At 60.0% G+C, this 56,471-nt stretch carries 56 protein-coding genes and 2 pseudogenes (1 of these 58 running past the window's edge); 21 read left to right on the top strand and 37 right to left on the bottom strand.

Annotation, left to right across the window (positions count from 1 at the left end; genetic code table 11):
* Positions 1–240 carry the 3' end of a queuosine precursor transporter gene (locus tag M5B43_RS02160; protein ID WP_248748581.1) on the top strand. Its footprint begins 639 nt before the window's first position, so 240 of the gene's 879 nt are visible here — the last part of the coding sequence; the start codon falls outside the window, past its left edge; it ends in the stop codon at positions 238–240.
* 98 nt (positions 241–338) lie between these two features.
* Here M5B43_RS02160 and queC read toward each other — a convergent pair whose 3' ends face one another.
* The 8 genes from queC to hmpA form a co-directional block, all read right to left on the bottom strand.
* On the bottom strand, positions 339–1,037 hold the full coding sequence (gene queC / locus M5B43_RS02155; RefSeq protein ID WP_248748580.1) for a 7-cyano-7-deazaguanine synthase QueC: 699 nt from the start codon (positions 1,035–1,037) through the stop codon (positions 339–341).
* Between the two features lie 103 nt (positions 1,038–1,140).
* Positions 1,141–2,028 (bottom strand): heme o synthase, encoded by an 888-nt coding sequence (gene cyoE / locus M5B43_RS02150; RefSeq protein ID WP_003194050.1) that lies wholly within the window; start codon positions 2,026–2,028, stop codon positions 1,141–1,143.
* 11 nt (positions 2,029–2,039) lie between these two features.
* Positions 2,040–2,375, bottom strand: coding sequence for a cytochrome o ubiquinol oxidase subunit IV (gene cyoD, locus M5B43_RS02145; protein WP_248748579.1), 336 nt, complete (start codon positions 2,373–2,375; stop codon positions 2,040–2,042).
* Entirely contained in the window at positions 2,375–3,001 is a 627-nt protein-coding gene (locus M5B43_RS02140; RefSeq protein WP_123714348.1) for a cytochrome o ubiquinol oxidase subunit III, read from the bottom strand. Before M5B43_RS02140 ends, cyoD begins: the two co-directional genes overlap by 1 nt.
* Before the next feature lie 3 nt (positions 3,002–3,004).
* A complete protein-coding gene (gene cyoB / locus M5B43_RS02135; RefSeq protein ID WP_248748578.1) occupies positions 3,005–5,023 on the bottom strand; it encodes a cytochrome o ubiquinol oxidase subunit I in 2,019 nt (672 codons plus the stop codon).
* A gap of 3 nt (positions 5,024–5,026) precedes the next feature.
* A complete protein-coding gene (cyoA, locus tag M5B43_RS02130) occupies positions 5,027–5,968 on the bottom strand; it encodes a ubiquinol oxidase subunit II (RefSeq protein ID WP_248748577.1) in 942 nt (313 codons plus the stop codon).
* Between the two features lie 792 nt (positions 5,969–6,760).
* The gene (locus M5B43_RS02125) at positions 6,761–7,267 is read right to left on the bottom strand and encodes a disulfide bond formation protein B (RefSeq protein WP_248748576.1); all 507 of its coding nucleotides are present in this window, start codon (positions 7,265–7,267) and stop codon (positions 6,761–6,763) included.
* Positions 7,268–7,436: 169 nt separating this feature from the next.
* Positions 7,437–8,618: an NO-inducible flavohemoprotein gene (hmpA, locus tag M5B43_RS02120; RefSeq protein ID WP_248748575.1), complete on the bottom strand. Its 1,182-nt coding sequence runs from the start codon at positions 8,616–8,618 to the stop codon at positions 7,437–7,439.
* Positions 8,619–8,765: 147 nt separating this feature from the next.
* Between hmpA and norR the strand changes: the two genes are divergently transcribed.
* Positions 8,766–10,310: a nitric oxide reductase transcriptional regulator NorR gene (gene norR / locus M5B43_RS02115; protein ID WP_248748574.1), complete on the top strand. Its 1,545-nt coding sequence runs from the start codon at positions 8,766–8,768 to the stop codon at positions 10,308–10,310.
* A gap of 48 nt (positions 10,311–10,358) precedes the next feature.
* On the opposite strand, the gene M5B43_RS02110 is transcribed toward norR, so the two are convergent.
* Complete coding sequence (locus M5B43_RS02110) at positions 10,359–11,270, bottom strand: DMT family transporter (RefSeq protein ID WP_248748573.1); 912 nt, start codon at positions 11,268–11,270, stop codon at positions 10,359–10,361.
* Between the two features lie 136 nt (positions 11,271–11,406).
* Here M5B43_RS02110 and M5B43_RS02105 point away from each other — a divergent pair, with 136 nt between their 5' ends.
* The gene (locus M5B43_RS02105; RefSeq protein ID WP_248748789.1) at positions 11,407–12,279 is read left to right on the top strand and encodes an AraC family transcriptional regulator; all 873 of its coding nucleotides are present in this window, start codon (positions 11,407–11,409) and stop codon (positions 12,277–12,279) included.
* Here the strand turns inward: M5B43_RS02105 and M5B43_RS02100 are convergent.
* The 7 genes from M5B43_RS02100 to M5B43_RS02070 all read right to left on the bottom strand — a co-directional run bounded on the left by M5B43_RS02100 (position 12,276) and on the right by M5B43_RS02070 (position 22,010).
* Positions 12,276–14,777: a LuxR C-terminal-related transcriptional regulator gene (locus M5B43_RS02100; protein ID WP_248748572.1), complete on the bottom strand. Its 2,502-nt coding sequence runs from the start codon at positions 14,775–14,777 to the stop codon at positions 12,276–12,278. The genes M5B43_RS02105 and M5B43_RS02100 overlap by 4 nt on opposite strands.
* Before the next feature lie 166 nt (positions 14,778–14,943).
* Complete coding sequence (locus M5B43_RS02095) at positions 14,944–16,302, bottom strand: DUF1329 domain-containing protein (RefSeq protein WP_248748571.1); 1,359 nt, start codon at positions 16,300–16,302, stop codon at positions 14,944–14,946.
* A gap of 27 nt (positions 16,303–16,329) precedes the next feature.
* Complete coding sequence (locus tag M5B43_RS02090; RefSeq protein ID WP_248748570.1) at positions 16,330–18,120, bottom strand: DUF1302 domain-containing protein; 1,791 nt, start codon at positions 18,118–18,120, stop codon at positions 16,330–16,332.
* Between the two features lie 483 nt (positions 18,121–18,603).
* Positions 18,604–19,515 (bottom strand): SDR family oxidoreductase, encoded by a 912-nt coding sequence (locus tag M5B43_RS02085; RefSeq protein WP_248748569.1) that lies wholly within the window; start codon positions 19,513–19,515, stop codon positions 18,604–18,606.
* Between the two features lie 118 nt (positions 19,516–19,633).
* A complete protein-coding gene (locus M5B43_RS02080) occupies positions 19,634–20,536 on the bottom strand; it encodes an alpha/beta hydrolase (protein WP_248748568.1) in 903 nt (300 codons plus the stop codon).
* Positions 20,536–21,318, bottom strand: coding sequence for a class II aldolase/adducin family protein (locus M5B43_RS02075; protein WP_248748567.1), 783 nt, complete (start codon positions 21,316–21,318; stop codon positions 20,536–20,538). Before M5B43_RS02075 ends, M5B43_RS02080 begins: the two co-directional genes overlap by 1 nt.
* A 236-nt stretch (positions 21,319–21,554) precedes the next feature.
* Positions 21,555–22,010 carry a flavodoxin gene (locus M5B43_RS02070; RefSeq protein ID WP_248748566.1) on the bottom strand — a complete coding sequence of 152 codons (456 nt, stop codon included), beginning with the start codon at positions 22,008–22,010 and terminating at the stop codon, positions 21,555–21,557.
* Positions 22,011–22,138: 128 nt separating this feature from the next.
* On the opposite strand from M5B43_RS02070, the gene M5B43_RS02065 reads away from it, so the two are divergent.
* Both M5B43_RS02065 and M5B43_RS02060 read left to right on the top strand, forming a co-directional pair.
* On the top strand, positions 22,139–22,606 hold the full coding sequence (locus M5B43_RS02065) for a PAS domain-containing protein (protein ID WP_248748565.1): 468 nt from the start codon (positions 22,139–22,141) through the stop codon (positions 22,604–22,606).
* Positions 22,607–22,664: 58 nt separating this feature from the next.
* A complete protein-coding gene (locus M5B43_RS02060) occupies positions 22,665–23,270 on the top strand; it encodes a hypothetical protein (protein ID WP_248748564.1) in 606 nt (201 codons plus the stop codon).
* A 2-nt stretch (positions 23,271–23,272) separates the two neighbouring features.
* Here the strand turns inward: M5B43_RS02060 and M5B43_RS02055 are convergent, their stop codons facing one another.
* Positions 23,273–24,229 (bottom strand): MerR family transcriptional regulator, encoded by a 957-nt coding sequence (locus tag M5B43_RS02055; RefSeq protein WP_248748563.1) that lies wholly within the window; start codon positions 24,227–24,229, stop codon positions 23,273–23,275.
* 215 nt (positions 24,230–24,444) lie between these two features.
* Here M5B43_RS02055 and M5B43_RS02050 point away from each other — a divergent pair, with 215 nt between their 5' ends.
* The 6 genes from M5B43_RS02050 to M5B43_RS02025 all read left to right on the top strand — a co-directional run bounded on the left by M5B43_RS02050 (position 24,445) and on the right by M5B43_RS02025 (position 27,453).
* Complete coding sequence (locus M5B43_RS02050; protein WP_248748562.1) at positions 24,445–25,002, top strand: antibiotic biosynthesis monooxygenase; 558 nt, start codon at positions 24,445–24,447, stop codon at positions 25,000–25,002.
* Between the two features lie 56 nt (positions 25,003–25,058).
* On the top strand, positions 25,059–25,769 hold the full coding sequence (gene folM / locus M5B43_RS02045) for a dihydromonapterin reductase (protein WP_248748561.1): 711 nt from the start codon (positions 25,059–25,061) through the stop codon (positions 25,767–25,769).
* Between the two features lie 20 nt (positions 25,770–25,789).
* Positions 25,790–26,350 (top strand): GTP cyclohydrolase I FolE, encoded by a 561-nt coding sequence (gene folE, locus M5B43_RS02040; protein ID WP_248748560.1) that lies wholly within the window; start codon positions 25,790–25,792, stop codon positions 26,348–26,350.
* Positions 26,351–26,352: 2 nt separating this feature from the next.
* Positions 26,353–26,757 (top strand): dihydroneopterin triphosphate 2'-epimerase, encoded by a 405-nt coding sequence (gene folX, locus M5B43_RS02035; protein ID WP_248748559.1) that lies wholly within the window; start codon positions 26,353–26,355, stop codon positions 26,755–26,757.
* A 65-nt stretch (positions 26,758–26,822) separates the two neighbouring features.
* Entirely contained in the window at positions 26,823–27,119 is a 297-nt protein-coding gene (locus tag M5B43_RS02030; protein ID WP_248748558.1) for a DUF1244 domain-containing protein, read from the top strand.
* On the top strand, positions 27,112–27,453 hold the full coding sequence (locus M5B43_RS02025; protein WP_248748557.1) for a HopJ type III effector protein: 342 nt from the start codon (positions 27,112–27,114) through the stop codon (positions 27,451–27,453). Before M5B43_RS02030 ends, M5B43_RS02025 begins: the two co-directional genes overlap by 8 nt.
* A gap of 150 nt (positions 27,454–27,603) precedes the next feature.
* Here the strand turns inward: M5B43_RS02025 and trxB are convergent, their stop codons facing one another.
* Positions 27,604–28,566 (bottom strand): thioredoxin-disulfide reductase, encoded by a 963-nt coding sequence (trxB, locus tag M5B43_RS02020; protein WP_248748556.1) that lies wholly within the window; start codon positions 28,564–28,566, stop codon positions 27,604–27,606.
* Between the two features lie 293 nt (positions 28,567–28,859).
* Between trxB and cysZ the strand changes: the two genes are divergently transcribed.
* The 3 genes from cysZ (at position 28,860) to M5B43_RS02005 (ending at position 31,514) form a co-directional block, all read left to right on the top strand.
* Positions 28,860–29,624 (top strand): sulfate transporter CysZ, encoded by a 765-nt coding sequence (cysZ, locus tag M5B43_RS02015; RefSeq protein ID WP_248748555.1) that lies wholly within the window; start codon positions 28,860–28,862, stop codon positions 29,622–29,624.
* Positions 29,625–29,678: 54 nt separating this feature from the next.
* The gene (locus M5B43_RS02010; protein ID WP_248748788.1) at positions 29,679–30,857 is read left to right on the top strand and encodes a glycosyltransferase family 1 protein; all 1,179 of its coding nucleotides are present in this window, start codon (positions 29,679–29,681) and stop codon (positions 30,855–30,857) included.
* A 417-nt stretch (positions 30,858–31,274) separates the two neighbouring features.
* Positions 31,275–31,514 carry a hypothetical protein gene (locus M5B43_RS02005; protein ID WP_248748554.1) on the top strand — a complete coding sequence of 80 codons (240 nt, stop codon included), beginning with the start codon at positions 31,275–31,277 and terminating at the stop codon, positions 31,512–31,514.
* Between the two features lie 147 nt (positions 31,515–31,661).
* Here the strand turns inward: M5B43_RS02005 and M5B43_RS02000 are convergent, their stop codons facing one another.
* The 7 genes from M5B43_RS02000 to rplU form a co-directional block, all read right to left on the bottom strand.
* Entirely contained in the window at positions 31,662–32,765 is a 1,104-nt protein-coding gene (locus tag M5B43_RS02000) for an NADH:flavin oxidoreductase (protein WP_248748553.1), read from the bottom strand.
* A gap of 164 nt (positions 32,766–32,929) precedes the next feature.
* On the bottom strand, positions 32,930–33,412 hold the full coding sequence (locus tag M5B43_RS01995; RefSeq protein WP_248748552.1) for a glutathione peroxidase: 483 nt from the start codon (positions 33,410–33,412) through the stop codon (positions 32,930–32,932).
* A gap of 101 nt (positions 33,413–33,513) precedes the next feature.
* The gene (locus M5B43_RS01990) at positions 33,514–33,978 is read right to left on the bottom strand and encodes a CreA family protein (protein ID WP_248748551.1); all 465 of its coding nucleotides are present in this window, start codon (positions 33,976–33,978) and stop codon (positions 33,514–33,516) included.
* Positions 33,979–33,994: 16 nt separating this feature from the next.
* Positions 33,995–35,113 carry a glutamate 5-kinase gene (gene proB, locus M5B43_RS01985; RefSeq protein ID WP_064454106.1) on the bottom strand — a complete coding sequence of 373 codons (1,119 nt, stop codon included), beginning with the start codon at positions 35,111–35,113 and terminating at the stop codon, positions 33,995–33,997.
* A 109-nt stretch (positions 35,114–35,222) separates the two neighbouring features.
* Positions 35,223–36,446 carry an Obg family GTPase CgtA gene (gene cgtA / locus M5B43_RS01980; protein WP_024077369.1) on the bottom strand — a complete coding sequence of 408 codons (1,224 nt, stop codon included), beginning with the start codon at positions 36,444–36,446 and terminating at the stop codon, positions 35,223–35,225.
* A gap of 193 nt (positions 36,447–36,639) precedes the next feature.
* Positions 36,640–36,897 (bottom strand): 50S ribosomal protein L27, encoded by a 258-nt coding sequence (gene rpmA / locus M5B43_RS01975; RefSeq protein ID WP_003176049.1) that lies wholly within the window; start codon positions 36,895–36,897, stop codon positions 36,640–36,642.
* A gap of 34 nt (positions 36,898–36,931) precedes the next feature.
* Entirely contained in the window at positions 36,932–37,246 is a 315-nt protein-coding gene (gene rplU / locus M5B43_RS01970; RefSeq protein ID WP_007950961.1) for a 50S ribosomal protein L21, read from the bottom strand.
* A 239-nt stretch (positions 37,247–37,485) separates the two neighbouring features.
* Between rplU and M5B43_RS01965 the strand changes: the two genes are divergently transcribed.
* From M5B43_RS01965 to M5B43_RS01955, 3 genes are all read left to right on the top strand, one after another.
* Positions 37,486–38,454 (top strand): polyprenyl synthetase family protein, encoded by a 969-nt coding sequence (locus M5B43_RS01965; protein WP_248748550.1) that lies wholly within the window; start codon positions 37,486–37,488, stop codon positions 38,452–38,454.
* 206 nt (positions 38,455–38,660) lie between these two features.
* On the top strand, positions 38,661–39,002 hold the full coding sequence (locus M5B43_RS01960; RefSeq protein WP_248748549.1) for a zinc ribbon domain-containing protein YjdM: 342 nt from the start codon (positions 38,661–38,663) through the stop codon (positions 39,000–39,002).
* A gap of 160 nt (positions 39,003–39,162) precedes the next feature.
* Entirely contained in the window at positions 39,163–39,420 is a 258-nt protein-coding gene (locus tag M5B43_RS01955; RefSeq protein ID WP_057025170.1) for a hypothetical protein, read from the top strand.
* Between the two features lie 141 nt (positions 39,421–39,561).
* Here M5B43_RS01955 and M5B43_RS01950 read toward each other — a convergent pair whose 3' ends face one another.
* Positions 39,562–40,179: an FKBP-type peptidyl-prolyl cis-trans isomerase gene (locus M5B43_RS01950; protein ID WP_248748548.1), complete on the bottom strand. Its 618-nt coding sequence runs from the start codon at positions 40,177–40,179 to the stop codon at positions 39,562–39,564.
* A 104-nt stretch (positions 40,180–40,283) separates the two neighbouring features.
* Positions 40,284–40,541: pseudogene (locus M5B43_RS01945) on the bottom strand (OprD family outer membrane porin); the annotation flags it as partial.
* A gap of 135 nt (positions 40,542–40,676) precedes the next feature.
* On the opposite strand from M5B43_RS01945, the gene M5B43_RS01940 reads away from it, so the two are divergent.
* Positions 40,677–42,596, top strand: a complete 1,920-nt coding sequence (locus tag M5B43_RS01940) for a methyl-accepting chemotaxis protein (RefSeq protein WP_248748547.1) — start codon at positions 40,677–40,679, stop codon at positions 42,594–42,596.
* A gap of 221 nt (positions 42,597–42,817) precedes the next feature.
* On the opposite strand, the pseudogene M5B43_RS01935 reads toward M5B43_RS01940, so the two are convergent.
* The 4 genes and pseudogenes from M5B43_RS01935 to M5B43_RS01920 all read right to left on the bottom strand — a co-directional run.
* Positions 42,818–43,099: pseudogene (locus M5B43_RS01935) on the bottom strand (glyoxalase superfamily protein); the annotation flags it as partial.
* A 29-nt stretch (positions 43,100–43,128) separates the two neighbouring features.
* Positions 43,129–44,592 carry a D-aminoacylase gene (locus M5B43_RS01930; protein WP_248748546.1) on the bottom strand — a complete coding sequence of 488 codons (1,464 nt, stop codon included), beginning with the start codon at positions 44,590–44,592 and terminating at the stop codon, positions 43,129–43,131.
* A gap of 1 nt (position 44,593) precedes the next feature.
* Positions 44,594–45,454: a MurR/RpiR family transcriptional regulator gene (locus M5B43_RS01925; RefSeq protein ID WP_248748545.1), complete on the bottom strand. Its 861-nt coding sequence runs from the start codon at positions 45,452–45,454 to the stop codon at positions 44,594–44,596.
* A 12-nt stretch (positions 45,455–45,466) separates the two neighbouring features.
* Entirely contained in the window at positions 45,467–46,816 is a 1,350-nt protein-coding gene (locus M5B43_RS01920) for a gluconate:H+ symporter (RefSeq protein ID WP_248748544.1), read from the bottom strand.
* Positions 46,817–47,063: 247 nt separating this feature from the next.
* On the opposite strand from M5B43_RS01920, the gene M5B43_RS01915 reads away from it, so the two are divergent.
* Entirely contained in the window at positions 47,064–47,444 is a 381-nt protein-coding gene (locus M5B43_RS01915; RefSeq protein WP_248748543.1) for a lysozyme inhibitor LprI family protein, read from the top strand.
* A 36-nt stretch (positions 47,445–47,480) separates the two neighbouring features.
* On the opposite strand, the gene M5B43_RS01910 is transcribed toward M5B43_RS01915, so the two are convergent.
* From M5B43_RS01910 to M5B43_RS01895, 4 genes are all read right to left on the bottom strand, one after another.
* Complete coding sequence (locus M5B43_RS01910) at positions 47,481–48,926, bottom strand: SulP family inorganic anion transporter (RefSeq protein WP_248748542.1); 1,446 nt, start codon at positions 48,924–48,926, stop codon at positions 47,481–47,483.
* A 451-nt stretch (positions 48,927–49,377) separates the two neighbouring features.
* Positions 49,378–50,271, bottom strand: a complete 894-nt coding sequence (locus tag M5B43_RS01905; RefSeq protein WP_248748541.1) for an NAD-dependent epimerase/dehydratase family protein — start codon at positions 50,269–50,271, stop codon at positions 49,378–49,380.
* Positions 50,272–50,428: 157 nt separating this feature from the next.
* Complete coding sequence (locus tag M5B43_RS01900) at positions 50,429–51,325, bottom strand: LysR family transcriptional regulator (protein ID WP_248748540.1); 897 nt, start codon at positions 51,323–51,325, stop codon at positions 50,429–50,431.
* A gap of 70 nt (positions 51,326–51,395) precedes the next feature.
* Positions 51,396–52,160 carry a sulfite exporter TauE/SafE family protein gene (locus tag M5B43_RS01895; RefSeq protein ID WP_248748539.1) on the bottom strand — a complete coding sequence of 255 codons (765 nt, stop codon included), beginning with the start codon at positions 52,158–52,160 and terminating at the stop codon, positions 51,396–51,398.
* An 82-nt stretch (positions 52,161–52,242) separates the two neighbouring features.
* Here M5B43_RS01895 and M5B43_RS01890 point away from each other — a divergent pair, with 82 nt between their 5' ends.
* Positions 52,243–53,139, top strand: coding sequence for a LysR substrate-binding domain-containing protein (locus tag M5B43_RS01890; protein ID WP_248748538.1), 897 nt, complete (start codon positions 52,243–52,245; stop codon positions 53,137–53,139).
* Here M5B43_RS01890 and M5B43_RS01885 read toward each other — a convergent pair.
* Together M5B43_RS01885 and kynU are read right to left on the bottom strand one after the other, a co-directional pair.
* On the bottom strand, positions 53,085–54,491 hold the full coding sequence (locus M5B43_RS01885) for an amino acid permease (protein WP_248748537.1): 1,407 nt from the start codon (positions 54,489–54,491) through the stop codon (positions 53,085–53,087). The genes M5B43_RS01890 and M5B43_RS01885 overlap by 55 nt on opposite strands.
* A gap of 63 nt (positions 54,492–54,554) precedes the next feature.
* The gene (gene kynU / locus M5B43_RS01880) at positions 54,555–55,805 is read right to left on the bottom strand and encodes a kynureninase (RefSeq protein ID WP_248748536.1); all 1,251 of its coding nucleotides are present in this window, start codon (positions 55,803–55,805) and stop codon (positions 54,555–54,557) included.
* 144 nt (positions 55,806–55,949) lie between these two features.
* On the opposite strand from kynU, the gene M5B43_RS01875 reads away from it, so the two are divergent.
* The gene (locus M5B43_RS01875; RefSeq protein ID WP_057013105.1) at positions 55,950–56,423 is read left to right on the top strand and encodes an Lrp/AsnC family transcriptional regulator; all 474 of its coding nucleotides are present in this window, start codon (positions 55,950–55,952) and stop codon (positions 56,421–56,423) included.
* Positions 56,424–56,471: the final 48 nt, after the last annotated feature.

Raw genomic sequence — 56,471 nt, 5'->3', positions numbered from 1 at the left:
GAACTGACCAATTCCAAATACCTGTACCTGCGTATTTTTCTCAGCACCTTCTTTGCGGTCATTATCGACAGCTTCCTGTTTTGCTTTATTGCCTTCTACGGTGCCATGCAGACCAGCGATATCCTGAGCATGATCTACGTGCAGATCGCGATCAAAGTGGGCTTTGCGTTTTTCAATATCTTGCCCGCGTACGGCGCGCGCTCACTGTTCAAGCGCTACCTGACCAGCTCCAGCACTTGAGCCTATTGGCTGATGCCTCTTCTGTGGGAGGGGACTTGCCCCCTCCCACATCTCAATCTCCACGCATCAGGGAGACCTCGACCTACTTTTGGGTCTAGTTACTTCAACTGCAACGTGTGCTTCAAGCGCTTCATGACATCCGCCTTGTTCTGCAGATACTCATTCAAGCCCCGTGCACGCAGGTTGCACGCATCGCAGTCGCCACAGCCCGTGCCGATGATGCCGTTGTAGCAGGTCAGCGTCTGGTGGCGGACCAGCTCCAGCTGCTCGTGGTAATCGGCCAGTGCCCAGGTCTCGGCCTTGTTCAGCCACATCAGCGGAGTGTCCAGGCGCAGCGGGTATTCCATGCCCAGTTCGAGCGCCTTGTTCAGCGCCTTGACGAACTCATCCCGGCAATCGGGGTAGCCCGAGAAGTCGGTTTCGCACACGCCGGTAATGACGGTCTCGGCCTTGACCTGATAGGCATAGATCGACGCCAAGGTCAGGAACAGAATATTGCGCCCCGGCACAAAGGTGCTCGGCAGGCTTTCACCTGAGCTGTTCACCGTCGGTACGGGAATGTTGTCACGCGTGAGGCTGCTGATGGCCAGCTCATTGAGCAAGGACACGTCCATCACTTTGTGAACCGTGGCCCCCAGCTGTTGGGCAAGCTGGCGGGCGACTTCGACTTCCGCCACATGGCGCTGGCCATAATCAAAGGTAATGCAGTGCACTTCGTCATACAGCGGCAGCGCCTGGATCAAACAGGTGGTCGAATCCTGCCCGCCACTGAATACCACAACGGCTTTTTTACTCATCACTTTGCTTCCTGCATTTATCGAATTCGGCAATAGTTTAAAGCCCACGCCAAAAAAAACCCCGCGCTTCTTTCGAAGGCGGGGTTTTTCACTGCACGACCACTCAGTGAGCGTAGGTCAGCAACAGCTCTTTGGGCACTTGGAAATCCAGGGACATCATCACGCTGAGCGCGGTGATGGTGAAGATCGAGAACACGAACAGCTTGCGCGCCCAGACAGTGTCATCCACCGCCTTGTAGCCGGTCCAGGCCATGTACAACCAGTACATGCCCATGGCGGCAGCGACGGCGAGGTAGCTCATGCCGGCGTAGCCACTGAAGGTCAACATCAAGGTCGCCACGAGGAAGGCCAGGATGTAGAGCAGGATGTGTTTCTTGGCGACCTGGATACCACGCTTGACCGGCAATACCGGAATCGAAGCAGCCAGGTAGTCGTTGAAGCGGAAAATCGCAATGGCGTAGGAATGCGGCATCTGCCACAGGCTGAACATCACCAGCAGCGTCAGCGCGGCCATGTCGAAGCTATTGGTTACAGCCACATAACCAATCACCGGCGGCATCGCCCCCGACAGACTGCCCACCAGCGTGCCGTGAACCGACTTGCGCTTGAGGTACAGGCTGTAGAGGCCGACGTAGATGACAAAGCCGATCACGGCAAACAGCGCCGCCAACGGGTTGGCCACCTTGTACAACAGGGCTACACCGGCAACACCCAGGACGGTCGCGTAGATCAGTGCCAGTTTCAGGGAGATGAGGCCCTGGACCAGCACGCGATTCTTGGTGCGCTCCATCTTGATATCAATGTCGCGGTCGATGCAGTTGTTGAAGACACAACCGGAAGCAACCACCAGGGACGTACCGATCATTGCCGCCAGGAAGATGGCCAGATCGACATGTCCCTTGGAGGCCAGGAAGAAACCGCCCGCCACAGAAAGCACGTTACCGAAAATGATCCCCGGTTTGGTGATTTGGATAAAGTGCTTAAGCGACATCGGGTCTTACCTCACTTCGCCATCATGTAGGTGTGGATGCTGAACATGATCCACAGCGACAGACCAACCAGCAGAACGATCACCAAGCCTGCGAACACGAACGCAATCACGTTCTCACGCTGGGCCTGCGAACGGTCCAGGTGCAGGAAGTACACCAGGTGAACCAGAACCTGAATCACCGCGAACGCCAGGACGATCATCAAGGTGATGGACTTGGGCAAGGTTGGGTACATCACCAGGCCGAAGGGGATCAGGGTCAGGATTACCGACAGGATGAAGCCGATAGCGTAAGACTTTACGCTGCCGTGGCTCGCATCATGGCTGTCATGGGAGTGTGCATTAGCCATTACAGAGTCCCCATCAAGTAGACGACGGTGAATACGCAAATCCAGACCACGTCCAGGAAGTGCCAGAACAGGCTCAGGCAGCTCAGGCGAGTCTTGTTGGTGTTGGTCAGGCCGTGCTTATTGACCTGATACATCATCACCGCCATCCACAGCAGGCCGGCAGATACGTGCAGACCGTGGGTGCCTACCAGCGTGAAGAACGCGGACAGGAAGCCGGAACGGTGCGGGCCGTAGCCTTCGGAGATCAGCAGGTGGAACTCGTTGACCTCCATGCCGATGAAGCCCAGGCCGAACAGGAAGGTCAGTGCCAACCAGCTCAGTACGCCTTTTTTGTTGCCCTTGTAGAAGGCCAACATGGCGAAGCCGTAGGTGATCGAACTGAACAACAGCAAGGCGGTTTCGCCGAGCACGTAAGGCAGTTCGAAAATGTCGTGGCCCGACGGGCCACCGGCAGTGTTGTTTACCAGTACCGCGTACACCGCGAAGATCGACGCAAACAAGATGCAGTCGGTCATCAGGTAGAGCCAGAAACCGAAGACGGTCATTGGCCCCGAGTCGTGGTGATGGTCATCGTGCCCATGGTCATCGACATGGGCGTGTCCAGCATTGGTCACTAAGTTCGACATGGTTTAAGCCTGTTCCAACGAGGTTTCTACACGGTTGGCCGGGATCTTCTTCTCGGCTACCAGGCGAGCGTGCTGCTCGGCTTCGATGCGTTCGATCGTCTCGACCGGCACCATGTAGCCTTGATCATCACGGGCAGCGTGAATGATGAAGTAACCGATAGTGCCTACCAGGCTCACGATTGCCAGCCACCAGATGTGCCAGATCATCGCGAAACCGAACACAGTCAGCAGGCCGCCCATCACCACGCCGGTGGCGGTGTTGTTTGGCATGTGGATCGGTTCGTAGTGCTTAGGCTTCTGGTACGCAGTACCGTCTTCCTTGGCTTCGGTGAACGCATCAATGGTGTTCGCAGTAGGAATCACAGCGAAGTTGTAGAACGGAGGTGGCGACGAGGTCGACCATTCCAGGGTGTGGCCGTTCCATGGGTCGCCGGATTCGCACATGTTCTGCTTGCGATCACGCACGCTGACATACAGCTGGATCAGTTGGCAGGCGATACCCACAGCGATCATCACCGCACCGAACATGGCGACGTACAGGTACGGCACCCACTCAGGGTTGGTGGTAGCGTTCAGGCGACGGGTCATGCCCATGAAGCCCAGTGCATAGAGCGGCATGAACGCGACGAAGAAGCCCGAGATCCAGAACCAGAATGCAGCCTTGCCCCAGCCTTCGTGCAGCTTGAAGCCGAACGCTTTCGGGAAGTAGAAGCCGAAACCAGCGATGTAACCGAATACAGCACCACCGATGATCACGTTGTGGAAGTGAGCGATCACGAACAGGCTGTTGTGCAGTACGAAGTCAGCACCCGGGATGGCCAGCAGTACGCCGGTCATGCCGCCGATGGCGAAGGTCACCATGAAGCCCAGGGTCCACAGAACCTGGCTGGTGATACGCAGGCGACCGTGGTAGATGGTGAACAGCCAGTTGAATAGCTTCACCCCTGTCGGGATGGAAATCAGCATCGTCGCCAGGCCGAAGAAGGCGTTGACGCTGGCCCCCGAACCCATGGTGAAGAAGTGGTGCAGCCAAACCATGAAGCCCAGGATCGAGATCGCGCCGGAGGCGTAGACCATCGAGTGGTGACCGAACAGGCGCTTGCCGGTAAAGGTCGAGATCACTTCAGAGAAGATACCGAACGCTGGCAGGATCAGGATGTACACCTCAGGGTGACCCCATGCCCAGAACAGGTTCACGTACATCATTGGATTGCCACCAAGTTCGTTGGTGAAAATGTGGAAATCCAGGTAACGGTCAAGCGACAGCAGCGCCATGGTAGCGGCCAGGATCGGGAACGAAGCCACGATCAGGACGTTTGCCCAGGTGCAGGTCCAGGTGAAGATCGGCATGTCCATCAGTTTCATGCCAGGGGCGCGCATCTTCAGAACGGTGGCCAGGAAGTTGACCCCCGTTAGCGTCGTCCCGAGCCCTGATAACTGTAGCGCCCAGATGTAGTAGTCCACACCCACGCCCGGACTGTACTGAATGCCCGACAGTGGCGGATACGCAACCCAACCGGTCTTGGCGAATTCGCCGACGCCCAGGGAAATGTTGATCAGCACAACACCGGATACCAGCAGCCAGAAGCTCAGGGAGTTCAGGAACGGGTAGGCAACGTCACGCGCACCGATCTGCAGCGGCAAGGCAAGGTTCATCAAGCCGGTGAAGAATGGCATCGCCATGAAGATGATCATGATCACACCGTGAGCGGTGAAGATCTGGTCATAGTGTTCAGGTGGCAGGTAGCCAGGCGAACCCTCGGTGGCCATGGCCAACTGGGTACGCATCATGATGGCGTCGGCAAAACCACGCAGCAGCATGACCATGGCAACGATGACGTACATGACGCCGATTTTCTTGTGGTCGACCGAAGTCAGCCACTCGGTCCACAAGTAGGTCCACTTCTTGAAGTAAGTGATACCCGCAAACAGTGCCAGACCACCCAGCGCGATCATGGCGATGGTCACCATCACGATCGGCTCGTGGAACGGGACCGCATCCCAACTTAATTTACCAAACATCGTTTACTCCTCTGCCCCAGCAGTTGAATGCGAGCCCGTATCAGAACCTTCAACCACGGCCACTTCTTTCTTCTCGTGCTTGACCGGCTTGCCTGGCTTCATACCTTCGTACTTGTCGACGATTTTCTGAAACAGGTCCGGCGTGTACGTGGAGTACAGAGCGACAGGGTTGTTCTGGCTTGGTTTGGCAAGGGCTTCGTATTCAGCTTGATCAAGCTGTTTAGGTGCGGCCTTGACTTCGGCTACCCAGGCGTCGAAATCTTCCTGGCTCGTCGAGATCGCTTTGAATTTCATGCCGGTGAAGCCAGCGCCGCTGTAGTTAGCGGAGATGCCTTCCATTTCAGCTTTCTGGTTGGCGATCAGGTGCAGCTTGGTCTGCATGCCTGCCATCGCGTAGATCTGACCGCCCAGTGCAGGGATGAAGAACGAGTTCATCACGGCGTCGGAGGTGATCTTGAAGTTAACCGGGGTGTGCTCCGGGAAGCGGATCTCGTTGACGGTGGCGATACCCAGGTCCGGGTAGATGAACAGCCACTTCCAGTCCAGCGCAACCACTTCGATGTTGACCGGCTTGGCGTCGGATTCCAGCGGACGGTACGGGTCCAGTGCGTGGGTGGACTTGTAGGTCACATAACCCAGGGCAATGATGATGAGGATCGGGACCAGCCACACCGCGACTTCGATCTTGGTGGAGTGCGACCACTTCGGCGCGTAGGTCGCGCTGGTGTTGGACGCGCGGTATTTCCAGGCGAAGGCGAAAGTCATCACGATCACAGGAACCACAACCAGCAGCATCAGCAGGGTGGCGGTGATGATCAGGTTTCGTTCATCCAGACCGACCTGTCCTTTTGGGTCGAGCAAGGTCCACTTGCAGCCTCCCAGCATTAACATCATGCCAAGCAGCGGCAAAAAGCCTAGTAATCGGGGGTACCTGTTTTTACTCATCTCACGACCTCTAAAGCAGCTTGCGCAATGCAGTTGGGTTTTGATCGCCAACACTTCACCCTGCCAAGGGTTGGCATTTCTCTTCGATTGAATAAGAGCCTGCCCGCCACGTCATAACTGTACGTTTCACGGACCTGCAGTGAGTTCTTATTCGATTTCGTGGTTAAAGGCCTTGTTACAGACCAATTCCATTTGGTGCGGAAAGTTGAAAGGCTGCCGGAACCTGGGGTCGCACAGAGCCTTCCATCTGCTCCTCGACCGCTCCAATGCTCAAAGATTGAACAGCACCGGACATTCAGTGCGGGCGATTGTAGTTAGCTAGCGATGTATAAACCATGTCTTATAAAGAAATAATTTTTATCGATTCGAGCAACAATCCTTCACCATTCTTGCAAAGGTTCGCGATCTTATCGTGTTCGATTCTCAACAAAAACCACAAAAATTGCCGTGTTATTGAGCCGGCCGCCACTTCCCTTACGGCTTGTAAGGGCATGGCAAACGGATCCAAGTCCCCATAAAACAAGGCATTCAGACATCACCCAAGCGCTGGAACCTCACGCACTTCATGGTGTCGATCCAACCACGAACTGACAGCACAATTTACGCGCCGGGTGCAAATTTAATGGCCGATCCAGCAGGTCAGAAACCTCCTGCGGCAGCCTCCGTGTGACAACATGTCGCATGCCGCGCACACCTTAAATTGCCCCTCATCACGGCGCTTTCACAAATCCCTACAAACAAAAACGCCCCGGCCTTCACTCAAGGAAGACCGGGGCGCCGTGCCGAACAGGCTCAGGCTTTAGATCGACGATTCCGATAGATGCCCAGGGGCACCAGAATCACCGTCAGTACAAACGCTACCAGCGCCCACTGCGCCAAGGACAAGCCCAGGATCGGTGGATAAGGCGTGCTGCAAAAGCCATCGACCTGGAAGCCCAGGGGAAACACCTTGGCCAGGGGCAGCTCATCGACGATCGGCTGCAACACATCAATACCGCAGCTGACCTGGGGGAAGAACTGGGTGTACACATGATGACCGGCGGCCGCTACGCCCCCCAAGGCGCTGAGCACCACCAACCCTTCAAAGAACGTGACCGCCCCCTTGGAGCGCAGGGCGGCGCCGATGAACGCAAACACTGCGATCAACAACAAGGCATAGCGTTGCAGGATGCACAGCGGGCACGGTGCCTCGCCCAACACCACTTGCATGTACAGCGCCCCGCCAATCAGCGCCAGGCAGATGATGCCCAGCAACACCAGAAAGCGCCGCTCCCTGCCCAAACGCATTTCGTCATTCATCCCCGTATCCCTTTACCCGATTATGGTTGTGCCTGATGGCCGCAAGTTTACACACAGGGGATGGTTAAAACAGAAGGCGGTTAACAGGGGATTAATCAGGAAAAATAGAGCACCCAATGTGGCAGGGGCTTGCCCCCTCCCACATTGGGACAGTGTTGCTACGACGAGCTCATTCCAGCGCCGCAGCCGGGCCAAAGAACTCATAGCGCGCCTGCTTCTCGGGTACACCCAATGCCTTCAGGTGACGTTTGATCGCCGCCATGAAGCCTTTGGGCCCCAGGAAGTAAGCATCAATATCCCGTTCTGCAGGCAACCAGGCCGCCAGTTGCTCCTGGCTCAGCAGGCCGACCTTGTCCGCTGCCGGGCTTATCCCGTCATCTTCGGCATAGCAGTAGAAGCGCTTGAGCTGCGGGTGCTTGGCCGCCAGCGCGTCTACCCAGTCACGGAACGCATGCACCCCGCCGTTACGGGCGCAGTGGATAAAGTGCACCGCACGCTCGGTCGCCAGGGCCGCCTCAAGCATCGGCAAGGTGGGCGTGATGCCGACGCCACCGCTGATCAGCACCAGTGGTTTATCGCTGGCGGCCAGGGTGAACTCGCCCGAAGGTGGGAACAGGTCAAGGGTCGCGCCGACCGGCATCTGGTCATGCAGGTAGCTGGACACCCGCCCGCCCGCCTCGCGCTTGACGCTGATGCGGTACAACCCGGCATCGGTCAAGGCCGACAAAGAATAGTTGCGGCGGACTTCTTCGCCCTCCAGCACCAGCTTCAGGCCAATGTACTGGCCTGGCGTAGCAGCGAGGATCGGGCCGCCGTCCACCGGGGCGAAATAGAACGAGATGATCTCGTCGCTCTCCTCCACCCGCTTGACCAGAACGAACGGCCGCGCACCACGCCAGCCACCCGGCGCCTGGGCTTTTTCGTCGTAGATGGCCGCTTCGGCACCGATCAGGATGTCCGCCAACTGGCCATACGCGGCCCCCCAGGCGTTCATCACCTCGGGGGTGGCAATCTCGCTGCCCAGCACTTCGCTAATGGCCCGCAACAGGCAGGTGCCGACGATCGGGTAGTGCTCCGGAAGGATCTGCAACGCCACGTGTTTGTTGATGATCTTGGCGACCAGGTCGCCCAATTGGTCCAACTGGTCGATATGCCGCGCGTACATCAATACCCCGGTGGCCAACGCGCGAGGCTGGTCGCCACTGGCCTGGTGGGCCTGGTTGAACAGCGGGCGTACTTCAGGGTATTCGGACAGCATCATGCGGTAGAAATGCGTGATCAACGCTTCACCGCCGCTTTCCAGCAGGGGCACAGTGGATTTGACGATGGCACGGTCTTGGGCACTTAGCATGGGAAGACTCCTGGGTCTTTTTACGGATTACCTTGAGTACTCAGTAATCGTGCCAACTTATAAATCGTTATTTTTCAATAAGTTAAATACATTGTAGTCAATATAACCTCCTACACCTTATAGTCCTAAGGACTACAAGGAGTCATTATGACTGCACAATCGCTGCTCACCACCCTGCTGCCACTGGTTGCCGACCTGTCACGCGAACTGCCCGAAGGCGAGCGTTATCGGCGCCTGCTGCAAGCCATGCGCGCCCTGCTACCCTGTGATGCCGCCGCCTTACTGCGCCTGGACGGTGAGTGGTTGGTGCCCCTGGCGGTGGATGGTTTGAGCCCCGACACCCTGGGTCGGCGCTTCAAGGTCAGCGAACACCCACGCTTTGCCGTGCTGCTGAGCAGCCCTGGCCCCACCCGCTTTGACAGCGACAGCGAACTGCCCGACCCCTACGATGGCTTGGTCAGTGGCCTGCACGGCCATCTGGAAGTGCATGACTGCATGGGCTGCCCGTTGTTTATCGACGACAAAACCTGGGGCCTGCTGACCCTGGACGCCCTCGACACCGAGCGCTTTGAACGGGTCGAACTGGAGGCCCTGCAAGCCTTCGCCAGCCTGGCAGCGGCCACGGTCACTGTCGCCGAACGCATCGAACGCCTGGCACTGCGGGCCGAAGACGAACACCAACGCGCCGAAATCTACCGCCAGGCCAGCGGCCAGCAGCACAAGGAAATGATCGGCCAGAGCAAAAGCCACAAGCGCCTGGTGGAAGAGATCAACCTGGTGGGCGGCAGCGATCTCACGGTGCTGATCACCGGCGAAACCGGTGTGGGCAAGGAGCTGGTCGCCCAGGCGATCCACGCAGCATCGCCCCGGGCGGATAAGCCGCTGATCAGCCTCAACTGCGCGGCGTTGCCCGAAACCCTGGTGGAAAGCGAGCTGTTCGGCCATGTGCGCGGCGCCTTTACCGGCGCATTGAATGAGCGTCGGGGCAAGTTCGAGCTGGCCAATGGCGGCACCTTGTTTCTGGATGAAGTGGGCGAGTTGTCGCTGACGGTGCAGGCCAAGTTGCTGCGTGTCCTGCAAAGCGGCCAATTGCAACGCCTGGGCTCGGACAAGGAGCACCAAGTGGACGTGCGCCTGATCGCGGCGACCAACCGCGACCTGGCCGAAGCCGTGCGCAACGGTCGCTACCGTGCCGACTTCTACCACCGCTTGAGCGTGTACCCGCTGCAAGTGCCGGCGCTGCGTGAGCGCGGGCGGGATGTGCTGCTCTTGGCAGGGTACTTCCTGGAACAGAACCGCTCGCGCATGGGCCTGGGCAGCTTGCGCCTGACCGCCGATGCCCAGGCGGCGCTGCTGGCGTACAACTGGCCGGGGAATGTGCGGGAGCTGGAGCATTTGATCGGGCGCAGCGCGCTCAAAGCCCTGGGTAGCGCGCGCGAGCGGCCGAAGATCCTCAGCCTCAGCGCCCAGGACCTCGACCTGCCCGACGTCAGCGCCCCCGTGATAGAAGCCCAGGCCGAAGCCGCCCTCACGGTCACCGGCGACCTGCGCCAGGCCACCGAGCACTATCAACGCCAGCTCATCAGCGCTTGCCTGGAACGCCATCAACACAACTGGGCCGGTGCCGCCCGCGAACTGGGCCTGGACCGCGCCAACCTGGGCAGGATGGCTAAGCGCCTGGGCCTCAAATAACCCAGACGACTCGGTCAAAAGTGGGAGGGGTTCTACACCCCTCCCGCATTAGATTTGCTTTACCTTAAAGATGGGGTTCACAGCCTCAGGTGCCTTGGGCTTACGAAACACCAGCACATTCCCCAACATCACCAACACCAGTCCCGCCAACGCCGGCGCGGTCCATTGGTAACCTTCGGCAAATGCCGACACATTCAACGCCACCACCGGGAACAACACCGTGCAATACGCCGCCCGCTCCGGCCCCATGCGGCCAACCAAGGTGAGGTAGGCGGTAAAACCAATCACCGAGCCCGGGATCACCAGGTACCACAGCGCGCCGATGTAGCGTGCACTCCAATCCATCTCGAACGGAATGCCGCGCACCGCGCAATAGGTCGCCAGCATCGCCGAGCCGTAGGCCATGCCCCACGCATTGGTGGTCATCGGTTTGAGCCCGGCCTTCTGTTGCAGGCTCGACAGCATATTGCCTGCCGAGAAACACATCGTCCCCAGCAACGCCAGGCCCAGGCCAAGCAGGGTCTGCGGGCTGGCGGTGTGCCCAACCAGTTCCGGCCAGAACAAAAAGCCCAGCCCCAACAACCCTAGAGCGCCGCCCATCAAGACGTTACGGGCAACCCGCTGGCCGAAGAACACGCGCGCGTTCAGCGCGTTCCACAAGGTCGCCGTGGAGAACACCACCGCCACCAGGCCACTGGGAATCCACTGGCTGGCGGTGAGGAAACACATGAAGTTGACGCAGAACAGGCACAGCCCCTGGGCCAGGCAGATCAGGTGCCCGCGCCGGTTCATCACCTGCAATGTGCGGCTGAGCAGTAACAACGCAAACAGCACCAGCGCAGCCAAGCCGAAGCGGTAAACGATCGACACCGGAATCGCCACCACGCCCAGCTGCCATTTGAGGGCGATCCAGGTGGTGCCCCAGATCAGCACCGTGAGTAAATACAGGAATAGGTTCATAGCGGGCTCCGTCGATTGAGCCACAGTGTTGCCCTCATTGCGCGCCGACCGTTTGCAGATTCTTGCGCTTTTGTCGCACGACGGGATCACAGCGTCAGCCGCGGGGAGTAGGATGCAAGACGTCGGAGAACACACCATGCCAGAGCTGGAATCCCTGCAAGTCTTTCAATCCCTCAACCGCTCGCCCAACGCACGCCTGGAAGCCTGCGCCGAGCTCGGTGACGGCTTGTCTGCGGCCGTGTGGAGCAACCACCACGACGCCCAGGATTACCAAGCGCCCAGCCACCACACGTTGTCCTGCTACATCGGCGGCGGCACCGGCACGTTTCGCCGCGACCGCCCCGGCACCAAGGGCGGCCCCGACAAGCTGTGCATCTTGCCCGCCGAGCACCAGTCGGCCTGGGTGATCAATGGCGAGATTCGCTTGGCCCACGTGTATTTCAGCCCGGAACAATTTGCCCTTGGCTGCGTCACCCTGCTCGACCGTGAGCCACGCGAACTGCAATTGCGCGAAAGCACCTTCCTGGAAGACGCCGGCCAGGCCCGGCGCTTTCACCAGTTAGTCAGCCTCAACTGGCAGGAGCCCGCCGAGCGCCTGCTGACCAGTAGCCTGGCGCATGAAATGCTCAGTCACACCCTGCTCAGCCAGGTTGGCGCCCGCGACGGGCTACGGTTCAAAGGCGGGCTGGCCGCACACCAGCGGCGGCGGCTGGTGGAGTACATCGACCACCATGTGCAAGACCCTGTCAGCCTCGGCCAACTGGCCGGGCTGTGCGCGCTGTCGGAATACCACTTCGCGCGGATGTTCCGGCAAAGCTTCGGCCTGCCGCCCCATCAGTACCTGCTGGCGCGTCGTCTGGCACGAGCACAGACCCTGCTGCGCAGCAGTGTCCTGCCCTTGGGCGAAATTGCCTGGATGTGCGGTTTCTCCAGCGCCAGCCACTTTAACCAGCGCTTTCGCCAGGCCATGGGCGCGACGCCCGGGGAATACCGCCAGGCGTTCGCCTAAGCCATCAGGCCCAGCGTCTTGGCCTTGGCCACCGCCTGGGTGCGCCGTTCCACCCCGAGTTTGCTATGGATGCGCCGCGCGTGAGTCTTGACGGTGTGCAGGGAGATATACAGCCGGTCGGCGATTTCCAGGTTGGAGTTGCCGAGCGCGATCAACTGCAACACTTCCAGCTCGCGCTGGCTCAGCGGGTTTTGCATCGCGCCGGTGTGCACCACCTGAGCCTCCAGGCCCAGTTCACTCAACAACCCAGGCGAGCGCAGACGTAGTTCCCGAATCGCCTGCTGCACCTGGCAACGCTCGGCCAACGCCAGGCCGGCTTGCAGTGCGCGCCGGGCCATAGTCGAATCACCCAGCTGCCAAGCCACCTCCCCCAGCACCAGGTGCAACTCGGTTTCCAGGCACAGCATGCCGCGTTGCCGAGTCGCGTCGAGCAACGCTGTGAGCCGCGCGACAGGGTGTTCAGCACAGCCCAGCTTCACCTCGGCCAACACCAGTAGATACTCAAGGCGCGGCACCAACTCCAGCGTGGCCGGTGGCGCCTGGCGCGCCTGTGGCCCACGGAAATGACGCAATACCCGGCGCACGGCTTGTACCGTCAATTCGGCACGGCCCTGCTGCAACCAGAAATGCCCACTGACCAACAGCAGCACTGCGCGATACACCGTGTCTGGCACATGGCGCTGCTGCATCAGGCGCTCGGCGTCGCGCAACTGGATAAAGGCTTGGGCGTAATCGCCACGATTGGCCGCCAGCAGCGCCAGGCCAAGAAACCCGTAAAGCACACGCTTGTCCTGGCTGTGCCCGCACAACTTCAAGCCGGCCTCGAAACACTCGGCAGCCAATGCGTCGTGTCCTTGCCGCAAGGCCAGGTGCCCACGCCGCAGGGCAATGCGCCCCACCAACGGCCCGGCCTTGAGCCGCTGCTCAAGCAGCATTGCCTGTACGGTTTCCAGCAGGCTTTGCGCCCGGTAAGGCGCGCCACGTTGTTCCAGCAATTGGGCGTGGTCCAGCTCAAGCAGGGCCTCCAATACCAGCGAGCCGTGGGCACGGGCCAGGCACAGCGCCTCTCGGCTCAAGGCTTGGGCGGTATCCAGTTCACCGCGCAGCAGGGCTTGTTGAGTCAAACCCGAAAGACACATCAGGCGTGAGGTCCAGGCGTGATCAGGCAAGGCTTGCAGCGCTTCGAGGAAATGCTCGCGGGAGCGCCCGGCATCGCCGCTCAAATGCAGCAGCCAGCCCCATTGTGCCTGCCAGCGGGCCAACAGGTAGCGCTGCTCAGCGGCGGTCGGCTGCGGGGTAAAGCGCGCCAACTGGTCGATGCACAGCGCCGCCTGTTCAAACCGCCCGGCAAACAACAGCGTCGCCGTGACCAGCCCCACCAGTTGCGCCGAGCCGAGCATCAATTCATCGCCATGCTGCTCGTGCAGGTGTAACAGCAGCACGGCATTTTGCTGGCGGAACAGATCTTCAAAACTGAAGTGCTGCAACAGGCTTACCGCTACCTCATATTCTTGCGCCAACAGCGCCTGTTCGAACGCGGCTTGCCAGTCGCGCTCGGCACTGAACCACTGGCACGCGCGACGGTGCCAGGAACGCTTGGCCGGCCAGGGTTCTTCTCGCAGCAATCGCGCCAGCGGTGGAAAGACTTGCAGCCAATCGGTGGTGTCTTCCCAGGGCTGGATAAACGCACCGAGTGCCTGTAGCGCCCGCACGTACTGGTCACCGTCACCAAAGCCGAACAGGTGCCCACACAGGCTCGGGTTGAAACGGGGCAGGTGGGCCAGCACGCGCCAGGCTTCAGCCAACTCCGTCGGCAAGCTGCTGAACAGTTCGTGCTCCAGGTAGTCGAGCAAGGTCTTGTCAGGGTGACCGTCGCCGAGCAACGCGATGCGCACCCCGGCGCACCAGCCGGCGCTGAATTGCATGACGCTATCGATGCTGTGCTCTGGCCCCAGCAGTGCCTGGATTTCCGCAGCGTTGAAGGCGAGTTCAGTACTTGCGCACTCCCACAACTCATCGTCGAGCCGCAGCCTCGACCAGTTGCACGCCGGCCGCCGCCGCGCGGCCAGCCACCAGGTGAGCGCCGGGTGGCTAGCCGCGAGCAGCCGGTCGAGCAACGCATCCAGCTCGGGGGTCGGCAGGCGACAGAAGTCATCGAGAAATAACCACGTCACGTGTTGCCAACGGCCCAGATCCAGCAGCAACGTGGCTTCATCGGTAAAAACCAGCCCGAGGTTTTGCGCCAGGCGCCGGCAGAGCTCCACCGGGCTCAGGGCCACGCCATTGAGCGCCAACCAATGAACCCGACACCCCGAAGGGGCCTGCAACGCACACTCGGCAAGCAGTGCACTCTTGCCACTGCCGCCCGGCGCGCACAGCAACTTCACACGCGCCTGCGCCGCGAGCAAAGGCCCGGCCAGACGCGGGCGCGACAGATGATGAGCGGACAGCCGTGGCATGAATCCAGGACGGTCCAGGCAGCGAGTCATGGCGGTCATTGCTGCATCCTGCTTTTTTATTGTTATGCAACCTGACGCCTACCCTATCCCTGAGGTTGGCGGTTGTTGAAGAAGTATTCAGCGCACTGATTGAAGGGCATGCACAAAACCCAAGGTGGGAGCGAGCTTGCGCCCTCCCACCGCTTGATGGCTTTTCAACTGAAGATCAGCGCACGCCCGCGGACCTCAACGCCGCCGGGGTGTAGTCCGCCGCCTTGGCCGCAAAGCCAAACACGAAGCTGCTCTTTTCCTCGTTCTTCATGCCCAGGGCGATGTAGCGCCCGGCGATGATGTCGTACAGGGTTTCCACGGTGTAGGCCGGCACCTGGTGGTCGTAGTAGAACTGCGCATGGCCTTCGGCGACGCGCCACAGTTGGCCACGGCCGTCGTAGTGGTCCACCAGCGCGACTTGCCAGCTGTCTTCATCGATGTACATGTGGCGTTTGGCATAGATGTGCCGCTCGCTCGGCTTGACGGTGCCGACCACTTCCCACACCCGGTGCAGCTCATAGCGGGTCAGGTCCTGGTTGATATGCCCGGCCTTGATGATGTCGTCGTACTTGAGGGTCGGCGAATCCAGTTTGTAGCTGTTGTAGGGGATATACATCTCTTTCTTGCCCACCAGCTTCCAGTCGTAGCGGTCTGGCGCGCCGGAGAACATGTCGAAATTGTCGGAGGTGCGCAAGCCGTCGGCGGCAGTACCCGGCCCGTCGTAGGCCACTTGCGGCGCACGCCGTACACGGCGCTGGCCGGCGTTGTAGATCCAGGCCAGGCGCGGCTCCTTCACTTGGTCGAGGGTTTCGTGCACCAGCAGCACGTTACCCGCCAGGCGTGCCGGCGCTGTGACCGACTGTTTGAAGAAAGTCAGCACGTTGGCGCCCTTGGCCGGGTCCATGTCCGGGATCTGTTGCGGCACCGCCACTTCCTCTTCAAAGCGGATCGGCGTGTAGCTGCCGTTGGTCTGCGGGGTGGCCTGGGTGATGATGCGGCGCAGGTTACCACCGTGGTATCGGGTGATGTGATTCCAGAGCACCTCCACACCATTCTTCGGAATCGGGAACGCGTAGTAACGATTGCCGGTGAAGTTTTCCAGGCCGTTGCCATCATTGATCGCGTGCACGTTCAACGCGCTGCGCTTGATCGACTCATAGATCTCTGGCGGCAGGTTGACCGTGCGGTGGCTCGGGTACACCGGGATCTTGTAGGTCTCGGGGTAGCGCTTGAACATTGCCACTTGGCCGTCGGAGAGCTTGTCCTTGTACTTGTCCACCGTGGCGGCGGTAATCACGAACAGTGGCTTTTCATTGGCGAAGGGGTCGGCGAGAAAACCTTTGCTGTCCACCGCACCGGCGTTTTTCGGGATGCCCCCGGTCCAGGCCGGGATCGAACCCTCGGCGTTGCCGGCTTTTTCGGCACCCACCGGGGTCAGGGTAGTGCCGAGCTTGGCGGCTTCTTCGGGCGAAACCGCCGCCATCACGTTGGCGGCCAGTAAACTCAGCGCCATCACTGCAATCATCTTACGCATAGGGTCTTGTCCTTCTTTAAAACCAGATCAGAAGTTCACGCCGAAGCTGAGGGCGATAAAGTCGCGGTCGGTCAGGGTGTTGTAGTCACCGCCAAAAAAGTCGGTGTAGCTCAGGCTTGCGGTGTAGGTGTTGCGGTAGTCCGCATCCACCCCCACGCTGATGGCCTTGGCGCCTTCGTTGAACAACCCGTTAGGCCCGTAACCGCTGACGTCCTGAGACCAGGACAGGTTGGGCTTGAGGTTCACCCCGGCAAACACGTTGTTGTAGTCGAGGATCGCCCGGGCGCGATAACCCCACGAGTTGGCGGTGACGTAACCGTCGGTGTCACCGCCGAAGCCGTAGGCGCCGTACACCGAGTCGCGGCCGTAGCGCAGCTTGCTTTTGGCTTCCAGCCCGCCGACATGGACAAAGGCCGCTTCGCCCACCAGAGTCAGGCGCTCGGCGCCCAGCACCTGGTCGAAGAACTGGGTCATGGTGCTCTGGATCTGAGTAATCTCCTTACGCCGATAGCCGGCATTGTCGGCGCCGAACGAGCTGCTGATCGGTGATGCGGTATTGCCGGCAATCGGATTGACCAAGGCCAGCGTCAGGTCAGTGGTGTTGAGCTGTACCGGCGCATTCGGGCGGTAGCTGATTTCCCCGGTCCACGCTGTGCCGGTGGGCAAGGTGGTGGAAAAACTGGCGCCGTAGAGGCGGATGTCTTCCGGGTAGTCGAGGTAATACTGGCCACGGCCAAGCATCGTGCTCTGGGCCAGGCCCGCGCCTGAACCTGGGGCAATGGCGTTGGCGGTGTTGATAATGCGGCCGATAGTCGCCAGGTTGGTGTTGGCCGTAAGGGTGCCCACGGTGGGTGTACGGCTGTGGTAGTTCATGAAGTACAGGCCGTATTCGGTGTCATCGCCAAGCCAGCGCAACGCTGCGCCAAACTGGCCTCCGTCGCGGGCGTCACGGTCCTTGGCACGCTGCACCACAACCCCTTCACGGGTGACCTGGAACCCCTGGCCAAACGCTGCAGCCACGGGCTGCAAGGGCGCAATCGCCGGGCTGCCCACGGTGTAGTTGTTGTTGCAACCATGGGCCACCACATCGTTACCGAAGAACGTACCGCAGTTATCCACCACGGTGTTTTCCCAGTTCAACTGGTAGAAGCCTTCCACCGTCAGCTGGTTGGTGAGGCTCTGGGAGGCGAACAGCATGTTCACCGGAATCAACCCTTCCTTGATCTCCGCACCCGGACGGCGAAAAGCCGAAACATCGACGGGGTTGATGCTGTTAATGGAGTTTCCGATAAACGTACTCTCCCCCCAACTCACCACCTGCTTGCCGACACGCACGTTGCCCGGCAGGTCGGCGATGGAGTAGTTGTGATACACGAACGCATCGAGCAATTCGTAGCCGGAGGAGCGTGCGCCTTCGTCGCGGTGGTTGTTGCTGATCGACTTGAACTCGCGGCTTTCGTCCTGCAGTTCGAAGTCGTACCAATACTTGCCGCGCACAAACACACCGCTGTCGCCGTACTTGAGCTCCAGGTCGTGAATGCCCTTGAAAATCTTCGAGAAGGTCTCGCCCTTCTTGAAGTTCAGCCGCCCGTCATCCCCGGTAGACGCTTGCCCCGTGCCGCCATTCGGAATGCCCACCAGTTTCTTGTCGGCATCGCGCATGCCCCAACTGGCGCCCACCGACAGCGAGGAATCGAATTGCCCTTCGATCTCGCCAAGGTTGAACGAAACAGCCTGTGCCTGGGCACAGCAGCCCAAGGCAACCGCAGTGGCCAGCGCCTGCGGCGTGAAGATGGCGCGCATTGTTGTTTTTGTCATGCGTCTTCCCCGGTGAGTGACAGAAGGCCCCACCCTACTGCCGTGTATCGGGAGCGATAAGCGCACCAAGGAGGTATTTGTGTTGTCGCCCGAAAGGATGAACGACGCGCTGGCCGGGCGTTGCGCGGGGGTCATGGATTGAGTGGATGGCGCGTTATCAGAAGGATCGATGGCACCGGCACTCACTGTTGCCAGTTCTGTAACAGTCATTGTCCTGAACTGCTATTACTCATTCTGTTACAACCGACTATTCTTACTGGGCTTTCAGGGCAAACGGCCCGTTCCACCCGCGGGTGGAAAAGCTGAATTTCGACGGATTGTCTCCTGTATTCAGTCTGTTACCCGTGTTCACCGACGTTGATTTATCGCTCCTTGATCCAACGTCTTGCTTCGGCCGCTGCTTTTGCAGCGGCCTTTTTTATGCCCAAAATAAAACGGAGCGTCATCGACGCCCCGCAGGATTCACTATTTTTCCAGCAACGATCAGAGGCTGAACTTCTGCAAGTTGGCCATCATCTCCTTCAATGCCTCGATATTGTCCCTGGGATGAGCGGCCCCTTCAAAGTCACAGATTTGCTGCCAGTGCGCCGCCACATCCTGCGGCGAGAAACCGGCTTCGGGATCAAACCCCACCCCCAGGCTGCGCTCCCAACGGGTCTTGCCGATCCAGCCGCCGCCCACTTCAAACAAACCCGAGGTTTCCTGGCAGGCTTCACTGCCCAGGTACACCACCAATGGGCTGACCAGTTCCGGCTTGAGGCGCTCGAACACCTGCGGCGGGATCAGCCCTTCGGTCATGCGCGTGCCACCGGTGGGGGCAATGGCGTTAACCAGGATGTTGTTCTTGCGCCCTTCCAGCGCCAACGTGCGGGTCAAACCATACAGGCCAAGCTTGGCCATGCCGTAGTTGGACTGGCCGAAGTTACCGTAGATGCCGGAGGTGGACGCGGTAAAAATCACCCGGCCATAACCTTGCTCACGCAGGTGAGGCCAGGCGGCGCGGGTGACTTTGTAGGCGCCTTCGACGTGCACTCGGTAAACCAGGTCCCAGTCGCTGTCGTCCATTTTGTGAAAGGTCTTGTCCCTCAGGATGCCCGCGTTGTTCACCACGACGTCGATGCGACCAAACACATCGAGGGCGTTCTGTACGATCTTGTTGCCGTCAGTGACGGAGTCATGGTTGGCTTCGGCGGTTCCACCCAGCTCACGAATCTGCGCCACCACGCGGTCGGCCGCCGAGGCATTGGCCCCCTCACCCTGGGTTGAGCCGCCTAGATCATTAACCAGTACTTTGGCCCCGTATTTGGCGAACAACAGCGCATGGGCCCGGCCCAATCCACCGCCCGCACCGGTGACGATCACGACCTTATCCTGGAACTGCACTGACTGACTCATACCGAACTCCGCTGGCGACAATGGGAATAGGCAGAGTGTCAGGCACAGTGGCCTTGGTCACAATAAAGACGGCCGAGGCTGAATGGTGCTTGATAAGGCAGCAGGATGATTGAGTGACTCAGGAGTAGATGGCACGCGGCGACGGCTGGCCAATACGCTCACGAAACGCCTGGTAATGCTTGAGCACCTGAACCGGTGCCTCGATCTGCGGGTAGTGGCCGATATTCGGCAGTAATACCGTGTCGGCGTGAGGTATCAATTGGCGATAGCGCTCCACCATGTGCGCGCCGGAAATAGGATCAACCTCGCCGTCAATCACTCGCAGTGGCACGTCACCTCGCTGCATCGCCACCACCCAGCGCTCGCGCAGGCGACGGCGCTGGGGAATGTAGGCGATCAACTTGTGGAGGATGCGCGGGCCGTCGTTACAGTTGATCAGGCTCCAGAAATCATCCAGGGCACTTTCACTGGGCCGTGTATGGGGGCCGAAGATCTGGTTGAAACTGTTGGCCAGGGCGTTTCGCCCAAAGGCCCGGCCGATCATCCAGCCCAAGGGGCTGAGCAATAACTTTTGCACCAGCGCTGGGCGATGGGTTTCCGGAAACAGCCCGCCGTTGAGGAACACGCCACTTGCCATCTGGAACCGGCCCTCGTAATGCCGGGCCAATAATTCTTGAGCGACGCTGTCGCCGTAGTCATGGGCCAAGACGTGCACCGGCCGCTCCACCCGCAGGTGTTCGAGCAGCGCCTGTTGCAAGTCCGCTTGTTCCAGCAGGCAATAGTCGTGATCCAGCGGCTTGGCTGAGTCGCCGAAGCCGAGCATGTCGCAAGCGATGACCAGATATCGCTGGGCCAAGGGTTGCCACAGGTAATGCCAATCCCAGCTGGCCGTGGGAAAGCCATGGATCAGCAGCAGCGGCTCGCCCTGCCCGGCCACCCAGTAACGCACGGTGCGGCCACGAAAGACGAAGTCCTGGCCGCGTTTGCGCCAGGCCCTGAGCGGTATCTCGGCGAGTGGCATCAGCTTTTATACCCGGGGTCCTGACTGTCCAATTTGCGCAACAACGCCGGCCACGCCAACGCGCCTCCCATACCTTGGGCGCTCTTTGTGACAGCTGCCACCATCGCTTTGGCGCCGGCCAGAATGTGCGGCTCGATGGTGATCAGTTCGGCTGCGCCGTTTTGCGCCAGTACTTGGATATCGCAGGCACGCTGGAAGGTGAACATCATCAGGAACGTGTCGGCAATGGTGCCGCCACAGGTCAGCAAACCGTGGTTGTGCAGCATCAGGAAGTTGCGTTCACCGAGGTCCGCCTGCAAGCGGGCTTTTTCCTCGTGGTTCAGCGCCACGCCTTCATAGGCATGGTAGGCAAGGCTCGACAGCACAAACAGCGATTGCTGGCTGATGGGCAAGACGCCCTGCTTTTGCGCGGAAACGGCCACACCCGCGGCCGTATGGGTGTGCAGCACGCAGGTAACGTCGTGGCGCACCTCGTGGATAGCGCTATGGATGGTGTAGCCCGCGGGGTTGATTTCGTAGGGGCTGTCCATTTGCTTGTGCCCGGCCTGGTCGACCTTGACCAGGCTCGATGCAGTGATCTCGTGAAACATCAGCCCATACGGGTTGATCAGAAAGTCTTCGGTGCCCGGTACCTTGGCCGAAATATGGGTGAAGATCAGGTCATCCCAGCCGTGCATCGCCACCAGGCGATAACAGGCGGCCAAGTCGACACGCGTTTGCCATTCGGCAGCGCTGACCCGGTCTTTGACATTCTGTGGCGATTGAACGGTGGCTAGGCTCACGGCAACGACCTCCTGGGCGCACTTCTTAGTTTCTTAAGTGATGAGCCAGTCTAGTCAGACGCCATGGCGCAAGGAGTTTCCTTCGCAGCCAGCTTGATGACTGAGCGAGTCAGCCATCAGAATAGTACATATCCATGCCAGAAAAGCGCCGCCGAGGTCAGAAGACACCGGCATGGCAAAGGCCGTGGTGATCGAGCGCGGGCTGGTACGACCGGGCGTGGTGCGCGAGTTTGCGGTCAACCGCGCAGTGCAGCGACCAACTCGGCCAGCCAGGGCTCGGCGTCGGCTTCAGGGGTCACGCTCTCACTGGCATCCAGGCGCAGCATTGGCAGCACTTCGCGCACGCCCAGCTCGCCGAACAGCTCGCGCATTTGCTCGCCACCGCCGCAGAAGGTATCCCCGTAGCTGGCGTCACCCAGGCCGATGACCGCACCGGGCAGGCCACGCCAGGCGGCGGGCAACTGGTCGCGAAGGGTCGAATACAGCGGTTGCAGATTGTCGGGCAGTTCGCCCATACCGGTGGTCGAGGTCACCGCCAGAAACGCCTCGGGGGCAAAAGCCTGCACATCGGCCAACGTGGCGCGAGGGTTATGCCAGGCTTCAAAACCGGCGTCGTTGAGGATGACAGCGGCGTGGCGGGCGACTTCTTCTGCCGTGCCGTAGACCGAGCCGGAAAGGATGGCGACTTTCATCAATCTGATCCTGTAGTTGAGCGAAAGCGTGGGATATTAGCAGTTGGCGCGAATATTTCGCGCCATGTCGTGCAACATTCAACGCGTGTCATAAAATCCAAGCACTCAAACAAGCCATGGACCGCTCAATGATTAACGCCAAGCTGATGCAAATGGTCGTCAATGCGTCCAACGACGGTATCGTCGTCGCCGAACGCGAAGGCCAGGACAAACCGCTGATCTACGTCAACCCGGCCTTCGAACGACTGACCGGCTACACATTGGACGACATCCTCTATCAGGACTGCCGCTTCCTGCAGTCAGGCGATCGCGACCAGCCGGCCCTGATGGCGATCCGCGAAGCGCTTGACAGCGGCGGCACGTGCCGGGAAATCCTGCGCAACTACCGCAAGGACGGCACGCCCTTCTGGAACGAACTCTCGCTTTCAACGGTGTACAACGCGGTCGACAAACAGACATATTTCGTCGGTGTGCAAAAAGATGTCACCACCCAAGTCAAAGCGCAGCAGCGCGTCACCCAGCTGGAAGCGCAAGTGGCCGAACTCAAAGAGCAACTGGCGACACTCAGGGCGACGAGTGGAGTTAACAAACTGTAAAAAATGCGGTCTTTAGAGCGATAATGGCTTTTTAATGTCTCCTTGTTGAGCGACATCAATGCAACGCGACGCACTATTGACGCAGGACGAACTGGATTTTATCCAGGACATGCAGCACAACCCGCAGCTCAACGTGCGGGATGCATGGTCGAGCCTGACGGTTAATGGGGGTGCGCAGATGCGTGATTTGCTCACGCGGCTGGCCGCTCACGATCAGGTCACCCTCCAGGCGCAGTTCGACAACCAGCAACTCACATTCCCCCTGCAGTTGGTGGAAGATGAGTTTCATGCAGTGCATCTGCGTCTGGGGGTACCCAGCATTTTCGAAGACGGCCCCATGATCCGCCCTTGGCGCCTGGCCCTTGAAACACCTGTGGCGCTGGAGAATCTCAAAGGCAACCCCGCCGCGCTGTGGGTGCACGAGGTGTCATTCAAGGGTGTGCTGGTAGAGATGCGGGGGCGAGTCAAGCCGCCGAAAACCTTTTCCTTGTGGTTCAGCCCGTCGGGTTACGAGCGTATCGCGCTGCGCGGCACACTGGAACGGGAAACCGCCCGAGGGCTGTTCGCCTACAGCCTGAACCAGAGTGCTGCCGATGAGATCGAGCGCCTTCGCCAGTTCATCCTGCATCAGCATCGCCTGGTGCACCCGCATGTGCATGCCTGATATCAGGTATCCAGGCGGCCGCTGAGAAACTGCTGCAAGCGGCGCTGCATCAGGCGCCCTTCACTGCCCAGGCAGCCGACCGAAGAACCTGCCAGCGCTTTCTCGGCCAACTCCGAAGCGGCACCGGCCAGGAATAACGGGCAATCCAGGGTCAACGCCAAACGGTTCAGGCGTTCCAACACGTCATGGTTGTGGAAATGGCTGGAGAAAAGCACAAGCGCCTGGGGCTGAATCTTTTCACAAACGAGTGTCAACTCATCCAAGGGTTGGCCCATGCCGAGCACCTTCACAACCAAGTCATCACGACTGATCAACAGCCCCGCCACCAGTAATTCCAGTTTTCGACACTCACCGGGTATGGCCGCCAACACTATGCGAGACCCGGGCGACGCATTCGCGACGTGCAGGCGCAGGAAGGTTTGTATGCGCATGAAGGCGTCGAAAAACAACCACTCACTGGCCTGGCCGAAGCGGCCCTGATGGCGTAGCAGAGTGTTCCAGAGGGGCATCAGAATGCCCTGGAACGCAACGTTCAAGGGATAGGTCGCGACGATCTGGCCATACACGCTCTCTAGCTGACGATCGTCGAAGGCGCTGACGGCTTGCATCAACCGAGTTTGCCACTGCGACCATTCGCTATCCTCAACCGCGCCCCGCTCACGAATCGCTTCGGCCTGCTGATCGTCGCGAGCGAGAATCTTCCCGACCTTGCTCACCGCTACGCCTCGTTCAATCCAGCCGAGTATGCGATTGACGGTCTCGATATCGGCCCTGGAGTAAAGGCGGTGCCCACTTTCGGTGCGCGTGGGCTGGATCAGGCCATAACGGCGCTCCCACGCACGCAATGTGACCGGATTGATGCCTGTCAATCTCGAGACCTCACGAATCGGAAACAGCTCATCAGAACTCGAACTACCGGAAGGGGTAATTTCACGATTGGGAGCAGTAATTTCGGGCATCAGAGGTCGCAAACATCCGTTTGAATTTGAACCCTATTTAACGCTTTTGCACTTGTCCTTTTCAAGGCCCTCGGGCTTTGGACCAATGACACTGGCGTATTTCTTCGAAACAGGAATAATCCTTGCCTGCGTTTTCAGGTGATGGCCTTACCCGGCCGCCACCTTCGTGCGCCACCTACCCGGTCCAGCGCGCCTCGTACTTTTGGAGATACACAATGTCTACCTCCCCCGTCACCTTGATGGTTGCGCGCCGCGTGGCCAAAGGCCGCTACGAAGAACTGATGGCCTGGCTACGCGAAGGCGAGCAATTGGCCACTGACTTCCCCGGCTACCTGGGCTCTGGCGTGCTCGCCCCGCCGCCCCATGATGATGAATGCCAGATTATCTTCCGCTTTGCCGATGAAAAAACCCTGCACGCCTGGGAGTTTTCAGCCTCGCGCAGCGCCTGGCTAAGCCGTGGCAGCGAGCTGTTCGCCAACCCGTCCGAGCACCGCGTGAGCGGTATCGATGGCTGGTTTGGCGCCGCAGGTGCTCGCCCCCCGCGCTGGAAGCAGGCCGTGGCGATCTGGTTGGCGTTTTTCCCGGTATCGCTGCTGTTCAACTTCGGCCTGGGGCCTCTGCTCAGCGAGCTGGACCTGTTCATCCGCGTACTGGTGAGCACGGCAGCCCTTACACCGCTGATGGTGTACTTCTTTATTCCGCTGTCCACGCAGTTACTGGCGAACTGGCTACACCCAACGCCGCCTCGCAAGGTTGCCGAAGCCGCCGCCTGAGTACAGGGGGGCCGGTCGCTGGTATAGTTTCAGCCTGCCAGCGACTTGAGCCTCCCATGACTGCAACGAACGCCCCGATCCTGATCACCGGTGCCGGCCAGCGTGTCGGCCTGCATTGCGCCGAACGCCTGCTGGACGAGGGCCAATCGGTGATTTTCAGCTACCGCAGCGACCGCCCTGGCGTGAAGGCCCTGCGCGCACGGGGCGCAATCGGTGTGTTTGCCGACTTCTCCAGCGAAGCAGGAATTCTTGCCTTCATTGCCGAGCTGCAAACCCATACCCAAAGCCTGCGGGCGATCATCCACAACGCCTCGGCCTGGATCGCGGAAACGCCGGGCGACGAAAGCCGCGCGTTCACCGACATGTTCAGCGTGCACATGCTTGCGCCGTACCTGATCAACCTGCATTGTTCACCTTTGCTGCAACGCTCGACGCCTGCCGATATCGTCCATATCAGCGATGATGTGGTACGCAAGGGTAGCCGCCAGCACATCGCCTATTGCGCCACCAAGGCCGGGCTCGACAGCCTCACGCTGTCATTTGCCGCGCAGTTGGCGCCGCTGATCAAGGTCAACGGCGTCGCCCCGGCGATGGTGATGTTCAATGAAGGCGACGACGCGGCCTATCGCGCCAAGGTCCTGGCCAAGTCCGCCCTGGGCATAGAGCCCGGGCCCGAGGTGATCTACCAGAGCGTGCGTTACCTGCTGGACAACCCCTATGTCACCGGTACCACCCTGACCGTCAACGGCGGGCGGCATATCAAGTAAGCCGTTTGTGAGGATGTTGTATGACCTTATCCCTGCCCCACCACTACCGCGAAATCCTCAAGGGCCTGGGTGAAGACCCGCAGCGCGAGGGCCTGCTCGACACGCCCAAGCGCGCCGCCAAGGCCATGCAGTACCTGTGTCACGGCTATGAGCAGAACCTTGCAGAAATCGTCAACGGCGCGCTGTTCGCCTCTGACAATGACGAGATGGTGATTCTCAAGGACATCGAGCTGTACTCGCTGTGCGAGCATCACTTGCTGCCGTTTATCGGCAAGGCCCATGTGGCCTATATTCCGACCGGCAAGGTACTCGGCCTGTCGAAGCTGGCGCGTATCGTCGATATGTTCGCCCGGCGCCTGCAGATCCAGGAAAACCTTACGCGGCAAATCGCCGACGCAATCCAGGACGTGACCCAGGCGGCCGGTGTGGCGGTGGTGATCGAAGCCAAACACATGTGCATGATGATGCGCGGTGTGGAAAAACAGAATTCAACCATGAACACCTCGGTGATGCTCGGCGCTTTCCGCGAGTCGAACACCACGCGCATGGAGTTCCTGCAACTGATTGGACGGAGCAAGTAGCAATGCCACAACTTCAACCAGGCATGGCGCGCATCCGGGTCAAAGACCTGTGCCTGCGCACCTACATCGGCATCAACGAAGACGAAATCGTCAACAAACAGGATGTGCTGATCAACCTGACCATTCTGTATGCCGCCCAGGAAGCCGTGCGCGACAACGATATCGACCACGCATTGAACTACCGCACCATCACCAAGGCGATCATCGCCCACGTGGAAGGCAACCGCTTTGCCCTGTTGGAGCGACTGACCCAGGAGTTGCTCGACCTGGTAATGAGCAACGAGTCGGTGTTGTACGCCGAGGTCGAAGTGGACAAGCCCCATGCCCTGCGCTTTGCCGAGTCGGTTTCGATAACGCTCGCGGCGAGCCGCTCAGCTTTAAGCGATAAGCTTCAAGCCACAAGTTAAAGCCAACCTCATTCCAACTTGCAGCTTGAAGCTTGCCCGCTTGAAGCTGTCTCGAAGAGACCTCTATGAACGATCAACAACGCCTCGAACTCGAAGCCGCCGCCTTCCGCCGGCTGGTGGCACACCTGGACAGCCGCAAGGATGTGCAGAACATCGACCTGATGAACCTCGCCGGCTTCTGCCGCAACTGCTTGTCCAAGTGGTACAAGGCCGAGGCCGATGAGCGCCAGATCGAGCTGAGCCTCGATGACGCCCGTGAGGTGGTGTACGGGATGCCGTACGCTGAGTGGAAAGCCCAGTACCAGAATGAAGCCAGCGCCGACCAACAGGCAGCGTTCGCCAAAGGAAAACCCCATGACTGATCTGAATACCCTGCGCGCCAGCCTCAACAGCGGCGAACACACCTTCGCCGATACCTTGGCGTTTGTCGCTGCCGGTTACGACTACCAGCCGCAAGCCTTCGCCAACGGCAATGTGGAAAACGCTGCCGGGCAAAACGAAGGCTCGTGCAAGACCTTGGGGCTGGCGCTGCTGGAAGGCTTGAGCGACCAGGAAGCACTGCTGGCATTTGGTGAGCATTACCGTTCGGTGCTTGCCACGCCTGAGGGCAGTGACCACGGCAATATTCGGGCGTTGATTGCCCATGGTTTGGCGGGCGTGAAATTCACTCAACAGCCTCTGACGCTAAAGTCCTGAGCCAAACATAAATCCAAAATGTGGGAGGGGGCTTGCTCCCGATAACGGCGAATCAGCTAATGAATACTTGGCTGAAATACCGCTATCGGGAGCAAGCCCCCTCCCATAAAAAAACCGACTTCTCAGCCGGTTTTTTTTATTTCAACGGATTTAGAAGGAAGCGTTCTTCAAACCGTCGAGGTAACGCTCGGCGTCCAGGGCTGCCATGCAACCGGCACCAGCCGAGGTGATGGCTTGACGGTAGACATGGTCAGCCACGTCACCCGCCGCGAATATACCTTCGATGTTAGTCGCCGTGGCATTGCCTTCACGGCCGCCCTGCACGATCAGGTAACCGTCTTTGGCCTCCAGCACGCCTTCGAACAACGAGGTGTTCGGGGTGTGGCCGATGGCGATGAACACGCCGTCGACTTTCAGTTCGTCGAAGCTGCCGTCGTTGTTCTTCAGGCGAGCACCGGTCACGCCCATGTTGTCGCCCAGGACTTCGTCCAGGGTGGCGTTGAGCTTGAGGATGATCTTGCCTTCTGCGACACGGGCGTGCAGCTTATCGATCAGGATCTTCTCGGCGCGGAAGGTTTCGCGGCGGTGAACCAGGGTCACGGTGCTGGCGATATTGGCCAGGTACAGCGCTTCTTCCACGGCCGTGTTACCACCACCGACCACGGCAACAGGCTTGTTGCGGTAGAAGAAACCGTCGCAGGTCGCACAGGCCGAAACCCCCTTGCCCATGAACGCTTCTTCCGATGGCAGGCCCAGGTAACGCGCGCTGGCGCCGGTGGCGATGATCAGTGCGTCACAGGTGTACACACCGCTGTCGCCGGTCAGGCTGTAGGGCTTTTTCGAGAAATCGACTTTATTGATGTGGTCGAAGACGATTTCGGTTTCAAAGCGCTCGGCGTGCTCTTTCATACGCTCCATCAACACCGGGCCGGTCAGGCCGTGGACATCGCCCGGCCAGTTGTCGACTTCAGTGGTGGTGGTCAACTGACCGCCCGCCTGCATGCCGGTGATCAGCAGTGGCTTGAGGTTGGCCCGGGCAGCGTAGACGGCAGCGCTGTAACCGGCAGGGCCGGAACCGAGAATAATCACTCGCGAATGACGGGTATCAGACATGACTCACTCCTATCGACCGCCCGGACCACAGGACGGCTGGAATAAAAAAGGACCGCGAAGCACTTGGGGAAGGCTTGAACTCGCAGGCCCTGAAAAATAATGGGTGCAGCGTATCGAGGGGGGCAAGATTAAGGAAATACGGAATAACAATCCAGCTCATAGGTGGTCTCTATGCAGTCGGCTCGGTTAATCGACGCCTTTGTTACAGTTGATGTCGTCACCCTGGCCGCGCTTTCGCCTTGAAGGCAAAGCCGGTAAGGTCGGCGCGTTCTTCATCCTGCTCGGAGTTCTCCATGCCCGCCCCCGCTCTTTCCGGCCCGCAATACCTGCGTGAGGGCCTAAAACTGGTGCTGAGCCCTGGCCTGCGCCTGTTTGTACTGCTGCCACTGGCGATCAACCTGGTGCTGTTCGTCGGCTTGATCTATTTCGCCGGCCATCAGTTCAGCCTGTGGGTCGATAACCTGATGCCGACGCTACCCGGCTGGCTGAGTTTCCTGAGCTATATCCTGTGGCCGCTGTTTGTGGTGCTGGTGGTGCTGATGGTGTTTTTCACCTTCACCCTGCTCGCCAACGTCATCGCAGCACCGTTCAACGGCTTCCTTGCGGAGAAAGTTGAAGTGGTGGTGCGAGGTACCGATGACTTCCCTTCATTCAGTTGGGCCGAACTGGTGGCGATGGTTCCACGCACCCTGGCCCGGGAAATGCGCAAGCTGGGTTACTTCCTGCCACGGGCCATCGGCCTGTTCATCCTGTCGTTCATCCCGGTGGTCAACCTGATAGCCGCGCCGCTGTGGCTGCTGTTCGGCGTGTGGATGATGGCAATCCAATACATCGACTACCCGGCCGATAACCACAAGCTGGGCTGGAACGAAATGCTCGCCTGGTTGCGCCAGAAACGCTGGCAGAGCATGAGCTTCGGCGGCGTCGTTTATCTGGTGTTGCTGGTACCGGTGGTCAACCTGCTGATGATGCCGGCGGCAGTGGCCGGGGCTACGCTGTTCTGGGTGCGTGAGCAAGGTGCCGAGGCGATGGCGGCGCAAAAGGTCACTCAGTCATAAATCCATCATCTGGATGACACAATGGCGACATGGCCCACGGTGACACTGTGGGTCATGACGACAGCCTCGCTTCACATCACCTTAATTACCGAAACCTTCCCGCCGGAAATCAACGGGGTGGCCAATACCCTTGGCCGCCTCTGCGAGGGTCTGCGTTCCCGCGGCCATCAAGTTGAACTGGTACGCCCGCGCCAGGGCGCCGACCAGAGCCGGCCGAGTGATGATCAATTGTTGCTGTGCCGCGGTTGGCCGCTGCCGGGCTACCCTGGGCTGCAATGGGGTCAATCGTCGATGCACAAATTGCTACGGCGCTGGACACGTCAGCGCCCGGATGTGCTGTATATCGCCACGGAAGGGCCGCTGGGGTTATCCGCCTTACGCGCCGCGCGTCGCCTGGGCATCAGTGTCGTCAGCGGCTTTCATACTAACTTCCAGCAGTATTCGAACCAGTATGGCTTGAGCCTGTTGAGTCGCATGGTCACCCATTACTTGCGCTGGTTTCATAACCGCTCGAGCCTGACGCTGGTGCCGAGCGCCAGCCAGCATCTGGAACTGGAGCGCCGACATTTCGAGCGCCTGGGGATGTTGTCGCGTGGCGTCGACAGCCAGTTGTTCCACCCAGCCAGACGCGACAACGCGCTACGCGAAAGCTGGGCATTGAACAATGACCAAATCGCTGTGCTGCATGTGGGGCGGCTGGCCCAGGAAAAGAACCTGGGGCTGCTCAAACGCTGCTTTGAGACTCTGCAGGACACCTACCCACTGCGCCAGATGAAACTGATCATTGTGGGCGACGGCCCGCAACGGGGGATGCTGGAGCAGGAACTGCCCGAAGCGATTTTCTGCGGCACCTTACGCGGTGAGGAGTTGGCGCGGCATTACGCGTCCGGTGACGTGTTCCTGTTCCCCAGCCTGACCGAAACCTTCGGCAATGTGGTACTGGAAGCCATGGCCTCGGGGCTCGGTGTGGTGGCTTACGACCAGGCGGCCGCGACCCAGCATATTCGCCACGGCTACAACGGCGTGCTGGCGATGCCTGGGGATGAGGATGCGTTTTGTGACGCCGCCAACTGGCTGCTGGAAGATGCGGAGAGTTTGCGCCGCATGCGCCTGAATGCTCGCCAGCATGCCAGCCGCCAGGGTTGGCCGGCGATTATCGAGCAGTTCGAGCATCAGTTACGAGGTGTGTGCGCAGAGCGTTTTGCGCTTCCACCGCAGCCTTACGTGCGCTGAACGGTCTGCAAATAGTGTGGGGCTGTTCGCCCTCCCTCCAGCCTAGCCATTGAATAACGGCTTCGATATTCAGAGTAATCCCGTAAGCCCGTCTGAATCGGCACGCCGCAACGGGATATTTCCGGAACGTTGCGCGAATTATCGCCACCTACATGATACCTGCCGTTCGAGGCATGCCTTCCCTATGAAGCGCGTCCCAAAGAGGCAGGCTACTCATGATAGAAGTTAATAGAGAGCGATATGTCGACGATAAATGGATCAATGGCCCTGCAATACATGCCTTTCAACACCCACACTCAGGGGAGCGAAGAGCGCCGCACACCTGCAGACGAGCCGAACCGTCACGGATGTCCATCAGCCCAACAGCATCATAATGCGCACGTAGAGGGGAGCCATCCAGGTCAAAGCCGGGGCTACTTGCAGCCCACCCGTCCCGATAACAGTTGGAACCGCCCGCAACCCATCCGCCCCGATAACGGTTGGAACCGCCCGCAACCCATCCGCCCCGATAACGGTTGGAACCGCCCGCAACCCATCCGCCCCGATAACGGTTGGAACCACCCGCAGCCCACCCGTCCAGATAATGGCTGGAACCGCCCGCAATCGGAGCATGAGTACGCCCAAACCCTACAGCGTGGCGTGCATCACAACGGGTGACTAAACCTGGCTGAGGCTGGCGGCCCGCAACTAACGCCCAAAATCGCAGAGCCGGCCTGGGTATAAGGACTGATCACACTAAAGCGCTGAATAAGCGACCCGAGTAGCTGCAAAACTCCCTGTGGCACTCACAGGGAGTCCAGCCCCTTACACCAGCGTCATCAACGCCTCACGACTGAAAGGCAAGATGTCGCTCTCGCGACCTTCGCGTACTTTCACAGCCCAATCCGGGTCCACCAGTAAGGCACGACCCACGGCAACCAGATCGAACTCGTCGTTATTCAGGCGCTCCAGCAGTTTCTCCAGGCTGGCTGGTTGCGCGACCTTGTCGGTGTTGACCATGAACTGCAGGAACTCACCATCCAGGCCAACGCTACCAACGGTGATTGTCGGTTTATCGGTGAGCTGACGCGTCCAACCGGCCAGGTTGAGGTCGGAGCCTTCGAATTCCGGCTCCCAGAAACGACGGGTGGAGCAGTGGAAAATATCCACGCCGGCGTCAGCCAATGGCTTGAGAAACTCACCCAATGCCTCTGGGGTTTGAACCAGACGCGCGGTGTAGTCCTGCTGCTTCCACTGGGAAAAACGGAAGATGATCGGAAAATCCGCGCCGACAGCGGCACGAATGGCCTGGATCAGTTCAATGGCAAAGCGCGAACGGTTGGCCAGGCTGCCACCGTATTCGTCGGTACGCTGGTTGCTGCCTTCCCAGAAGAACTGGTCCACCAGGTAGCCATGGGCACCATGGATTTCCACGCCGTCCATGCCGATACTCTGGGCGTCTGTGGCAGCCTGAACGAAGGCGGCGATGACGTCCTTGATGTCCTCGATGGTCATGCCGTGGACCAACACCTGGCCATCCTTGAGTTTTTCCATCGGACCGTAGGCCGGCACGCTGGCGTCAGGTTCGGTACCGATACGACGCACGCTGCCCACATGCCACAGCTGCGGGACGATCTTGCCGCCTTCGGCGTGCACCGCATCCACGACTTTCTTCCAGCCGGCCAACGCAGCTTCGCCGTAAAAATGCGGCACGTTCGGATAACCGTTGGAGGCTTGATGGCCGACCACAGTGCCTTCGGTGATGATCAGGCCCACGCCGGCAGCTGCACGACGACGGTAATACTCGATGACTTTGGCGTTGGGTACGCCACCCGGTGAAAACGAGCGGGTCATGGGCGCCATGACCACACGGGTCGACAGCTGCAGTGCACCGAGCTGGAATGGTTTGAACAACGCTTGGACAGGCATGGGAGCACTCCACGGAAGAGGTATTTATGATGTGGATAATATGAGCAGTGCCGTGGACGCGATAGCACTATTGATCTGGGTGATTAAGGGGTAAAAGCGGTGAGGAATTTGGGCTGCTGCGCAGCCCAACGCGGGACAGGCCCGCTCAGCCGCAGGGGAAAGATTTAGCTCAGGGCCTTTTCGATAGCCTGGACGATCGTCGGATCATCTGGCGCCGTGCGTGGGGAGAATCGCGCAAGCACCCGCCCATCCTTGCCGAGCAGGAATTTCTCGAAGTTCCAGGTGATATCCCCGGGAAACTCGGCGCCCTCACCCGCCAACAAACGATACAGCTGATGGCGATCGTGGCCATTAACGTCGAGCTTACTGCCCAATGGGAAGGTCACACCGTAGTTGAGGCTGCAGAACTCGCGGATTTCTTCCTCGGTGCCCGGCTCCTGGCCTGCAAACTGGTTGCACGGCAGGCCCAGCACGGTAAAACCCTGGCCCTTGTACTGCTGATAGAGGTTTTCCAACGCCGCATATTGCGGGGTCAAGCCACATTTGGAGGCCACGTTGACCACCAGCACCACCTGCCCCTTGAAGGGCGCCAGCGGCAGCTCATGACCGTCCAAAGCTTTGAGTTTCAGGTCGTGGAAAGCACTCATGACGAACTCCAGATATCCCATGTTCTTCGCATTGCGGCCGTTCGAGATTACAGACCACAAGCCTGCAATCATAGACGCCGATTCAAAAACTCGCCTGACGGTTATTGCGCCGTCGGCCAGGGCAAAATCGGAATCGCGGTGACCGCATTTTGCGGGCTGCCTTCGATCAAACGGTCGCTGTAGACCAGATACACCAAGGTATTGCGCTTCTTATCCAGAAAGCGCACCACCTGCATGGTCTTGAACACCAGCGAGGTGCGCTCCTTGAATACTTCGTCGCCGTCCTTGAGCTCGCCCTTGAAGTGGATTGGCCCGACCTGACGGCACGCAATCGACGCCTCGGCACGGTCTTCGGCCAGACCCAGGCCGCCTTTCACGCCGCCGGTCTTGGCGCGCGACAGGTAGCACGTCACGCCGTCAACCTTGGGGTCGTCAAACGCTTCGACCACGATCCGGTCATTGGGGCCAACGAACTTGAATACCGTCGACACCTGGCCAATTTCTTCGGCCGAGGCCAGCAGCGGTATGGCCAACAGCAGGCCGAGCAATCCCTTCATCACGCGCATCGTGTATTCCCTTTGGTTAAACCAGGATCAGGTTGTCGCGGTGTACCAGTTCAGGTTCCGCCATATACCCCAATAGACCGACAATCGCCTCAGACGACTGCCCGATGATTTTCTGCGCCTCCAGGGCACTGTAGTTAGCCAGGCCACGCGCAATTTCACGGCCGTCCGGCGCCACGCAGACCACCATTTCACCGCGACGGAAGCTGCCTTGCACCAATTTGACACCCACCGGCAACAGGCTCTTGTTGCCCTGGGACAACGCCGACACAGCGCCCTCGTCCAGCACCAGCGTGCCGCGGGTTTGCAAATGCCCGGCCAGCCACTGCTTGCGTGCCGCCAGCATGCCGCGCTCCGGCGACAGCAGGGTGCCGATGCGCTCACCCGCCTTGAGACGGTCCAGCACGCGCTCCAGGCGCCCGCCGACGATGATGGTGTGCGCACCGGAACGTGCCGCCAGGCGCGCAGCGCGCAGTTTGGTCTGCATACCGCCACGCCCCAGGGCGCCACCGACGCTGCCGGCCACGGCGTCCAGCGCCGGGTCATCGGCGCGGGCTTCGTAGATCAACTGGGCATCGGGGTTGTTGCGCGGATCGGCGTCGAACATGCCGTCGCGGTCAGTGAGGATCACCAGCAGGTCGGCCTCCACCAGGTTGGCCACCAGGGCGGCCAGGGTGTCGTTGTCGCCGAAGCGGATTTCGTCGGTGACCACGGTGTCGTTTTCGTTGATCACCGGGATGACCTTGAGCTCGACCAGGGCGCGCAGGGTGCTGCGGGCGTTGAGGTAGCGCTTGCGGTCGGACAGGTCGTCGTGGGTCAGCAGGATCTGCGCCGTGTGCCGGCCGTGTTCGGCAAAGCTGGATTCCCAGGCTTGCACCAGGCCCATCTGACCGATAGCGGCGGCGGCTTGCAGTTCGTGCATCGCGCTGGGTCGCGCGGTCCAGCCGAGGCGGCTCATCCCGGCGGCAACCGCCCCGGACGACACCAGCACCAACTCGACACCAGCCTCATGCAAGGCCACCATTTGCTCGACCCAGACGCTCATGGCTGCACGGTCCAGACCTTTGCCATCCGCCGTCAGCAGCGCACTTCCGATCTTTACGACCCAGCGCTGCGCACCTGTCACTTTGCTCCGCATCATCTTCAACCTTAGAGTGAGGGCCGCGCGACCCAGCGCCGCCCATAGCGTTATACCCGGATACCAAAACGCCGCTCCAGGGAGCGGCGTTCAAGTTTATCGCAACGGATCAGTCGCGCACGTAAATGATTTCCGGACCGTCTTCATCATCCACGTCTTCTTCGTCCCAATCATCGTCGCCGATGTCATGGACCGACTTCACGCCGCTGCGGCGCAGGGCACGCTGGTCGTCCAGGGCCTGCAGCTGGGCGCGAGCCTCGTCTTCGATGCGCTGGTCGAGTTCGGCCAGTTCGGCCTTGAACACCGGGTCGGCCGCCAGGCGGTCGGCGCGGTCTTCCAGGTAGCGCATGATGTCGCGGGTCAGGCGCTCAGTGCCTTCTTTGGCGATGGCCGAGATCACGTAGACCGGGCCCGTCCATTCCAGGCGGTCGACGATTTCCTTGACGCGCTCCTCATGTTCTTCTTCGAGGATCTGGTCGCACTTGTTCAGCACCAGCCAGCGATCACGCTCGGCCAGGGAAGGGCTGAACTTGGTCAGTTCGCTGACGATGACTTCAGCGGCATCTGGTGCACTGGTGTCATCCAGCGGCGCCATGTCGACGAGGTGCAGCAGCAAACGCGTACGCGACAAGTGCTTGAGGAAGCGAATGCCCAGGCCGGCACCGTCGGAAGCACCTTCGATCAGGCCGGGAATGTCGGCGATCACAAAGCTTTTCCAGCGATCTACGCTGACCACACCCAGGTTCGGCACCAGGGTGGTGAACGGGTAGTCGGCGACTTTCGGCTTGGCGGCCGATACCGAGCGGATGAACGTGCTTTTACCGGCGTTCGGCAGGCCCAACAAGCCTACGTCTGCCAGTACTTTCATTTCCAGCTTGAGGTCACGCTGCTCGCCGGGCTTGCCTGGCGTGGTCTGGCGTGGTGCACGGTTGGTACTGGATTTGAATCGGGTGTTACCCAGACCGTGCCAACCACCCTGCACAACCATCAGCTTCTGGCCGGCTTTGGTCAGGTCGCCAATGACTTCCTGGGTAGCGGAGTCGATGATCGTGGTGCCGACCGGTACACGCAGTACCAGGTCTTCACCTTTTTTACCGGTGCAGTCGGTGCTGCCGCCGTTGGAGCCACGCTCGGCATCGAAGTGCCGGGTGTAACGGTAGTCGACCAGCGTGTTGAGGTTTTCGTCGGCCATCATGTAGATGGAACCACCGTCACCGCCATCACCGCCGTTTGGGCCACCGTTTTCGATGAATTTTTCGCGACGGAAACTCATGCAACCGTTACCGCCGTCGCCTGCTTTTACTCGGATGGAAACTTCATCAACGAACTTCATAACAAAACGCCTCTCGCCGCATGGACGAGCTTAAGAAACCAAGACATAAGACTCTTGCAAAAATGAGCGCAGCGACCTCAATCAACGACCGCAAATCCAGCGCTTGAGCTCATTACAAACAGCTTTGCAAGAGACTCACTCCACAAACGAAAAAGCCCCGTCGCAAGACAGGGCTTTTCCAGCGATCTCGCAATTAAGCTGCGACAACGCTCACGTAACGGCGGTTGAACGCGCCCTTTACTTCAAACTTGATCACGCCTTCGATTTTAGCGAAGAGGGTGTGATCTTTACCCATGCCAACGCCGTAGCCAGCGTGGAATTGGGTGCCGCGCTGACGCACGATGATGTTGCCCGGAATGATTTTCTGGCCGCCATACATCTTCACGCCAAGGCGTTTGGCTTCTGAGTCGCGACCGTTACGGGTACTACCACCAGCTTTTTTGTGTGCCATGAGTCAATTCTCCTAGTGAGGAATTAGGCTGAAATTAAGCCTGAATACCGGTGATTTTGATCTCGGTGTACCACTGGCGGTGGCCCATACGCTTCATGTGGTGCTTACGACGACGGAACTTGATGATGCGGACTTTATCGTGACGACCTTGGGAGATCACTTCAGCCACAACGGTAGCGCCAGCAACAACTGGAGCGCCGATGTTCACGTCATCGCCATTGGCGACCAACAGAACGCGATCAAACGTCACGGATTCGCCAGTAGCGACTTCCAGTTTTTCGATCTTCAGGTATTCACCTGGGGCGACCTTGTATTGCTTGCCACCAGTAACAATTACTGCGTACGACATGGTATTTCTCCGATAATCCTGCTCACCCAGCGCTTTATAAGAAGAGGTATTGGCTGGCATGGCTGCATGGGATGGACGTCCCGAATGCAATTGCGTAAGGCAGGTGCTGCCCAGGAAGTTCAGGGTGCGCGATTGTACGCAAGCTATAGAAGCGTTGCAAGTGCCCGTCTATCGCGCCTTGACACTACGGGACATGGGTCCTAGCATGCCGCGCAACCCTTCTGGAGCGACTGTCGCTGATGCAACCCCAAGCTTTCTACCGCGCGGTCGCGGACGATTTTAGCGCCGTCGACGGCATCATCAAGCAGCAGCTGACATCTAAAGTGCCGCTGGTCTCCAAAATTGGCGACTACATTACGTCGGCGGGCGGCAAACGCCTGCGTCCTTTATTAGTATTGTTGTGCGGCAAGGCCCTGGGCCGCGAAGGCGATGACCTGCGCCTGCTGGCCGCCACCATTGAATTCCTGCACACCGCCACTCTGCTGCATGACGACGTGGTCGACATGTCCGGCATGCGCCGTGGCCGCGAAACCGCTAACGCGATGTGGGGCAATGCCCCGAGCGTGCTGGTGGGTGACTTCCTGTACTCGCGCTCGTTCGAAATGATGGTCGAACTGGGCTCGATGCCGGTGATGAAGATTCTTTCACAGGCCACGCGCATCATTGCCGAAGGCGAAGTGCTGCAACTGTCTAAAGTCCGCGACGCCAGCACCACCGAAGAAACCTATATGGAAGTCATTCGCGGCAAAACCGCGATGCTCTTCGAGGCGTCCACCCACAGCGCCGCCGCGCTGTGTGGCGCCACCGCCGAACAGGCCGAGGCCCTTCGCACGTTTGGTGATCACCTGGGCGTGGCGTTCCAACTGGTGGACGACCTGCTCGACTACAAGGGCGACGCCGAAACCCTGGGCAAGAACGTCGGTGACGACCTGGCCGAGGGCAAGCCGACCTTGCCGCTGATCTACACCATGCGCGAAGGCACGCCGGAACAGGCGGCCCTGGTGCGCAAGGCGATCCAGAAAGGCGGGATTGAAGACCTGGAGGCCATCCGTGCTGCAGTGGAAGCCTCCGGCTCCCTGGAGTACACCGCACAACTGGCGCGTGACTATGTGGCCCGTGCGATCCAGTGCCTGGAAGTGATTCCGGCCAGCGAATACCGGGATGCCCTGGTTGAGCTGAGTGAATTTGCGGTCGCTCGCACTCACTAAAATACTGGCAGGCGCGAACTAATGTGGGGGGCTTGCTCCCGATGGCGGTGGGTCAGCTACACGTGAGCTGACTGACACACTGCAATCGGGAGCAAGCCCCCTCCTACATTTAGTGTGCATGACCAATCCAAGACCGCGCCCTGTCTTGGTCCAATTCCCTATATAATGTGCGACTTTTAGTCATCCCTGAATCTCAAGGAGCTTTAGTGAGCACGTTGCCACCCTGCCCAAAATGCAATTCCGAATACGCCTACGAAGACGGCGCCCAACTGGTCTGCCCGGAATGCGCCCATGAGTGGTCCGCCAATGGCGAGACCGAAGCAGCCGGCGATGAAACCGTAAAGAAAGACTCTGTCGGCAATGTCCTGCAGGACGGTGACACCATCACCGTGATCAAGGACCTCAAGGTCAAGGGCACATCCCTGGTGGTCAAGGTCGGCACCAAGGTCAAGAACATCCGCCTGTGCGATGGCGACCACGATATCGATTGCAAGATCGACGGTATCGGCCCGATGAAACTCAAGTCCGAGTTCGTACGCAAGGTCTGATCCTGCTGCCCCCATCCCGCGCCCGTCGCGGGATGGCGTTTCGCCCTCTCTGTTGATCGAACGCAATCGCCACCCAGAAAGCCCAGAAAACTGCCAATAGGCACTTGCTATTCCACGAATAAGAATTATTCTCATTGAAACCCATCAAGGAGAATGAACCATGACGTATTTGATCGATGCCTGGCTGGACCGCCCACACCCTTACCTGCGGATCCTGCATCGGGAAACCGGTGAAGTCTGTGCAGTGCTGGAAGAAGAAGCGCTGAATGAGTTACAGGACCAGGGTGACCTGGACGTAAATGGCCTGAGCTCCAGTGAGCCTGGAGTGCTGAAGGAAGTCGTGAGGAATCTATTTCTGTTCTGCTATGCCCGAGCATTGCGCCCGACGACAGATCTGAATGGCAAGTTCCATCCATGAGCAACAACAACCAATACTGTAGGAGCGAGCTTGCTCGCGAAGATATCAATGGCACCGCGTTAAACCAGGCAGTACGCGTTATCGTTGACGTCCTTCGCGAGCAAGCTCGCTCCTACAGGTACCGCTGATCAGCAACAGGTCTTACAGAACGTCGAGCAGCTCGACGTCGAATACCAGAACGCTGTGCGGAGGAATGCTACCAACGCCTTGAGCGCCGTATGCCAGTTCGCTCGGTACGTACAAGCGCCATTTGCTGCCGGCATTCATCAGTTGCAGGGCTTCGGTCCAACCGGCGATCACGCCGCCGACCGGGAATTCTGCCGGCTCGCCACGCTCGTAGGAACTGTCGAACACAGTGCCGTCGATCAGGGTGCCGTGGTAGTGGGTGCGCACTTGGTCTTCACGGGTCGGCTTGGCGCCTTCACCTGCCGTCAGCACTTCAAATTGCAGGCCGGAAGCCAGGGTGGTGATGCCATCACGCTTGGCGTTTTCAGCCAGGAAAGCCAGGCCTGCGCCGGCAGCAGCTTCAGCCTTGGCAGCGGCTTCAGCTTGCATGATTTCGCGGATGACCTTGAAGCTGGCAGCCATTTGCTCTTGATCAACACGGCTTGGTTTGCCGCCGAACGCATCGGTCAGGCCAGCCAGGATCGCGTCCAGGCTCACGCCCGGCGGCGGGTTGTCGCGCAGTTGGTCGCCCAACTGACGGCCGATACCGTAGCTGACGCGGGTTTCGTCGGTGGACAGATTAACTTCGGACATGAAGAGGCTCCGCTGTAGGACAACACGGTTTCCCGCGCCGTCCAGAACTAAAAGGGCCCGCAGACTAGCACACAAGAGTGGCCCATGATCAGCCCCCTCCCCGGCTACCAGAGCGCCAGGTCGTACGTCAGGTACAGCCGATAGTTGTCGCGGTCACTGGTATAGGTCGAACGATAAGTGGCCTTGCGCAACTCCACGTCCAGACCTTTGAACATGCGGTCCTGGACCACGTAGCGCAGATGCGTGTCGGACTCCCATTCTCGCGCCTCACGCCCTTTGAACTCGCCGTTTTGCCCTTTGTAGTAACGGGTCATGAAACTCAAGCCCGGCAGTACCGCCGCGAAGTCATAGTCGTAGCGCAATGGCGACGCTTCGTCGCCCAGCAACAAAAGTATTTCAGAATTGCCCCTTGCCGCCGATACAGCCCTACACACCTTGGCTGGCTCAAACAACAACACACCGTCCAGCAGACAGACATTACTCTTGCGGAGCATTCGATGAATAGCTGGTTCGGCAACATCAGCGTCAACCTCAAACTCGGCCTGGGCTTCGGCTTGGTGCTGGTCCTCACGTCGATCCTGGCCTTGACCGGCTGGACCAGCCTGGGCGGCCTGATCGACCGTAGCAACTGGATGAGCGACATCACCCAGCTCAACGCCTCGTTGACCAAACTGCGCATCGTGCGCTTGCAATACATGCTGGCCAATGGCGACGAGACGGTTGCACAGAACGTGCAAACCAGCCTTGATGGCTTCGCCGCCCAGCAGCAAAAGCTCCTGGACAGCTTCAAGAGCCCGGAAAACCTCAAGCTGCTCAATGACCAGAAAGCCGTCATTACCGCTTACCAACAATCCCTGAACAAAATGCGTGAGGCGTACCGCAACGGCAACGCTGCACGCGACGTCATGGGCGCCAAAGCCGACATCGCCAACGCACAAATCAATGCGCTGGAAGCCAATGTGCAGCAGTCGCCCGATAGCCCGGAGCGCTTCACTCAATTCCTGGCGGTGACCCAGGCCAAGGAAGAGTTCCAGCAGGCTCGCTACGAAGTGCGTGGCTACACCAATAACCCGAGTGCAGAAACCGAAGCCCGAGCGGCTGCGCAAATCGAAAAAGCCGTCGCCGGTTTGAAAGGCCTCAATGCAGCGTTCGGTGCTGGCCAGCAAACCGCATTGACCGCACTGGAAGCCGCGCTCGGTGACTATCGCAGCGCCGTGCAGAGCTACAAGGCGGCCAACGCCAACATCGTCACCGCCCGTGCAGAAATGACCACCCAAGGCGCTGATATCGTGACGATCAGCGACAAACTGTACGACATCCAGCTTGATCGCCGTGACATCGAAAGCGCCCAGGCTCGCAGCCTGCAGTTGATCAGCACCCTACTGGCCCTGCTGGTCGGCGTCATCGCCGCGCTGGTGATCACTCGCCAAATCACACGCCCGATCCAGGACACCCTGGCCGTGGTGGAGCGCATCGCTTCCGGCGACCTGAGCCACAACATCCAGGTCACCCGTCGTGACGAACTGGGTGTGTTGCAACAAGGCATCCAGCGCATGGGCACGACCCTGCGCGAACTGATCAGCGGCATCCGTGATGGCGTAACCCAAATTGCCAGCGCCGCCGAAGAGCTGTCAGCCGTTACCGAGCAAACCAGCGCCGGCGTCAACAGCCAGAAGATCGAGACCGATCAGGTCGCCACCGCCATGCACGAAATGACCGCCACCGTGCAGGAGGTCGCCCGTAACGCCGAGCAGGCATCCCTGGCAGCTTCCGACGCCGACGGCCAGGCCCGTGAAGGCGACAAGGTGGTGGCCGAAGCCATCGCCCAGATCGAACGCCTGGCCGCCGAAGTGGCACGTTCCACCGACGCCATGACGCACCTGCAACAAGAGAGCAACAAGATCGGCAGCGTGATGGACGTGATCAAGGCGGTGGCCGAACAGACCAACCTGCTGGCGCTCAACGCGGCGATTGAAGCGGCGCGTGCCGGTGAAGCCGGCCGTGGGTTTGCGGTGGTCGCCGATGAAGTACGCGGCCTGGCCCAACGCACACAAAAATCCACCGAGGAGATCGAAGGTCTGGTGGCGGGTTTGCAGAACGGTACCCAGCAGGTGGCCAACGTGATGAACAACAGCCGCAGCCTCACCGACAGCAGTGTCGCGCTGACGCGCAAGGCGGGTGTGTCCCTGGAAAGCATCACCCGCACGGTGTCCAATATCCAGTCGATGAACCAGCAGATTGCCGCGGCCGCCGAACAGCAGAGCGCCGTGGCGGAAGAGATCAGCCGCAGTATCGTGAATGTGCGTGATGTGTCTGAACAGACCGCTACCGCCAGTGATGAGACAGCCAAGTCGAGTGTTGAACTGGCGCGCCTGGGTAGCCAGTTGCAGCAGATGGTCAGTCATTTCCGGGTGTAAGACAGCAAAAAGCCGCCTCGGCCTGAGCCGAGGCGGCTTCCACTTCTCAGACCTTAACGGTCATCGAAGCTGTCCCGCAGGAGCTTCCATACGTGGTAAGCACGTAGACAGTTCACTACGAGGCTCCATGTACGTCGTGCAAACTTAGGCATACTCGGCCCTCCGTGAGCTGGGCCTTACCTCCAGCCTTTGGATGCACGTCAGTGCTCCTGTGAAGCCGCAACCCCAGGCTTGGCATACCGGTAGTCCTTGGCCAGCAATTGCTGCTGGTAGGCGTCGACCCCGTGCGCCTGAATCCGCACGGCCGCGCCCGGTGAAGCATCGCCATGATGCTCGGACAAATGCAGCACACACTCGCCCAGTGACACTTGCAGGTACAACGGAAAATTCGCCTCGAAACGATGCTGCCAATCGACGTTGAAGCCGAGGAAGTCGACGTAGAATTCCAATGCCTTGGCTTCGTCGAAAATCCGCAGGATGGGGGTGACTTTTCCTAAGTGCATGGCGACCACTCCGTGTATGAAAACGCCCACTATAGAGACGAAAAACCCCGACGCAAATCCCCGCTACGCGCCAGAAACCGCCCAGGTCGCTGACCATTGGCCTGCCCATCGCGATAACTCAACACCCCGTTGACCCACACACCATCAATGCCTTCCGCCGCGCGCTGCGGCACCTTGAAGTCCGCCACATCCCTCACGCGCAGCGGGTCGAACAACACCAGGTCGGCCCAGTGTCCTTCGCGAATCTCACCCCGCTCGGCCAGGCCAAAACGTGCTGCCGACAAGCCGGTCATCTTGTGCACGGCAGTGTGCAGCGGGAACAACCCGACATCCCGGCTGAAATGCCCCAGCACCCGCGGGAACGCGCCCCACAGGCGTGGATGCGGAAACGGGTCTTCCGGCAGGCCATCAGACCCCACCATCGATAATGGATGCGCGAGGATACGTCGCACGTCCGCTTCATCCATGCCGTAGTACACCGCCCCCGCCGGTTGCAGACGGCGTGCTGCGTCCAGCAACGGAACACCCCACTCGGCGGCGATATCCTGCAAGTCGCGCCCGCCCATTTCCGGCTGCGGCGTCGACCAGGTGATGGTGATGCGAAACGCATCGGTGACTTGCTTGAGGTCCAGCGTCGAAGAGCTGGCCGCGTAGGGATAACAATCACACCCCACCGGATGAGTTTTCGCCGCTGCTTCCAGTGACGCCAACAGCTGTGGACTACGCCCCCAATTACCCGCACCAGCGCACTTGAGGTGGGAAATGATCACCGGCACCCTGGCATGCCGGCCGATCAAAAACGCCTCATCCATTGCCTCCAATACGGGCTCGAACTCGCTGCGCAGGTGGGTGGTGTACACCGCGCCGAACGCCGTCAGTTCTTCACTGAGTTGCAGCACCTCATCAGTTTCGGCATTAAACGCGCTGGCGTAGGCCAGGCCAGTGGATAAACCCAATGCACCCGCCTCAAGGCTCTCTTGCAACTGCACACGCATGGCCGCGATTTCACCGGGCGTGGCGGTGCGATACAGGTCATCCATATGGTTGCTGCGCAATGCCGTGTGGCCGATCAACGCCGCGACATTCACCGCCGGATGGGCGCGCTCCACCGCAGCGCGGTAGTCGGCAAAACGCGGATAAGAGAACGCCTCACGCGTGCCCAACAAGTTCATCGGGTCCGGCGGATCGCCACGCAAGTTCACCGGCGAAGCACTGATGCCACAGTTGCCGACGATCACCGTGGTCACGCCTTGGCTAAGCTTGGGCAGCATCTGCGGATGGCGAATCACCACCGTGTCATCGTGGGTGTGCACGTCGATAAATCCCGGCGCCAATACGCGGCCACTGGCCTCGATTTCATGCTCGGCCTGCGCGGTCGACAAATCGCCGATCTTTTCGATACGCCCGCCGCGCAGCCCTATATCAGCGATATAGCCCGGCGTATTGCTGCCATCGATGATCAGCGCCTGGCGAATCAACGTGTCGTACTTCATATCAGTCTCCAAGCGGCAGGCTGTCAGGGCCGCCGCGATAATCGTCCAGGGCCAGCTTGATCCGGCGCAGGCGCTCCTGGTTGTCGTCCGGCAGGGCCAGCGCCAGCTCGGTGGCGAGCAGGTCAATGGCCAGCAACATGCCGTAGCGCGCGGCGGTGGGCTTGTAGATAAAACTGGTTTCAGCCGGTTGCAACGGCAGCAATACATCCGCCAACTGTGCCAGGGGCGAATCGGCCAGGGTGATGGCGACGATACGGGCGTCGTAGTTGCGCGCCAGCTTCACCACGTCCAATAACTCGGGCGTCAGGCCGGTGAGCGAGCACACGATCACAACCTGTTCCGGGCCCAGGGTCGCCGCGGTGACACGCATCATCACCGGGTCATGGCTGGCGGCAATCGGGTAGCCCAAACGCACCAGGCGCACCTGCAATTCGTCACTGCACAAGCTCGACGGACCGCCCATGCCGAACGCATGGATCATCCGCGCCTTGCCCAAGAGATTGACCGCATCGACAAAGCTGTGTTGGTTGAAGCCAGACAGGTGCTGACGCAACGTCGCTTCGATATCGCCGAGAATCTGCCGATGAAACGCCGACTGTTCAGGCAACCCTGTCGGGTCCAGGAAGCGACTGCCAACACCGCTGGCTTGAGCCAATTGCAGGCGCAAATCGCGCAAGTCACGGCAGCCGACGCTACGGGCAAATCGAGACAACGTGGCCGTGCTGACCTCGGCCCGCGCAGACAACGCCTCCAGGCTGGCCGACGCGGCAAACCCCACATCCTCAAGCATCAGCTTGGCAATACGCCCTTCGCCAGCGCTGAAAGAGTCCTGGCGGGCGCGGATCTGGTAGAGGATGTCCATGGGTTCTCCGGGTTACAAAATGCAGGACAGACCATACGTCAGGCCGAAGGCAACCACCGAAATCAGGGTCTCCAGCACGGTCCAGGTCTTGAAGGTCTGGATCACCGTCATATTGAAGTATTCCTTGATCAGCCAGAAGCCGCCGTCGTTAACGTGGGAAAAGATGACCGAACCCGCACCGGTCGCCAGTACCAGCAATTCAGGGTGTGGATAACCCAGGCCCAGGGCGACGGGCGCGACCACTCCCGACGCCGTGGTCATGGCGACAGTGGCCGAGCCAGTGGCGATACGCATCAGCGCGGCGAACAACCAGCCCATCACCAGGGGTGACAAATGGAACGCATGGGCCAGGCCCAGGATTTCATTCGTTACACCGGCATCCACCAGAATGCGGTTCAAGCCGCCGCCCGCCCCTACCAGCAAGGTGATGCTGGCGGTCGGCGCCAGGCATTCATTGGTGAACTTGAGAATAGACTCGCGGTTAAAGCCCTGCGCCAGGCCCAAGGTCCAGAAGCTCACCAGGGTTGCCACCAACAGCGCGATCACCGAGTTGCCGATAAACAGCAGAAACTGGGTAAAGCCGGTCCCTGGCGTGGAAATCACGTTGGCCCAACCGCCAATCATCATCAGCACCACCGGCAACAGAATGGTGCCCATGGTCAGGGTAAAACTGGGCAAGCGGGTACGCGGCTCACGCTCGATAAACTGGCGTTCCAGTGGGTTTTGCGCCGGCAGGTCAATACGCGGCACGATGAACTTGGCGTAGACGGGGCCAGCGATGATCGCGGTGGGGATACCAATCAGAATCGCATAGAGCACGGTCTGCCCGACCGAAGCGTTGTAGGCCAGCACCGCCATCATCGCCGCCGGGTGCGGCGGCACCAGCGCATGCACCACCGACAAACCGGCGACCATCGGCAAGCCGACCATCAGGATCGATACGCCCACGCGCCGTGCCACGGTAAAGGCAATCGGCACCAACAATACAAAACCCACCTCGAAAAACAGCGGCAGCCCCACCAGGAACGCAATGCAGACCATAGCCCAATGGGCGTTACGCTCACCAAAACGGTTGATCAGCGTGCGCGCCACCTGCTCGGCGCCGCCGGACTCGGCCATCATCTTGCCGAGCATGGTGCCCAGCGCCACCACCAGTGCAATATGCCCCAGGGTTTTGCCGACGCCTGCCTCATACGACCCCATGATCGTGTCCGCCGGCATCCCGGCCATCAGCGCCAGGCCGATCGACACCAAGGTGATGACGATAAACGGGTTGAGTCGGTAACGTGCAATCAGCACGATCAATGCAATGATGGCGATGGCAGCGTATGCCAACAGCCCGAAGCCCGGTGATGTGGCCATGCGGTACTCCTTGGAAAGGGTCACGTCGAATTAGTTGTGAAACTCACAAATCATTACCAAGGAATATTTTCAATTTTTATGAAAGTAATTTTCGCCCACGGATAAGCGCTGTCGCTGGAGGACATGCCCAACGCCAACGCATGAAAATTCGAGGGGTGTTCTTACATGAAGATCAGCGGTTGTCGGAAACTCACGCGCACCCTTCCAGTCATAGAATGCGCCTCCACTCATGCCCAGGAAACCGATCATGACCCGCACCTCAATCGCCGCCAGCGCCCTGCTCCTTGCCCTGTGCGGCACCGCCCACGCCGCCGACAACGCAGCGTTGAAGAAATGCATGGACAGCGCCAACACGACCGCTGACATGGTCAGTTGCAACGCCAAGGAAGCCAAGGTGCAGGACGATCGCCTGAACCGCGCCTACAAGACCGCCCTCGCCGCCCAGGACGGCGCGCGCAAACAGCAACTGCAAGACGTGCAACGCCTGTGGATCAAGTACCGCGATGCCAACTGCGCCTTTGCAGGTTCAGCCACCGGCGGCACAATCGATCAGGTCAACGGCTCCGGCTGCCTGCTGGACATGACCCAGACCCGTGCCCAGGAACTCGAAGACCTGGTCGGGCCATAACGGCGCAAGCAAGCCTCCCTCACCACAAAGGCTCAATCAGTCGTGGTGAACCTTGGCCCGCTTGAGCAGCTTCTTGCAGCGCTCTGACAAATGCAGCACGCGCAGGTGCTTGCCGGCTTTGGCGTAGCGCTCACGCAAGGTCATCAACGCGGCAATCGCCGAGTAGTCGACAAAGCTCAGGTGACGACAGTCCAGCGTCACCTGGGCCGGATCATTGGCCGGGTCGAATTGATTCAAAAACGGCGTGGTCGAGGCAAAGAACAGCGTGCCGTGCAGGCGGTACAGCTTGCTGCCGTCGGCTTCCAGATGTGCATCCGCGTAGAGCTCACGGGCCTGTTGCCAGGCGAAGTTCAGCGCCGCAATAACGATACCGCAGAGCACCGCCATGGCCAGGTCGGTAAATACGGTGATGACCGTTACCGCCATGATCACCAGCACGTCGTTGAGCGGCACCTTGTTGATCACCCGCAGCGACGCCCAGGCAAACGTCTGTTGGGCTACCACGAACATCACACCCACCAACGCCGCCAGCGGAATCCGCTCGATCATCGGTGACAGGAACAGGATGAACAACAGGATCATCACCCCGGCAAACACGCCGGAGAAACGCCCGCGCCCGCCGGAGCTTAGGTTGATCACGGTCTGCCCGATCATCGCGCATCCGCCCATGCCACCGAACAGGCCAGAGACCATATTCGCCGCACCCAAGGCCACGCTTTCGCGGTCGGGGTAACCACGGGTCTCGGTGATTTCGTCGGTGAGGTTGAGGGTGAGCAGGGTTTCCAGCAGGCCGACCATGGCCATCAGGAACGCGTAAGGCGCGATAATGCCGAGAGTTTCCAGACTCCACGGGATCTGTGGCAGCGCGAACGTCGGCAGGCCACCGGCGATGTGGGCCATGTCGCCCAGCGTTCGCGTTGGCAGCCCCAGCAGATACACTGCCAAGCCCACCCCAAGGATCGCCACCAGCGCAGGCGGCACGGCGCGGGTGAGGCGCGGCAGCAGGTAGACGATGGCCATGGTCACCAGCACAAGGCCAACCATTACATACAACGGCGTGCCACTGAGCCAAGTCTCACCGCTTTTGAAATGTTCCAACTGCGCCAGGGCAATGATGATTGCCAGGCCGTTGACGAACCCCAGCATGACCGGATGCGGCACCATGCGCACTAGCTTGCCCAGGCGCAGCAGGCCGAAGGCGATCATGATCAAACCGCCCAGCAGCACCGTCGCCAGCAGATATTCCACGCCGTGCTGCACCACCAACGCGACAATCACCACCGCCATCGAACCCGCCGCCCCCGAGACCATGCCCGGGCGGCCGCCGAACAACGCAGTGAGGGTGCAGAGGATAAAGGCACCGTAGAGCCCCATCAGCGGGTTGAGGTGGGCGACCAGGGCGAAGGCAATGCATTCGGGCAGCAAGGCAAAAGACGTGGTGAGGCCGGCCAGGGCATCGGCGCGCAGACGGGTGAGATTCATGGAGTACCAAGGCATTGCGGGGGATAAGGCAAGGAATGGTACGGAATTGCGACAGGTGGGGCTAGCCTCGCAGACCGAGCCGCTTCAATCGGGGGCAAGCCCCCTCCCACACCAGATCGCGTCGTCCCAGATGTACTCGGTCAAATGTGGGAGGGGCTTGCCCCAATGCCAGTCAGTTAAGCGCTAGAACGAGCAACCGGTAACCTGTGGCGAGCGGGCTTGTTGTGGCGAGCGGGCTTGTCCCGCGTTGGGGCGCGTAGCGCCCCCAAAGGACGAATGCGGTGTACCAAATACTCCGCAGAGACAGTCTTGGGGCTAACCTTGCAGACCAAGCCGCTTCAATCGGGGGCAAAAGCCCCCTCCCACACCAGATCGCGTCGTCCCAGATGTACTCGATCAAATGTGGGAGGGGGCTTGCCCTCGATGGCCACACTGCGGTGCTAGCCAAACATCACGCCATCTCGTGACGAATCCACTCGACGACAGACGTACGCTTCGGCGCCCAGCCCAGCAGTTCACGGGCATGCTTGCCACGCACCCGGCTGTTGGAGCCCAGGCCATAGTTGGCCATTTCATAGCCCCACTCGGCTTCAGCCTCGGCCAATGGCCAATCCTGTGGCTGTCCCAGCTCCAGGGCTTGGGCAATCGCGGTGGTCATGTCGATGAACGAGGCCTCACCGCTTTCCACAAAATAGAAAGTCCCCGGCACGTTCTTCGTCAGCGCCAGCAGATACAGCGCCACCACATCGTCAATATGCACATTGGACCAAATGTTCTGCCCCGGGCCCACGTGGCGTACCACGCCACTTTTGCGGGCCTGTTTGAGCAAGCGCGGCAACTGCACGCTGTCCCGTTTCACGCCCAGGCTGTGGCCGTAGATCAGGGTGTTGCAGATCACCGCCGAATTCACGCCGTCTTGGGCGGCCGCAAGAACCTGGTTGTCGATGGCCACACGAGCGGCCTTGTCGACGGTCGGCGCCGGCAGATTGTCTTCGAAGTAGATGGCCTCGCTGGACTGACCACCCGAGGCATCACCGACAATGCTCGAACCGCTGGTGTGCAGGAACGGCTTGTTCGAGCCTTTGAGCGCAGTCAGCAAGGTCTCCACGGCAGCCCGATGGTCGCTGCTGGCGGCGTTGATGACGGCATCGGCCTTTTTTGCCTGTTCGGTCAACACGGCAGCATCGTCGAGCGTGGCGACCACAGGGGTAACGCCCAGGGCGGTCATTTCAGCCGCTTGCTCGGCGCTGCGCACCAGGCCAGTGACGTGGTGGCCGGCCTTGACCAGGCCGGTGGCGATGGAACCGCCGATAAAACCGGCTGCGCCGGTAACGAATACGTTCATGGAGGACTCTCCTGACGGGGTCAGTGATGGGTGTAGGAGCTGTCGAGCGCAAGCAACGCTGCATAGGTGCGACTCGATGTATGCCCAAATAATGACGGTGCCGCTCCTGACGAATAAGCCCGTATTGCCCAATTCACTCTTGCGCAGCGGTCACGAATCAGCCGGCGTAGCGCGCCAGCTTGGCTTGGATAAAGTCCAGGAAGCACTGGATGCGCAACGCCAATTGCGTGTTGCGGTAATACACCGCATTGATCGGCTGGCGATAGCCGCTGTTGAACGTCTCCAGCAACGGTACCAGGCGCCCGGCCTTGATATCGTCGGCCGTCATGAAGTTGGACAGGCAGCCAATGCCCTGCCCGTCGAGTGCCAAATGACGCAAGGTTTCGCCGCTGGACGCGGCTATGCCGGGCTGAATCAGCCAACGGTCGCCTTCCAGGTGACGCAGCGGCCAATGGTTGAGGGTTTCGGTCTGGGTGAACCCCAGCAAGGTGTGGTCGGCCAGCTCGGCGACCGAGGTCGGTGTGCCCCGTTGCTTGAGGTATCCGGGGCTGGCGAGGATATGCAACGGCGACCAACCGAGGGAGCGCGCATGCAGGGTAGAGTCGGCCAGCGCCCCGATACGAATGGCAATGTCGGTGCTTTGTTCCAGCAGGTCGATGATCAAGTCATCGCTGTTGAGCTCCAACTGAATATCCGGGTAGAGCGCGCGAAACTCGGCGATGTACGGCACAATCCCATGCAGCATGAACGGCACGGCCGCATTGATGCGCAAGCGCCCGGCAGGGTTCTTCTGGCGCGATGACAGGCGCTCTTCGAGTTCATCCATTTGCGCCAGGATCACCTTGGCCTGCTCGAAGAAATACTTGCCCTCTTCGGTCAAGTCCATGCGCCGCGTGGTGCGGTTGATCAGCGTGGTGTCGAGCTTGGCTTCCAGGCGCGACAAGGTACGACTGACCGCCGACGGCGTCTGCCCGACCTGCTCCGCGGCGGCGGAAATCGAGCCGCATTCAATCACGCTGACGAAAATCTGTAGCTCATCGGATCGGGCTTTCACAGGGGGTCCTCGTTATCGGTGCACAGCAGCTTACACCGAGAGGTTGACCACCTGCGCCAGATGCTCATCTTTAACCGCTGACGAGCAAATGGCCACCCAGCAGCGCCATACCGACAAAGAAGACGCGTTTGAACAGCACCGCACTGATGCGCTGGCGCACCACCTGGCCGAGCCACATTCCCAGCAACGCGGGCACCAGCGACAGCAGTGAGGCATTGATTTCGCCGCTGCCCAGGGCGCCGCGCCAGGCCAACCCGGCGGCCAACGCCAGCGTCGACACGGTGAATGACAGTCCCAACGCCTGCACCAACTGATCGCGATTCAAGCCCAAGGCTTGCAGGTACGGCACGGCAGGAATCACGAACACGCCGGTGGCCGAAGTCATCACGCCCGTGACCATCCCAATCAACGGCCCCAACCAGCGCTCGGTTTGAGGCTTCACCTGGAAGGTGGGCAAGAACAACCCGCTCAACGCATACGCCAGCAACGCCCCGCCCAACGCGCGCACCACCCAAGGCCCGCCCCCCATGCACAGCCATAGCGCACCGAGCCCCGTGCCGAGAAACGTTAGCAACAGCATCGGCCATAAGCGTTTGAGCAAGGCACTCAGGTGGCCGCCGAACGCCAGTTGCCAGAGGTTGGTCACCGCCGAAGGAATGATCAGTAACGCCGCAGCCTGCGCCGGAAGCATAGCCAGGCCGAGCATGCCCATGGCCACAGTGGGCAAGCCCAAACCGATCACGCCCTTGACGGTGCCGGCCAGCAGGAAGGTCGCCATCACCAGTAAGGTCAAGGCGGGGCCAATCGCTTGATAGAACGCAAGGAAGGTATTCATGAGCAGAGTGTGGGGCTTTTCGATGGGCTCGAAAATTCGCCATATACTGAGGCAGACTCTTGTTTTGCCTTAGGCTGATGCCATGCACTTTGACCTGATCGACCTGCGCCTCTACCTGCACATTCTCGACAGCGGCAATATCACCGCCGGTGCGGCCCGTAGCCACTTGTCCCTGGCCGCCGCCAGTGCGCGCATCCGGGCGATGGAAGCGTCGCTGGGCATCGAATTTCTCGAGCGCGGCCGCCGTGGCGTTTCCCCCACGGCAGCGGGAAAGGCCCTGGCGGGTCATGCGCGCTTGTTGCTGCAACAAGCCGAACACCTGCAACAGGACCTGGCCGAATACGCCAATGGGGTCAAAGGCCAGGTGCGCCTGCTGTGTAACACCACCGCCCTGAGCGAATACTTGCCGGAATTGCTGGCGGACTTTTTGCGCGAGCACCCCAACCTCGATATCGACCTGCAGGAACTGCCCAGCTTGCGCATTACCCACGCCTTGCGCCAGGGCAGCGCTGACCTGGGGGTTATCTCCGACGCCGTGGACACCCACGGCTTGCAGACCCGCCCTTTCTGCGACGATCCACTGGTGTTGATCATGCCGCAGGAACATCCCCTGGCGAGCAGCAGCGTGAGCTTTATCGACAGCCTGCAACATGACTATGTCGGCCTGGCCGCCAACAGCGCACTGGCGGTGTACCTGGAAGAACAGGCGCTGCACGCAGGGTTTCGCCTGCAAACACGCATCCGCGCCGATGGCTTTGATGGGCTGATTCGCATGGTCGCCCGAGGCGCCGGCTTGGGCATCGTGCCCCAAGCCGCGCTGGCGCGCTGGCCGTTGCCACACCCCTTCAAGGCCCACCCCTTACAAGAAGAGTGGGCCTGCCGAAAGCTGGTGTTATGCGCGCGCTCGTTCGAGCAGTTGCCAGGTTATGCCAGGGCCTTGTTCGACGCCTTGTCCCTGCCCTTGCGGAAAAACCCGTAATAGACCGCCGACAGAATCAGCAGGAACGGCACACCGAACACCAGGGTCATCTTGAACGCCTCGGTGAAATACGTGGTGATCATCACCGCGCCCATCAGCACCAGGCCCAGCAGCGTGCTGTAGGGAAACAGGCGCAGCTGGAACGACAATTTCGGCCCACCGTGTCGCTGGCGATAGCGGCGAAAGAACAGGTGCGTCAGGAAGATCATGAACCAGGTGAAGATCGCGCCAAACATTGAGATCGCCATCATCAGGGTGAACGAGCTTTGCGGGGACACCACGTTGAGCAGGGTCGCCAGGGCGATCCCCGAGCTGGACAGCAACAAGGCGTTCAACGGGATACCGTTCTTGCTCAATGCGCCCATGGACTTGGGCGCAAAACCGGCGCGCGACAGGCTGAACATCATCCGGGTGGTGATGTAGAGCTGGCTGTTCATCGCCGACAGCGCGGCAATCAGGATCACGAAATTCATCACCCCGGTGGCGCCGGGAATGCCGATGGTCTGCATCACCGTGACGAACGGACTCTGCGCCTGGCCGGCCTGGTTCCACGGCACGATGGCAAGCATCAGCGCCAGGGTCAGCAGGTAAAACACCACCAACCGTACGATCGTCGCGCGAAAGGCTTTTTTCACCGCCTGCTCCGGGTCGGCGGCTTCACCGGCGGCCACCGCAATCATCTCGACGCTGAGATAGCTGAAGATCGACACGATCACCGCGATCCACATACCGCTCAAGCCATGGGGGAAAAAGCCGTCGTGGGCCGTGTAATTCTGCACCCCGTATTGCGGGTTGCCGGAGCCGAACACCACGTACACCGCCAGGATGATGAAGCCGACGATGGCGCTGATCTTGATGGTCGAGAACCAGTATTCGAAGTTGCCGAAGGTCTTCACACTGATCGCATTGAGCAGGATCAGCACGCTGGAAAACGACACGATCCATACCCACTCCGGTACGTTGGCGAACCAGTACTTCATGTACATCGCCACCGCCGTGACCTCGGCGCCCACCGCCAGCACAATCGCCGCCCAGTAGGCATAGCGCACCAGGAACCCGGCCAGCGGGCTGATATAGAACTCGGCATAAGCGCCAAAAGAGCCGGAGGTGGAATGAGCCACCGTCATCTCCGCCAGGCAGCCCATCAGCAACAGGGTAATCAGCGCGCCGATGGCGTAACTCACCAACACACTGGGCCCGGCGTAGCCGATGGCATAGGCACTGCCCATGAACAGGCCGGTGCCAATGGCGCCACCGATGGCGATCATGCTCATCTGGCCGGAAGTGAGCTGGCGCCTAAGGCCCAGTTCGCGGTGGGTAATCTCTGCAAAGCCGTTGTCTGGCGTGGTCACTGGTGTGCCCCTTTTATTATTGTGATTGCACTGTTTGGCTGATGACACAGGTCCCCTGTTTATTCAGGTCACGCTGTTGCGCACTTTAAATTGCGGTTGGTCCCAGGTGCGGTTGTCGAGAATTTCACCGAGGATTTCCACGGCGTCCCAAACCTCGGTGAAGCTTGTGTACAGCGGGGTGAATCCGAAACGCATGATCCGCGGTTCGCGGTAGTCGCCGATCACTCCACGGGTAATCAACGCCTGGATCACCGCGTAACCTTCAGGGTGTTCGAAGCTGACGTGGCTACCGCGCCTGGCGTGTTCACGCGGAGTAATCAGCACCAGGTCGTGGGCGGCACAGCGCGCTTGAACCAGCGCGATAAACAGGTCGGTCAAGGCCAGGGACTTTGTGCGCAGATGGGCCATATCGGTCTGGGCGAAAATCTCCAGGCCGCACTCCACCATGGCCAACGAAGTGATCGGCTGGGTACCGCACAAGTAGCGGGCGATGCCGGCGCTTGGCTCGTACGCCGACTCCATCGCAAATTGGCGCGTGTGGCCGAACCAACCCGACAACGGCTGGCGTACCACATCCACCAACGCCGGGTTGACCCACACAAACGCCTGCGAGCCCGGACCGCCATTGAGGTATTTGTAAGTGCAGCCAATCGCGTAATCGGCACCGGCCTTATGCAGGTCGATGGGCACCGCGCCCGCCGAGTGCGCCAAATCCCAGACGCTCAGCGCACCGCACTCATGGCTCAGGGCGGTGAGCGCCGGCATGTCGTACATGTAGCCGGTCTTGTAGTTGACGTGCGTCAGCATCACCACCGCCACGTCCTGGTCGATCGCTTGCGGCAGCTCATTAGGGCTGTTGACCAGACGCAGGGAATAGCCCTGTTGCAGCAACTGCGCAAGGCCCTCGGCGATGTAGAGGTCGGTGGGAAAGTTGCTCGCCTCACTGACGATGACCTTGCGCGCCGGCTGGCGTTGGCGTTGCACCGTCAACGCGGCACTGAGCACCTTGAACAGGTTGATGGAGGTGGTATCGGTAATCACCACTTCACCGTCACGCGCGCCGATCAACGGTGCCAGACGGTTACCCAGGCGCTGGGACAGATCGGCCCAGCCGGCGCTGTTCCAACTGCGGATCAAGCCGTCGCCCCACTCGTGGGCGATCACCTCTTGCGCTCGCGCCAACGCCGCCACCGGGCGCGCACCGAGGGAGTTGCCGTCGAGGTAGATCACCCCCGCAGGCAAGGCGAACTGGGCGCGCAATGGCGCCAACGGGTCCTGGGCGTCAAGGGCTTGGCAATGGCTTCGAGTGGTCATGGGCGGTCCTGTTTTTTATACGTGATGATGGACCAAATAATGAACGAAGTTTTAGAGAATTTTCGTGCAAAGTGGTGGGTAACAGGCTAATTAAGCTGTAGGAAATTCGAATTTAACCCCTAAACACGCGGATTTATTCTAACCATGGTTCTCGACGCCACCGACCTGCGCCTCCTGCATTTCCTGCAACAGGATGGGCGTATCAGCAACCAGGAATTGGCGGAAAAGGTCGCGCTGTCGCCCTCCGCTTGCCTGCGCCGTTTACGCCTGCTGGAGAGCGAAGGCATCATCAGCGGCTACCGCGCCGTGTTGAATGCCGAGCAGTTGGGAATCGAGCTGGAGGCCATCGTGCACCTGTCGTTACGTCAGGATGTGGAGGACTGGCATGAGACCTTTATCAAGAAGGTCCAGGGCTGGCCGGAGGTGGCCAGTGCGTATGTGATTACCGGTGCCAGCAACTATGTGCTGCGGGTGCAGGCACGCAACCTCAAGCACTTTTCGGACTTCATTGTGAACCATCTGAACCGCACGGCAGGGGTGATGGATATTCGCTCTGAGATTGTGCTGCAGAAGATCAAGGATCGCGATGAGGTGCTGGATCTGGTCCTGCGCAAATGACCGCAACACCATAAATCAAATGTGGGAGGGGGCCAGTCCTAAGGACTT

Source organism: Pseudomonas sp. MWU15-20650, assembly GCF_023242475.1.
Taxonomy (GTDB): Bacteria; Pseudomonadota; Gammaproteobacteria; order Pseudomonadales; family Pseudomonadaceae; genus Aquipseudomonas.
This window is presented reverse-complemented; position numbering and strand designations above follow the sequence as displayed.

Coding starts and splice junctions, on each gene's coding strand:
- M5B43_RS02065 (WP_248748565.1), top strand. CDS start 22,139: ATGATTAACGCCAAGCTGATGCAAATGGTCGTCAATGCGTCCAACGAC.
- trxB (WP_248748556.1), bottom strand. CDS start 28,566: ATGTCTGATACCCGTCATTCGCGAGTGATTATTCTCGGTTCCGGCCCT.
- cyoE (WP_003194050.1), bottom strand. CDS start 2,028: ATGTCGCTTAAGCACTTTATCCAAATCACCAAACCGGGGATCATTTTC.
- M5B43_RS01910 (WP_248748542.1), bottom strand. CDS start 48,926: ATGAATCTCACCCGTCTGCGCGCCGATGCCCTGGCCGGCCTCACCACG.
- M5B43_RS02055 (WP_248748563.1), bottom strand. CDS start 24,229: ATGCCCGAAATTACTGCTCCCAATCGTGAAATTACCCCTTCCGGTAGT.
- M5B43_RS02090 (WP_248748570.1), bottom strand. CDS start 18,120: ATGACAAAAACAACAATGCGCGCCATCTTCACGCCGCAGGCGCTGGCC.
- norR (WP_248748574.1), top strand. CDS start 8,766: ATGACTGCACAATCGCTGCTCACCACCCTGCTGCCACTGGTTGCCGAC.
- folX (WP_248748559.1), top strand. CDS start 26,353: ATGCCACAACTTCAACCAGGCATGGCGCGCATCCGGGTCAAAGACCTG.
- M5B43_RS01930 (WP_248748546.1), bottom strand. CDS start 44,592: ATGAAGTACGACACGTTGATTCGCCAGGCGCTGATCATCGATGGCAGC.
- M5B43_RS01965 (WP_248748550.1), top strand. CDS start 37,486: ATGCAACCCCAAGCTTTCTACCGCGCGGTCGCGGACGATTTTAGCGCC.
- M5B43_RS01940 (WP_248748547.1), top strand. CDS start 40,677: ATGAATAGCTGGTTCGGCAACATCAGCGTCAACCTCAAACTCGGCCTG.
- proB (WP_064454106.1), bottom strand. CDS start 35,113: ATGCGGAGCAAAGTGACAGGTGCGCAGCGCTGGGTCGTAAAGATCGGA.
- cysZ (WP_248748555.1), top strand. CDS start 28,860: ATGCCCGCCCCCGCTCTTTCCGGCCCGCAATACCTGCGTGAGGGCCTA.
- rpmA (WP_003176049.1), bottom strand. CDS start 36,897: ATGGCACACAAAAAAGCTGGTGGTAGTACCCGTAACGGTCGCGACTCA.
- cyoD (WP_248748579.1), bottom strand. CDS start 2,375: ATGGCTAATGCACACTCCCATGACAGCCATGATGCGAGCCACGGCAGC.
- queC (WP_248748580.1), bottom strand. CDS start 1,037: ATGAGTAAAAAAGCCGTTGTGGTATTCAGTGGCGGGCAGGATTCGACC.
- M5B43_RS02060 (WP_248748564.1), top strand. CDS start 22,665: ATGCAACGCGACGCACTATTGACGCAGGACGAACTGGATTTTATCCAG.
- M5B43_RS02140 (WP_123714348.1), bottom strand. CDS start 3,001: ATGTCGAACTTAGTGACCAATGCTGGACACGCCCATGTCGATGACCAT.
- M5B43_RS02030 (WP_248748558.1), top strand. CDS start 26,823: ATGAACGATCAACAACGCCTCGAACTCGAAGCCGCCGCCTTCCGCCGG.
- cgtA (WP_024077369.1), bottom strand. CDS start 36,446: ATGAAGTTCGTTGATGAAGTTTCCATCCGAGTAAAAGCAGGCGACGGC.
- hmpA (WP_248748575.1), bottom strand. CDS start 8,618: ATGCTAAGTGCCCAAGACCGTGCCATCGTCAAATCCACTGTGCCCCTG.
- M5B43_RS02110 (WP_248748573.1), bottom strand. CDS start 11,270: ATGAACCTATTCCTGTATTTACTCACGGTGCTGATCTGGGGCACCACC.
- M5B43_RS01950 (WP_248748548.1), bottom strand. CDS start 40,179: ATGTCCGAAGTTAATCTGTCCACCGACGAAACCCGCGTCAGCTACGGT.
- M5B43_RS01920 (WP_248748544.1), bottom strand. CDS start 46,816: ATGGCCACATCACCGGGCTTCGGGCTGTTGGCATACGCTGCCATCGCC.
- M5B43_RS02080 (WP_248748568.1), bottom strand. CDS start 20,536: ATGCCACTCGCCGAGATACCGCTCAGGGCCTGGCGCAAACGCGGCCAG.
- M5B43_RS02050 (WP_248748562.1), top strand. CDS start 24,445: ATGTCTACCTCCCCCGTCACCTTGATGGTTGCGCGCCGCGTGGCCAAA.
- M5B43_RS02100 (WP_248748572.1), bottom strand. CDS start 14,777: ATGACCGCCATGACTCGCTGCCTGGACCGTCCTGGATTCATGCCACGG.
- cyoA (WP_248748577.1), bottom strand. CDS start 5,968: ATGAGTAAAAACAGGTACCCCCGATTACTAGGCTTTTTGCCGCTGCTT.
- M5B43_RS01955 (WP_057025170.1), top strand. CDS start 39,163: ATGACGTATTTGATCGATGCCTGGCTGGACCGCCCACACCCTTACCTG.
- rplU (WP_007950961.1), bottom strand. CDS start 37,246: ATGTCGTACGCAGTAATTGTTACTGGTGGCAAGCAATACAAGGTCGCC.
- M5B43_RS02105 (WP_248748789.1), top strand. CDS start 11,407: ATGCCAGAGCTGGAATCCCTGCAAGTCTTTCAATCCCTCAACCGCTCG.
- M5B43_RS01925 (WP_248748545.1), bottom strand. CDS start 45,454: ATGGACATCCTCTACCAGATCCGCGCCCGCCAGGACTCTTTCAGCGCT.
- M5B43_RS02010 (WP_248748788.1), top strand. CDS start 29,679: ATGACGACAGCCTCGCTTCACATCACCTTAATTACCGAAACCTTCCCG.
- M5B43_RS01890 (WP_248748538.1), top strand. CDS start 52,243: ATGCACTTTGACCTGATCGACCTGCGCCTCTACCTGCACATTCTCGAC.
- folM (WP_248748561.1), top strand. CDS start 25,059: ATGACTGCAACGAACGCCCCGATCCTGATCACCGGTGCCGGCCAGCGT.
- kynU (WP_248748536.1), bottom strand. CDS start 55,805: ATGACCACTCGAAGCCATTGCCAAGCCCTTGACGCCCAGGACCCGTTG.
- M5B43_RS02070 (WP_248748566.1), bottom strand. CDS start 22,010: ATGAAAGTCGCCATCCTTTCCGGCTCGGTCTACGGCACGGCAGAAGAA.
- M5B43_RS02085 (WP_248748569.1), bottom strand. CDS start 19,515: ATGAGTCAGTCAGTGCAGTTCCAGGATAAGGTCGTGATCGTCACCGGT.
- M5B43_RS02095 (WP_248748571.1), bottom strand. CDS start 16,302: ATGCGTAAGATGATTGCAGTGATGGCGCTGAGTTTACTGGCCGCCAAC.
- M5B43_RS01995 (WP_248748552.1), bottom strand. CDS start 33,412: ATGAGTGCTTTCCACGACCTGAAACTCAAAGCTTTGGACGGTCATGAG.
- cyoB (WP_248748578.1), bottom strand. CDS start 5,023: ATGTTTGGTAAATTAAGTTGGGATGCGGTCCCGTTCCACGAGCCGATC.
- M5B43_RS01915 (WP_248748543.1), top strand. CDS start 47,064: ATGACCCGCACCTCAATCGCCGCCAGCGCCCTGCTCCTTGCCCTGTGC.
- M5B43_RS02025 (WP_248748557.1), top strand. CDS start 27,112: ATGACTGATCTGAATACCCTGCGCGCCAGCCTCAACAGCGGCGAACAC.
- M5B43_RS01990 (WP_248748551.1), bottom strand. CDS start 33,978: ATGCGCGTGATGAAGGGATTGCTCGGCCTGCTGTTGGCCATACCGCTG.
- M5B43_RS01905 (WP_248748541.1), bottom strand. CDS start 50,271: ATGAACGTATTCGTTACCGGCGCAGCCGGTTTTATCGGCGGTTCCATC.
- M5B43_RS02000 (WP_248748553.1), bottom strand. CDS start 32,765: ATGCCTGTCCAAGCGTTGTTCAAACCATTCCAGCTCGGTGCACTGCAG.
- M5B43_RS01875 (WP_057013105.1), top strand. CDS start 55,950: ATGGTTCTCGACGCCACCGACCTGCGCCTCCTGCATTTCCTGCAACAG.
- folE (WP_248748560.1), top strand. CDS start 25,790: ATGACCTTATCCCTGCCCCACCACTACCGCGAAATCCTCAAGGGCCTG.
- M5B43_RS02125 (WP_248748576.1), bottom strand. CDS start 7,267: ATGAATGACGAAATGCGTTTGGGCAGGGAGCGGCGCTTTCTGGTGTTG.
- M5B43_RS01895 (WP_248748539.1), bottom strand. CDS start 52,160: ATGAATACCTTCCTTGCGTTCTATCAAGCGATTGGCCCCGCCTTGACC.